At 31.9% G+C, this 57,671-nt stretch carries 53 protein-coding genes (1 of these 53 only partly in view); 34 read left to right on the top strand and 19 right to left on the bottom strand.

Annotated features, from left to right (window positions below; translation table 11 throughout):
- Positions 1-1,049 carry the 3' portion of a hypothetical protein gene (locus FG167_RS13095; protein ID WP_203458687.1) on the top strand. It extends 688 nt beyond the left edge of the window, so 1,049 of the gene's 1,737 nt are visible here — the last part of the coding sequence; the start codon falls outside the window, past its left edge; the stop codon is at positions 1,047-1,049.
- Here the strand turns inward: FG167_RS13095 and FG167_RS13090 are convergent.
- Both FG167_RS13090 and FG167_RS13085 read right to left on the bottom strand, forming a co-directional pair.
- Positions 1,042-1,545, bottom strand: a complete 504-nt coding sequence (locus FG167_RS13090; protein WP_239004392.1) for a hydrolase — start codon at positions 1,543-1,545, stop codon at positions 1,042-1,044. The genes FG167_RS13095 and FG167_RS13090 overlap by 8 nt on opposite strands.
- Before the next feature lie 12 nt (positions 1,546-1,557).
- Entirely contained in the window at positions 1,558-2,319 is a 762-nt protein-coding gene (locus FG167_RS13085) for an MBL fold metallo-hydrolase (RefSeq protein WP_203458686.1), read from the bottom strand.
- A 129-nt stretch (positions 2,320-2,448) separates the two neighbouring features.
- On the opposite strand from FG167_RS13085, the gene FG167_RS13080 reads away from it, so the two are divergent.
- Positions 2,449-3,903, top strand: a complete 1,455-nt coding sequence (locus FG167_RS13080) for a TonB-dependent receptor (RefSeq protein WP_203458685.1) — start codon at positions 2,449-2,451, stop codon at positions 3,901-3,903.
- An 82-nt stretch (positions 3,904-3,985) separates the two neighbouring features.
- Here FG167_RS13080 and bcp read toward each other — a convergent pair whose 3' ends face one another.
- Positions 3,986-4,438 (bottom strand): thioredoxin-dependent thiol peroxidase, encoded by a 453-nt coding sequence (gene bcp, locus FG167_RS13075; protein ID WP_203458684.1) that lies wholly within the window; start codon positions 4,436-4,438, stop codon positions 3,986-3,988.
- Positions 4,439-4,470: 32 nt separating this feature from the next.
- Here bcp and nth point away from each other — a divergent pair, with 32 nt between their 5' ends.
- Together nth and FG167_RS13065 are read left to right on the top strand one after the other, a co-directional pair.
- On the top strand, positions 4,471-5,127 hold the full coding sequence (gene nth / locus FG167_RS13070) for an endonuclease III (protein ID WP_203458683.1): 657 nt from the start codon (positions 4,471-4,473) through the stop codon (positions 5,125-5,127).
- 164 nt (positions 5,128-5,291) lie between these two features.
- Complete coding sequence (locus FG167_RS13065; RefSeq protein WP_203458682.1) at positions 5,292-5,849, top strand: hypothetical protein; 558 nt, start codon at positions 5,292-5,294, stop codon at positions 5,847-5,849.
- 238 nt (positions 5,850-6,087) lie between these two features.
- Here FG167_RS13065 and FG167_RS13060 read toward each other — a convergent pair whose 3' ends face one another.
- Both FG167_RS13060 and FG167_RS13055 read right to left on the bottom strand, forming a co-directional pair.
- Positions 6,088-6,234, bottom strand: a complete 147-nt coding sequence (locus FG167_RS13060; RefSeq protein ID WP_203458681.1) for a hypothetical protein — start codon at positions 6,232-6,234, stop codon at positions 6,088-6,090.
- Between the two features lie 50 nt (positions 6,235-6,284).
- The gene (locus FG167_RS13055; RefSeq protein WP_203458680.1) at positions 6,285-6,869 is read right to left on the bottom strand and encodes an RNA polymerase sigma factor; all 585 of its coding nucleotides are present in this window, start codon (positions 6,867-6,869) and stop codon (positions 6,285-6,287) included.
- A 237-nt stretch (positions 6,870-7,106) separates the two neighbouring features.
- Here FG167_RS13055 and uvrA point away from each other — a divergent pair, with 237 nt between their 5' ends.
- Both uvrA and FG167_RS13045 read left to right on the top strand, forming a co-directional pair.
- Positions 7,107-9,893, top strand: coding sequence for an excinuclease ABC subunit UvrA (gene uvrA, locus FG167_RS13050; RefSeq protein WP_203458679.1), 2,787 nt, complete (start codon positions 7,107-7,109; stop codon positions 9,891-9,893).
- A 1-nt stretch (position 9,894) separates the two neighbouring features.
- Entirely contained in the window at positions 9,895-10,464 is a 570-nt protein-coding gene (locus FG167_RS13045; RefSeq protein WP_203458678.1) for a hypothetical protein, read from the top strand.
- Here FG167_RS13045 and FG167_RS13040 read toward each other — a convergent pair.
- Positions 10,451-11,542, bottom strand: coding sequence for a DUF3667 domain-containing protein (locus tag FG167_RS13040; RefSeq protein WP_203458677.1), 1,092 nt, complete (start codon positions 11,540-11,542; stop codon positions 10,451-10,453). The genes FG167_RS13045 and FG167_RS13040 overlap by 14 nt on opposite strands.
- A 169-nt stretch (positions 11,543-11,711) precedes the next feature.
- On the opposite strand from FG167_RS13040, the gene FG167_RS13035 reads away from it, so the two are divergent.
- From FG167_RS13035 to FG167_RS13005, 7 genes are all read left to right on the top strand, one after another.
- Positions 11,712-12,455: a hypothetical protein gene (locus FG167_RS13035; protein WP_203458676.1), complete on the top strand. Its 744-nt coding sequence runs from the start codon at positions 11,712-11,714 to the stop codon at positions 12,453-12,455.
- A 426-nt stretch (positions 12,456-12,881) separates the two neighbouring features.
- A complete protein-coding gene (locus tag FG167_RS13030) occupies positions 12,882-14,261 on the top strand; it encodes a hypothetical protein (RefSeq protein WP_203458675.1) in 1,380 nt (459 codons plus the stop codon).
- Positions 14,262-14,356: 95 nt separating this feature from the next.
- Entirely contained in the window at positions 14,357-15,523 is a 1,167-nt protein-coding gene (locus tag FG167_RS13025; protein ID WP_203458674.1) for a hypothetical protein, read from the top strand.
- 172 nt (positions 15,524-15,695) lie between these two features.
- Complete coding sequence (locus FG167_RS13020) at positions 15,696-16,985, top strand: DEAD/DEAH box helicase (protein ID WP_203458673.1); 1,290 nt, start codon at positions 15,696-15,698, stop codon at positions 16,983-16,985.
- 15 nt (positions 16,986-17,000) lie between these two features.
- Positions 17,001-17,210 (top strand): DUF6500 family protein, encoded by a 210-nt coding sequence (locus tag FG167_RS13015; protein WP_203458672.1) that lies wholly within the window; start codon positions 17,001-17,003, stop codon positions 17,208-17,210.
- A gap of 39 nt (positions 17,211-17,249) precedes the next feature.
- Positions 17,250-17,408 carry a hypothetical protein gene (locus FG167_RS13010; protein ID WP_161804640.1) on the top strand — a complete coding sequence of 53 codons (159 nt, stop codon included), beginning with the start codon at positions 17,250-17,252 and terminating at the stop codon, positions 17,406-17,408.
- Positions 17,409-17,419: 11 nt separating this feature from the next.
- Entirely contained in the window at positions 17,420-17,647 is a 228-nt protein-coding gene (locus FG167_RS13005) for a VF530 family DNA-binding protein (RefSeq protein WP_203458671.1), read from the top strand.
- Between the two features lie 548 nt (positions 17,648-18,195).
- Here FG167_RS13005 and FG167_RS13000 read toward each other — a convergent pair.
- From FG167_RS13000 to FG167_RS12975, 6 genes are all read right to left on the bottom strand, one after another.
- The gene (locus FG167_RS13000; RefSeq protein ID WP_203458670.1) at positions 18,196-19,908 is read right to left on the bottom strand and encodes an NAD(P)/FAD-dependent oxidoreductase; all 1,713 of its coding nucleotides are present in this window, start codon (positions 19,906-19,908) and stop codon (positions 18,196-18,198) included.
- Between the two features lie 32 nt (positions 19,909-19,940).
- Positions 19,941-20,309, bottom strand: a complete 369-nt coding sequence (locus FG167_RS12995; RefSeq protein WP_203458669.1) for a methylglyoxal synthase — start codon at positions 20,307-20,309, stop codon at positions 19,941-19,943.
- A complete protein-coding gene (locus FG167_RS12990) occupies positions 20,309-21,172 on the bottom strand; it encodes an N-acetylglucosamine kinase (protein ID WP_203458668.1) in 864 nt (287 codons plus the stop codon). The genes FG167_RS12995 and FG167_RS12990 overlap by 1 nt, the downstream gene beginning before the upstream one ends.
- A 62-nt stretch (positions 21,173-21,234) precedes the next feature.
- Positions 21,235-22,236, bottom strand: a complete 1,002-nt coding sequence (gap, locus tag FG167_RS12985) for a type I glyceraldehyde-3-phosphate dehydrogenase (protein ID WP_203458667.1) — start codon at positions 22,234-22,236, stop codon at positions 21,235-21,237.
- A gap of 60 nt (positions 22,237-22,296) precedes the next feature.
- Complete coding sequence (gene pfkA, locus FG167_RS12980) at positions 22,297-23,283, bottom strand: 6-phosphofructokinase (RefSeq protein ID WP_203458666.1); 987 nt, start codon at positions 23,281-23,283, stop codon at positions 22,297-22,299.
- Between the two features lie 162 nt (positions 23,284-23,445).
- On the bottom strand, positions 23,446-27,849 hold the full coding sequence (locus FG167_RS12975) for a translocation/assembly module TamB domain-containing protein (RefSeq protein ID WP_239004391.1): 4,404 nt from the start codon (positions 27,847-27,849) through the stop codon (positions 23,446-23,448).
- A gap of 102 nt (positions 27,850-27,951) precedes the next feature.
- On the opposite strand from FG167_RS12975, the gene tsaD reads away from it, so the two are divergent.
- The 10 genes from tsaD (at position 27,952) to FG167_RS12925 (ending at position 35,932) form a co-directional block, all read left to right on the top strand.
- Positions 27,952-28,974 (top strand): tRNA (adenosine(37)-N6)-threonylcarbamoyltransferase complex transferase subunit TsaD, encoded by a 1,023-nt coding sequence (gene tsaD / locus FG167_RS12970; protein ID WP_203458665.1) that lies wholly within the window; start codon positions 27,952-27,954, stop codon positions 28,972-28,974.
- Positions 28,975-28,989: 15 nt separating this feature from the next.
- Positions 28,990-29,316, top strand: coding sequence for a TfoX/Sxy family protein (locus FG167_RS12965; protein WP_203458664.1), 327 nt, complete (start codon positions 28,990-28,992; stop codon positions 29,314-29,316).
- A gap of 101 nt (positions 29,317-29,417) precedes the next feature.
- A complete protein-coding gene (locus FG167_RS12960; RefSeq protein ID WP_203458663.1) occupies positions 29,418-30,041 on the top strand; it encodes a peptidylprolyl isomerase in 624 nt (207 codons plus the stop codon).
- The gene (locus FG167_RS12955) at positions 30,041-30,745 is read left to right on the top strand and encodes a 16S rRNA (uracil(1498)-N(3))-methyltransferase (RefSeq protein ID WP_203458662.1); all 705 of its coding nucleotides are present in this window, start codon (positions 30,041-30,043) and stop codon (positions 30,743-30,745) included. The genes FG167_RS12960 and FG167_RS12955 overlap by 1 nt, the downstream gene beginning before the upstream one ends.
- 2 nt (positions 30,746-30,747) lie before the next feature.
- Positions 30,748-31,389 carry a DUF4159 domain-containing protein gene (locus FG167_RS12950; protein ID WP_203458661.1) on the top strand — a complete coding sequence of 214 codons (642 nt, stop codon included), beginning with the start codon at positions 30,748-30,750 and terminating at the stop codon, positions 31,387-31,389.
- A gap of 29 nt (positions 31,390-31,418) precedes the next feature.
- Entirely contained in the window at positions 31,419-31,757 is a 339-nt protein-coding gene (locus FG167_RS12945; RefSeq protein ID WP_203458660.1) for a gamma-glutamylcyclotransferase family protein, read from the top strand.
- Positions 31,758-31,793: 36 nt separating this feature from the next.
- Positions 31,794-32,972, top strand: coding sequence for a nitrate/nitrite transporter (locus FG167_RS12940; RefSeq protein WP_203458659.1), 1,179 nt, complete (start codon positions 31,794-31,796; stop codon positions 32,970-32,972).
- 29 nt (positions 32,973-33,001) lie between these two features.
- Positions 33,002-33,520 (top strand): TrmH family RNA methyltransferase, encoded by a 519-nt coding sequence (locus tag FG167_RS12935; RefSeq protein ID WP_203458658.1) that lies wholly within the window; start codon positions 33,002-33,004, stop codon positions 33,518-33,520.
- Positions 33,521-33,654: 134 nt separating this feature from the next.
- On the top strand, positions 33,655-34,743 hold the full coding sequence (locus FG167_RS12930) for an AI-2E family transporter (RefSeq protein WP_203458657.1): 1,089 nt from the start codon (positions 33,655-33,657) through the stop codon (positions 34,741-34,743).
- A gap of 7 nt (positions 34,744-34,750) precedes the next feature.
- The gene (locus tag FG167_RS12925) at positions 34,751-35,932 is read left to right on the top strand and encodes a class I SAM-dependent methyltransferase (protein ID WP_203458656.1); all 1,182 of its coding nucleotides are present in this window, start codon (positions 34,751-34,753) and stop codon (positions 35,930-35,932) included.
- Positions 35,933-35,974: 42 nt separating this feature from the next.
- On the opposite strand, the gene FG167_RS12920 is transcribed toward FG167_RS12925, so the two are convergent.
- The 3 genes from FG167_RS12920 to FG167_RS12910 all read right to left on the bottom strand — a co-directional run bounded on the left by FG167_RS12920 (position 35,975) and on the right by FG167_RS12910 (position 40,540).
- Positions 35,975-37,234, bottom strand: a complete 1,260-nt coding sequence (locus tag FG167_RS12920; protein ID WP_203458655.1) for an aminotransferase class I/II-fold pyridoxal phosphate-dependent enzyme — start codon at positions 37,232-37,234, stop codon at positions 35,975-35,977.
- Between the two features lie 141 nt (positions 37,235-37,375).
- Positions 37,376-38,416: a PLP-dependent cysteine synthase family protein gene (locus FG167_RS12915; protein WP_203458654.1), complete on the bottom strand. Its 1,041-nt coding sequence runs from the start codon at positions 38,414-38,416 to the stop codon at positions 37,376-37,378.
- Positions 38,417-38,479: 63 nt separating this feature from the next.
- A complete protein-coding gene (locus tag FG167_RS12910) occupies positions 38,480-40,540 on the bottom strand; it encodes a S9 family peptidase (RefSeq protein ID WP_203458653.1) in 2,061 nt (686 codons plus the stop codon).
- Positions 40,541-40,622: 82 nt separating this feature from the next.
- On the opposite strand from FG167_RS12910, the gene FG167_RS12905 reads away from it, so the two are divergent.
- Complete coding sequence (locus tag FG167_RS12905) at positions 40,623-40,946, top strand: YbaB/EbfC family nucleoid-associated protein (RefSeq protein WP_203458652.1); 324 nt, start codon at positions 40,623-40,625, stop codon at positions 40,944-40,946.
- Between the two features lie 67 nt (positions 40,947-41,013).
- Here FG167_RS12905 and FG167_RS17525 read toward each other — a convergent pair whose 3' ends face one another.
- A complete protein-coding gene (locus FG167_RS17525; RefSeq protein WP_203458651.1) occupies positions 41,014-42,690 on the bottom strand; it encodes an OmpA family protein in 1,677 nt (558 codons plus the stop codon).
- 212 nt (positions 42,691-42,902) lie between these two features.
- Positions 42,903-43,922 (bottom strand): low specificity L-threonine aldolase, encoded by a 1,020-nt coding sequence (locus tag FG167_RS12895; RefSeq protein WP_203458650.1) that lies wholly within the window; start codon positions 43,920-43,922, stop codon positions 42,903-42,905.
- 94 nt (positions 43,923-44,016) lie between these two features.
- Between FG167_RS12895 and prfB the strand changes: the two genes are divergently transcribed.
- The 4 genes from prfB (at position 44,017) to FG167_RS12875 (ending at position 48,415) form a co-directional block, all read left to right on the top strand.
- Positions 44,017-45,127 (top strand): peptide chain release factor 2 gene (prfB, locus tag FG167_RS12890; RefSeq protein WP_203458649.1). Its coding sequence is split into 2 segments (ribosomal slippage): positions 44,017-44,079 and positions 44,081-45,127, totalling 1,110 coding nucleotides; the frame shifts between segments, so codons are not numbered across the junction.
- 13 nt (positions 45,128-45,140) lie between these two features.
- The gene (gene arsC / locus FG167_RS12885) at positions 45,141-45,485 is read left to right on the top strand and encodes an arsenate reductase (glutaredoxin) (RefSeq protein WP_203458648.1); all 345 of its coding nucleotides are present in this window, start codon (positions 45,141-45,143) and stop codon (positions 45,483-45,485) included.
- Positions 45,486-45,618: 133 nt separating this feature from the next.
- Positions 45,619-45,897 carry an ArsC/Spx/MgsR family protein gene (locus FG167_RS12880; protein ID WP_239004390.1) on the top strand — a complete coding sequence of 93 codons (279 nt, stop codon included), beginning with the start codon at positions 45,619-45,621 and terminating at the stop codon, positions 45,895-45,897.
- A 112-nt stretch (positions 45,898-46,009) separates the two neighbouring features.
- Positions 46,010-48,415: an outer membrane beta-barrel family protein gene (locus tag FG167_RS12875; RefSeq protein ID WP_203458646.1), complete on the top strand. Its 2,406-nt coding sequence runs from the start codon at positions 46,010-46,012 to the stop codon at positions 48,413-48,415.
- A gap of 187 nt (positions 48,416-48,602) precedes the next feature.
- Here FG167_RS12875 and FG167_RS12870 read toward each other — a convergent pair whose 3' ends face one another.
- Positions 48,603-48,776: a hypothetical protein gene (locus FG167_RS12870; protein ID WP_162838505.1), complete on the bottom strand. Its 174-nt coding sequence runs from the start codon at positions 48,774-48,776 to the stop codon at positions 48,603-48,605.
- A 373-nt stretch (positions 48,777-49,149) separates the two neighbouring features.
- Between FG167_RS12870 and FG167_RS12865 the strand changes: the two genes are divergently transcribed.
- From FG167_RS12865 to FG167_RS12845, 5 genes are all read left to right on the top strand, one after another.
- The gene (locus FG167_RS12865; protein ID WP_203458645.1) at positions 49,150-50,325 is read left to right on the top strand and encodes a dicarboxylate/amino acid:cation symporter; all 1,176 of its coding nucleotides are present in this window, start codon (positions 49,150-49,152) and stop codon (positions 50,323-50,325) included.
- A gap of 289 nt (positions 50,326-50,614) precedes the next feature.
- Positions 50,615-52,012 carry a class II fumarate hydratase gene (fumC, locus tag FG167_RS12860; RefSeq protein ID WP_203458644.1) on the top strand — a complete coding sequence of 466 codons (1,398 nt, stop codon included), beginning with the start codon at positions 50,615-50,617 and terminating at the stop codon, positions 52,010-52,012.
- A gap of 111 nt (positions 52,013-52,123) precedes the next feature.
- On the top strand, positions 52,124-53,563 hold the full coding sequence (locus tag FG167_RS12855; RefSeq protein WP_203458643.1) for a T9SS type A sorting domain-containing protein: 1,440 nt from the start codon (positions 52,124-52,126) through the stop codon (positions 53,561-53,563).
- Positions 53,564-53,648: 85 nt separating this feature from the next.
- Complete coding sequence (gene hutI, locus FG167_RS12850; protein ID WP_203458642.1) at positions 53,649-54,884, top strand: imidazolonepropionase; 1,236 nt, start codon at positions 53,649-53,651, stop codon at positions 54,882-54,884.
- On the top strand, positions 54,868-55,437 hold the full coding sequence (locus tag FG167_RS12845) for a hypothetical protein (RefSeq protein ID WP_203458641.1): 570 nt from the start codon (positions 54,868-54,870) through the stop codon (positions 55,435-55,437). The genes hutI and FG167_RS12845 overlap by 17 nt, the downstream gene beginning before the upstream one ends.
- A gap of 53 nt (positions 55,438-55,490) precedes the next feature.
- Here the strand turns inward: FG167_RS12845 and FG167_RS12840 are convergent, their stop codons facing one another.
- Positions 55,491-56,375 carry a chromosome partitioning protein ParA gene (locus FG167_RS12840; protein WP_203458640.1) on the bottom strand — a complete coding sequence of 295 codons (885 nt, stop codon included), beginning with the start codon at positions 56,373-56,375 and terminating at the stop codon, positions 55,491-55,493.
- Between the two features lie 132 nt (positions 56,376-56,507).
- Between FG167_RS12840 and FG167_RS12835 the strand changes: the two genes are divergently transcribed.
- Entirely contained in the window at positions 56,508-57,530 is a 1,023-nt protein-coding gene (locus FG167_RS12835; protein WP_203458639.1) for a formimidoylglutamase, read from the top strand.
- The last annotated feature ends 141 nt before the right edge of the window (positions 57,531-57,671 follow it).

The following is a 57,671-nucleotide window of genomic DNA, read 5'->3' as shown; positions in this document are numbered from 1 at the left end:
CAAATACATACTATTTACCAGAACTAAGAGGAGAACTTCTTACTGGAAAAATAACATCTAACAATAATGCTTCTGTAAAAAATAAATCCATATCACTTTCCATAACTGGAAAAAATTTTATTTTTAAAAATGTAAGCACTAATAATTCTGGACTATTCTTTTTTACTTTAAACGAAAAATACAGTAATACAATTGCAATAGTACAGGTACAGGAACCAAATGCAGAAGATTATATCTTAGAAATCAATACGCAAGAATTTCTTCCAAAACATTTAGAATTCAAAAAACTACTTTTAAATGAAAACATTAAAGATTGGGTAAAAAGACAAAGTATTAATAACCAAATAGAAAACGCATATTACAATATAAAAACCGATAGTATTATATCAAGAAATTACAACAAACCCTTTTTCTATCCACTTGCAACTACATACACATACAAATTAGAAGATTATACTAGGTTTAAAACAATTCAAGAAACATTTGTTGAAATTATACTTGCTGCATCTATAAAACCTGATGGAGATGATTATAAATTTGTTGTAAACGATTATCTAAATTCAGAAATTGTAATTCCCTTTTTTAATACAGAACCTTTAGTTCTTGTTGATGGGCTTTTAATTACAAATAATAGTGATATTGTAAATTACAGATCCAATGATATTGATAAGATTGCAGTTGTAATTGGGCAATATATGTATGGTTCTAAGGTTTACGATGGAATCATCTCTTTTAAGACTAAAAATAATGATTTTTCTTTAAATGATATATCTCCTAAAGGAGATTATATAAAGCAAATAACTATTGAAAAATTAGAAAATAAAAAACTATACTATAGTCCTAATTATGAGCAAAACACTTCTCTTTTAGAAAGAATTCCAGATTATAGAAATCAATTGTTATGGCTTCCAAATGCATCATTAAACAAAGGAGAAAACACATATAATTTTTTCACTTCAGATAATTTAGGAACTTATGAAATAACTATTCAAGGCTATACAGAAAGCGGTAATCTAGTAAAAGTAAATTCTTTTTTTACAGTTAATTAGTTGTATATAAAAGGGAATCTACAACTTCAAAAATAATTTCACCGTTTTCGCCAATGGTATATTTTAAAAATAATTCGCCCCAATATTCGCCATCATTAAAGTTACAAATTAACCATTTGTGGTTTAGAACGCGAATCGCATTAATAATCATTTTTCCGCCAGAAGACATTGCAGCATAAGGCACTAAGGGATTATCTCCTTCCTTTAAATTTAACTCATAAAGAGATTCTTCAATAAGTGCTATTAATTGGTCACTATCATAACCACGTTTTTCTATATAGTCTAAAGCTTCATCAGAATAGCCTAAACTAAATTCGGAATATTGAAAAGCTTTATCCCCTAAAACAGTGACAGAATCTTTATACTTTTCAATTTTCGTTTTATACCCCTCTAGTTGGGCTGTATCCGCTTCAAATACATTTTTAGAATTTACATATTGAAAAACAACAAGTAATGCTGTGAAAATAAATAAGTACATAAAAATTTTACTCTTCATAATGGTAATTAGTTATAGGTTAATGGTTAATCCATCATAAGCCAGATAAACGTTTTCAGGAAGTTTTTGTTGTACTTCATCATGAAAACCTAGCCAATGACTTATATGTGTTAAATAGGCTTTTTTAGGTTTTACTTTTTCAATAAATGCTAATGCTTCTTCTAAATTAAAATGGGAAATATGTTCTTTTTCGCGCAATGCATTAATTACCAAAACATCTAAGTTTTTAAGCTTTTCAATCTCTTCGTCTGCAACTGTTTTCATATCTGTTAAATATGCAAAATCTTCTAATCGGAATCCGAAAACTTGCAAATTATTATGCATCCCATTAATTGGAGTAACTTTAAAATCTTCAATATAAAATGGCGCATTTGTTATCCTATTTTGCGCAACACTTGGTGCTCCTGGATATTTGTTTTCAGTTTCAAAAATATAATCAAATCGTCTTCTAAGAGATTCCAATACTCTTTGATGCGCATAAATAGGAATATCGCCTTGTTTAAAAAAGAAAGGTCTTATGTCATCTAATCCTGCAGTATGGTCTGCATGTTCATGCGTAAACAAAATAGCATCTAATTTGGTTGCATTTTGTTTCAGCATTTGCGCTCTAAAATCTGGTCCGCAGTCTATAACATACACGTTATCATTATGCGTAATCATTACAGAAACACGCAACCTTTTATCTTTTGGATTATTGCTTAAACATACCGGATGTGTGCTTCCAATAACTGGAATACCTTGTGAAGTTCCTGTGCCAAGAAAAGTTACTTTCAATTGTATATAGATTTTAAAACAAAAATAAGTTTATTTTTTTGTTTGGTACACTTATTTAATATCTTTGTTATACCAGTTATGCTTACAATCGCTAAATGGTAATTTAATAGCAAGAAAACCAAATTTAAAATGGAAATAACCATTAAAGGTGATAAAGAGTTTGATGAAATTCCTTCGTTGAAAACAAAAGCACTTCGAATAAACTTAAACGAAAACATTTACGGAACCTTTGCCGAAATAGGCGCTGGACAAGAAACTGTTCGTCAATTCTTTAGAGCTGGAGGAGCTTCTGGTACCATAGCTAAAGCAATGTCTGCTTATGATAAAGCCTTTAGTGATGCCATTTATGGTATTGAAGAAGATAAGCGTTATGTAACCGAAGCGCGTTTACGTAAAATGTTAAATCATGAAGTTAGACTAATGGAAGAGCGATTAACTCGTGATGACCATCCTAATAAATTATTTTTCTCGTACGCAAATACAGTAGCAACTATAGATTTTGCTAAAAAATACAAAGGCCATGGTTGGGTAGGTATTAAATACCAAATAGATCCAGATCAAGATTATAACGAAATTATATTACACCTTCGTTTTAAAGAAAACGATGCGAGACTACAACAAGAAACTTTAGGTATTTTAGGTACGAACCTAATTTATGGTGCTTTTTATAAGTACAACGAACCTAAAAAATTATTAAAATATTTATACGATCACTTAGATAAAGACCAACTAGAAATTGATACTATTAATTTCTCTGGTCCTGCTTTTGAAGATGTAGATAATAGATTAATGAGTTTACAACTGGTTAAAAATGGCATGACAGATGCTATTATGTTTGCACCAGATGGAAACAATGTTTTACCAGCAAGAGTACTTTATAAGAAGAATATATTAGCACTTCGTGGTAGCTTTAGACCTGTTACAAAGGTAAATATGGATATGTTTCATAAATCTTATGACATGTTTATAAAAGAAAATAAAGTAGACGAAGAAAAGACACAAGTAATTTTTGAAATTACATTATCTAATCTTCGTGCGGAAGGTGAAATAGACGAGCAAGACTTTATGGATAGAGCAAGATTACTTTGTTCTCTTGGTCAAACCGTTTTAATATCCAACTTCCAAGAATATTACAAACTGGTAGAATACTTCTCACAATACTCTAAAGCCAGAATGGGACTTGCAATGGGAGTGAATAATTTAGTCGATATTTTTGACGAGAAATATTACCGTCATTTAAGTGGAGGAATTCTAGAAGCTTTTGGTAAATTATTCTTTAAAGATTTACGTGTGTATTTATATCCTATGGAAAATGGAGATGGTACTTTAACAACAAGTGAAGATTTAAAAGTACATCCTAGAATGAAAGAATTATATAAATTCTTTAAGTACAACGGAAAAGTAGTAGATATAGCAGATTATGATCCTAAAATACTTTCTGTATTTTCTCGTAAAGTTTTAAAAATGATATCTAACGGAGAATCCGGTTGGGAAGGCATGCTTCCTGAAGGTGTATCTAAAATTATAAAAGAGAAAAGTTTATTTAGTTGCGAAACCGAAGAGATTTATAGCGAAGATCAATAAATTAGAAATTCTATAAAATTAGAAAAGACCTTACTTAGATAAACTTAGTAAGGTCTTTTTTTATACTTTATATTGTTACTTTTTATTCTAAAATCTGTGCTGCGTGATCTTTTGTTTTCACTTTATCAATAACTCTCGCTACTACTCCATTTTCATCCACAATAAAAGTTTTTCTATGAATACCATCATAGGTTTTTCCCATAAATTTCTTTTCTCCCCAAACACCAAAAGCATTAATAACGACTTTATCTTCATCTGCCAATAACGGAAAAGGAAACACATATTTATTTCTAAAATTGGTTTGTCTTTTTTCAGAATCGGCACTAACACCTAGTAACTCGTAACCTTTCTCTTGTAATACTTTGTAATTATCTCGTAAATTACAAGCCTCTGCCGTACAACCAGGTGTACTCGCTTTTGGGTAAAAGAAAACAATCAGTTTCTTTCCTTTATAATCGCTTAAAGATATTGCTTCACCATCTTGATTATTCACTGTGAAATTTGGAACCGTATCTCCTACCTGTAATGTCTTCATATTTCTTATTTTTGTTTTTCAAAGATACAATAATGACCAAACAAGAAAAAGTAGATTTTGTTATAACAACGTTAAACAAGCTATATCCAGAAATACCAATTCCATTAGACCATAAAGATCCATATACGTTGCTAATTGCTGTTTTACTTTCTGCACAATGTACAGATGTAAGAGTAAATAAAATTACCCCTTTACTCTTTGCAAAAGCAGATAACCCTTATGATATGATAAAACTTTCTGTGGAAGAAATTAAGGAAATCATTAGACCTTGCGGATTGTCGCCAATGAAAAGTAAAGGCATCTATGGTTTATCAAAAATTTTAATTGAAAAACATAATGGTATTGTTCCTCAAAGTTTCGAATATTTAGAAGAACTTCCAGCTGTAGGGCACAAAACCGCTAGTGTAGTTATGAGTCAAGCATTTGGAGTTCCTGCTTTTCCTGTAGACACACATATACATCGATTAATGTACCGATGGAATTTAACCAACGGAAAAAACGTTACGCAAACCGAAAAAGACGCCAAACGAATATTTCCAAAAGAACTTTGGAATGATTTACACTTACAAATTATTTGGTATGGTAGAGAATATTCTCCAGCACGAGGATGGGATTTAGAAAAGGATATTATTACTAAAACTATTGGTAGAAGTACTGTTTTAAAAGCGTATTACGCGAATAGCAAATAAGAATATTATTGTTTTATAAAATTATTAATAGTACTTGCTCCACTCTTTAGTTAAAGAAAGGTGGATTTTCCTAAAAAGAAAATTCGGAGCGTTTGCCCCAAAATGCGAAGCTATTTTTAAAGAATTCATGGCATACTAATTGTTGCTATTTCTAAAATATATTTATGAAAATCACAGCATTATTTATTATTGTTATATTCGTTTTTACTTCCTGTATACCAACCAAAATAGCACCAAAAATTGAGACCTATAAACTAATGGTAGCTAAAAAATTCAAAAAAGGATTGCCAAAACAAAACGCTTTTATTTTTGAAGACCCAAAAGATGCAAATCATTTTTATACCTATATCAATAATAAATTTAAAAGAGACTACATAGATGTAGAAAGCAATGTACCAATACTAATAGATGGAGAAACCTATTCTTTATCTTTTTATGAAACAGAAAGAGAAACAAAAACAATAAATTTAGTTCCTATTTTAGTAGATGCAAAACGGGAACAGAATGGAAATAATCCAATTTTAGAAAGCGCACATACAAGTAGATTAAAAGGAAACTACTATTTAGTATTAACCGTTTTTGATGAAAATTTAAAAAACTGTTTGTCTGAAGATTATAAAAATAAAGATTTAGTAAGCAAACATTTAGAAAAGATTAGAATAGAATATTTAAACACGTATAATTATGAAGAATTATTATTTACAAAAAAAAACCAACTCTAAAAGTAAATAATAGCATTGTCGTTTAAAAAAACAATATTAGAACTTGCACCTCTCTTTAGTCAAGAAGAGTTGGATTTTCCTAAATGGAAAATTTGGAGCGTATGCCCTAAAGTGTGAAGCTATTTTTAAGGTTATATTTTGTTTCTATTCCTAATTAAAAAATAGAATTAATTCTAAGAGATTCCTGCTTACGTAGGAATAAAAAAAAGTCCTGATTAAAAATCAGAACTTTTTTTATTTAGTTTAGAAGTGTTTCAAACTTCAAGTTATTGTAGTGTAATACACTTAAAGATTTAGAATAACTAAGAAGAAAATCTATTGTTTCTTGTTTAGGATTCTGGTTAATTTGTTCCTTTTTAGGATGTTTAGAGTAAAGTTTTGCCATTTAAAATGTGTTTGTTATACTCTAAAAACGAAACATACTTTATATTATTGTTAATTAGTCAAAATAATATTATGCTTATCAATAATTTTTCGCATGTTAATTAAAGCATATCGCATTCTACCCAAAGCAGTGTTTATGCTTACACCTGTTTTTTCAGAAATTTCTTTAAAGCTCATATCGTTATACATACGCATTACCAAAACCTCTTTTTGATCTTCTGGTAACTCATCCATAACACGTCGTACATCACGTTCTACCTGTTCTTTAATGATTGTTTTTTCGGCATCCAAAGCACTATCACTCAGTACAGAAAAAATACTAAATTCACCCGTATTACTAAATTTAGGCATTCGATTACTTTTTCTAAAATGATCGATAACCAAATTATGAGAGATACGCATAACCCAAGGTAAAAACTTACCTTCTTCATTATAAGAACCTTTTTTTAATGTTCGTATAACCTTAATAAAAGTATCTTGAAAAATATCTTCTGCAATATCTTTGTCATATACTTTAGAGTATATAAAACTGTAGATTCGCTGTTTGTGTCTGGTAATTAAAATTCCTAGTGCGCTTTCATCTCCTTTAATGTAGTTACTAACAAGAGTAGCGTCGGTTGTAAGTTCTTTTTGCATAATGATTACTTTTTTGCACAGAAGAAAGCCTTCTAATACTTGGGGTTAAAATTTAAAAAGTAATGTTATGCTATAAGCTAGTATTTTGTTATTTATGTTAGTATGAGTCAAATATAACAAGAATCATTCCTAAAAAACAAAAAATAAATACTTTTTTTAACATTTTATTACACAATAATCTATTTTTTATGCTGAACTAGTTGTAGTATCTTTGCACAATTATTCCTTTAAAAGCTTATGTACACTAATATTTCTGAAGTAAATCCGAAACAAAATATCATCATTAAAGGTGCAAAATTGCATAACCTTAAAAATATTGATGTCGTAATCCCAAGAAACAAATTAGTCGTAATTACGGGTTTATCTGGTTCTGGAAAGTCAAGTTTGGCTTTTGACACCTTATATGCAGAAGGACAAAGACGTTATGTTGAAAGTTTATCTAGTTATGCTAGACAGTTCTTAGGTCGGTTAAACAAACCTAAAGTAGATTATATTAAAGGAATTGCTCCTGCTATTGCTATCGAGCAAAAAGTAAATTCTACCAATCCCCGTTCTACCGTAGGTACTAGTACCGAAATTTACGATTACCTCAAACTTTTATTTGCTAGAATTGGTAAAACCTACTCTCCTAAATCTGGAAAAGAAGTAAAAAAAGATACCGTTGCAGATGTCATTAAATATGTAAAATCTTTTGCTGAAGGGGAAAAACTCTTGCTCCTCGCTCCTATTCATTTAGAAGAAGGAAGAGAATTACAAGACAAACTGAAGGTTTTAAATCAGCAAGGATATGCTAGAATTAAAGTTAAAGACGAAATTATTCGTTTAGACGAAACCCAAGATATTAAAGCGAATGTAAAAGATATCTTCTTGGTGGTAGATCGAATTATCACCAAAGAGGATGAAGACTTTTACAACCGACTAGCAGATGCAACACAAACCGCTTTTTTTGAAGGGAAAGGAGAATGTTACTTAGAAACCTTAAGCGATAATAAACAACAACAGTTTAGTAATAAGTTTGAATTGGATGGCATTACCTTTTTAGAACCAAATGTACATTTATTCAGTTTTAATAATCCTTATGGCGCTTGTCCTAAATGCGAAGGTTATGGAGATGTTATTGGTATCGATGACGATTTGGTAATCCCAAATACAGCACTTTCGGTGTATGAAAACGCTATTTTTCCTTGGCGTGGAGAAAGTATGAGTTGGTATAAAGATCAATTAGTAAATAATTCACATCATTATAATTTTCCTATTCATAAACCTTATTTTGAGTTAAGTGCAGAACAAAAGCAATTAATTTGGACTGGTAACCAATACTTTGAAGGTTTAAATAATTTCTTTTCCGAATTAGAAAGCAAAGCTTACAAAATTCAAAACCGAGTAATGTTATCGCGTTACAGAGGGAAAACAAAATGTAAAGTTTGTAACGGAAAACGTCTACGTATTGAAGCTAATTATATTAAAATTGGTGGCGCAACCATTACAGATTTAGTAGAAATGCCTTTAAATAAATTGGCCATTTTCTTTAAGCAGTTAGCGCTAAGTGATAATGACTTAACTATTGCTAAACGACTTTTAAAAGAAATAAACAATAGACTTTCCTTTTTATCTAATGTAGGTTTAGACTACCTAACTTTAAACCGAAAATCGAATTCACTATCTGGAGGAGAAAGTCAGCGTATTAACCTCGCAACCTCTTTAGGTAGTAGCTTGGTTGGTTCTATGTATATTTTAGATGAACCAAGTATTGGTCTGCATCCAAAAGATACCGAGCGTTTAATAGTAGTATTAAAAGCGCTTCGTGACTTAGGAAATACTGTAATTGTGGTAGAGCATGATGAAGACATCATGATAGAAGCTGACGAAATTATAGATATCGGACCAGAAGCTGGTACTTTTGGTGGAAATGTAGTTGCTACAGGAACATTTAAAGATATTTTAGCTTCTAATTCCTTAACGGCTCAATATTTAAATGAAACACTAAAAATTGAAATTCCTAAAAAACGAAGAACTTCTAAATATGCTGTGGAAGTAATTGGCGCTAGAGAAAATAATCTTAAAAATATAGATGTAACTTTTCCTTTAAACATGCTAACTGTAGTTACAGGAGTTTCTGGAAGTGGAAAAAGTACACTAGTAAAAAAGATTCTATTTCCTGCCATACAAAAGCATCTTACTGGTTTTGGAGATAAGCCAGGACAGTTTACAGAGTTAAAGGGAAACTATACCAATGTAAAACATATTGAATTTATAGACCAGAACCCAATTGGTCGTTCTTCACGTTCAAATCCGGTTACTTATGTAAAGGCTTATGATGATATTCGCGCTTTATACGCTAGTCAGAAATTAAGTAAAATACGAAACTACGCTGCCAAACATTTTAGTTTTAATGTAGATGGCGGTCGTTGTGAAACCTGTAAAGGAGAAGGTGAAGTTACTATTGAAATGCAATTCATGGCAGATGTCCATTTAGAATGTGAAACTTGTAAAGGAAAGCGTTTTAAAAAGGAAGTATTAGAAGTCACTTTTGGTAATAAAAGTATTGATGATATTTTAAACCTTACTATAGACGATGCGATTGCGTTTTTTACAGCACACGAACAGAAAAAGATACAAACTAAACTACAGCCATTGCAAGATGTTGGTTTAGGTTATGTTACTTTAGGTCAGAGTTCTTCTACCCTTTCTGGTGGAGAAGCACAACGTATTAAACTTGCCACCTTTTTAGGAAAAGGTTCCCGACAAGAAAATGCCCTATTTATATTTGATGAACCAACCACAGGATTACATTTTCATGATATTCAAAAATTACTAAAATCTTTTTACGCTTTAATTGAAAAAGGACATTCTATCATCGTTGTTGAGCACAATTTAGAATTGATTAAATGTGCAGATCATATTATTGATTTAGGTCCTGAAGGAGGAGAAACTGGAGGTAAACTAGTAGCTGCAGGAACTCCGGAAGAAATTGTAAAAATAAAAGCCTCCATTACTGGGAAGTATTTGAAGGAGAAACTTTAATATGCTAGACATAGATTTTATAAAAAAAACCACATTAACAACACCACATTCTAGTGGTGGTTCAAATTTTAAAACACACATTTTAACCAAAACTAGTAATGGCTATTCTTTTAAAGCATCTATAGGAGCTATTTTATTTGCTTCTGTATTTAGTTCAACCGGCTTTGCTATTTTTGCTTTTGGTGTTTATAAAATAATCGATAGTGGTACTTTTTTTATGGAAAATATTTTCCTTATTCTTTTTGGTGCCATTTTCTTAGCTGCAGGAATTTATCTTTTTTATAAGTTTCTAAGCCCTCGAGTTTTTAATAAAACCTCCAATAATTATTATAATGGATTTAAAAGAAACAATATAAAGTTAAACCGAATTGTAGCTCTTCAATTAATTGGAGAGACTATCGATGGTAAAAATAGTAGCTATAAAAGCTTTGAACTCAATTTGGTTTTAGATGATGCTTCTAGAGTAAATGTGATAGACCATGGAAATTTAAAAAAACTAATTATTGATACTGAAGTATTAAGTACATTCTTAAATGTACCAATATGGCACGCAGAATCTAAAAATTCATAACCGCAAACCCAAGTACAATACACCCAGCTATTACTACTACAGGAAAAAATAGTAAGGTTACTATATTTGCCTTAAAAAAGCTTTTAAACCAACCTTGTTTATAAAATCGCTTTATGGCTAAAAACAGATATATAAAGGTAGAAAACACAATTAATCTATCTATCCAATCCGGAATTTCTACTATATAATTAACGACTAGAATAAGACTAAAAACGGTAAATAGGAAAGAAAAATAATAGAAACTAAATACCAAGTGATGGGAATATCTTCCGCTTTTTCTAAAAAACAGTTTTAATATTAATGCAAATATTGGTAAGATAAAAAACATTGCTATGGGTATCGTATCAAAAAAGGTTTTTAATATCCCGCCTGCTTTTCGTTGTTTATAAAACTTTATTCCTTGTTTATAAAAACGTTCCGTTAACCCTCCATCTTCTTCACGAAGTCCTAATTCTTTATAAATAACTGCATCTGAAGCATTTTTAGCTATCAAAGAATCTAATTTTTTAATTTCATCAAAAGAAAAATCTACTGCTCTAAAGTTTTCACTCGAAACAATAGAGTCTATTTCCTTTTCAGAAAACCCTGTATATATTTTATTCTCTTCTAAAAGCTGTTTTACTTCTATCCTATCTAAAGAATCTTGTTTTATTCTATTATTTAACTTTATTAAATTAAGAGAATCGGTTGCTCGATCTCCTGTGTTTATATCTATATCTTTTACTTGATTTAAAACCTTTCCTACTTGTGTATCAAATTGATTAGACCAATTATTTATTCGTAAAGAATTTAAAAAGAAAAACACTATTGCTACAAACAAATACATTTGTGCTGGATGCAAATACAACAAACGCTTTCCTGCTATAAACTTTTCAGCTAAAAATCCTGGCTTAAAAAGTAGTGGAAAAAAACTCTTAAAAAAACGAGCGTCAAAAGAAAAGTAATTACTAATGGTGTTATAAAATAAAACACCTAAAGTTAAATCGTCTTTATCCTTTTGTCCACAATGCGGACAAAATTCATAAGCTTCATCAAAAGGTTTTTCGCAATTCTTACAATCTTTTAACTGTACTGACATGGTATTTGGTTGGTTTGCATAAAAATATAAAAAAGAAACCAATAAAATAACACACCTAAAAACCTAACAATTAGACGTATACAATTTTGGCACGACAATTGAAACTTACAAAACAAATAGCGTAGGCCGAAAAGCTAAATGAGTAGGCATAATCTAATACCTGAATACTATGAAAAAATTAGTACTATTATTTACAGGAGTGTTAATGACATTAACATCTGTAACAGCAGCAGAAAAAATTACTGCAACACAAAAACAAGGTGAAGATTTAAATATTTCACGCTACAGTTTTGCACAACCAATTCAGTTTGTAGAACGTGGAGTGGAGTTCTTAATCTTTCCTGATGGAAGTTTTGATTTTAATACAAATCTAGACTACACAAATGGAGATTCTTATTATAGAACTACAAATTCACGTACTAGAACTCCTATAACAAGTACACGTACAAGAAGTGTAAATAGCACTTTTGGAGCTCCTGGAACTCGAGTAACCTATTCACAATCTAACATCCCAAGAGGTGGCGTTATTGTAACACACGATAGAGATGGAAAAGTTAGAAGAATTGGAAATGTATTTGTTAACTATTACAGAGAAGGACAAGTAAAACGATTAGGTTCTGTATATATTAACTATAACAGATACGGAATGTTAGATCAAGTTGGCGGTTTACATATACGTTATGATAGAAGTGGATATGTAATTGGTATGAATGGTCATGTTAATTATAGCAATCAAGGTTGTGGTATTTGTGGAATGAGCTCTTGCTCTATAAATCATTTTGATAACCATAATGATTGGGATAACGATCACAACGACTATAATAACGATGATTTTTACTACTATAAAAAAGATGGTAAAACCGTTAAGCAACAAAAGCTTAAAACCAGTACAAGAGTAAGAGATATTAAATAACCGTTATATAATTACAATAAGAACCTCACGAGACAGTTACCCAAAGCGACTTCGTGAGGTTTTTATATTATTATCATCTTTGGATTCTAACGATGTAAAAATTCACAAAAAAAATCTTTTATTATAGTTAGATATTTGCAATCAAATATAAAGAGTACTTTCCATAGTCTTCACTTAAAAAAATCATATCTACTATCGCAATCACAGATATAGAAATTTAAGATAAAAGAAGTAATAGGATCTATTGAAATCCTTTTTTATGTAAAAAAAAACTTGACAAATTTTATTTACGTAATTCTACCGACATTTCAATTTGCGTATTTCCACCTATAATTCGATTGGTGTATTACTGTAATTTAGTAAAACTATTAATCTGTAAATCAAATAGTTATAAGCTTATTGATTTACACATAAATCTTTTAAATTATGGCAGTAGATCAAGAAAAAATGCTACAAACTTTGTACGATTCACTCTTTGGAGTGTTTACAGGTACACCTCCTGGAGGAGAAGCTGGAAGCGAGGCGGAAAAAACCGTTCTTATGTTGAACTGGCCTGGTCAAGCAATTGACATGGCTACATTTGCGAACCCATGGAGTCCTGCAAACCCATCAGGAAGCCAAGAAGCTCTAGAAACTTTTAGTGCTCTTGTAGATCCAATTCCTTTAATTAATGTAGGGTATTCTTCAAGTGGAAAGAAAGTCTCTGAAGTTCAGGAATTGGTGGTTAATGCAACGGTTGTTCCTCCTAAACCATCAGAGGAAGCAAAAAAAGCGTATAAAAAGGCTAAGGCTTACCTCACAGCAATGGTAGATGGATACGACGATAACACAGGGGCAGCAATTAAAACGGAAGGAGATTCGCCAGTTTACGCTAACTATAAACGTAAAAAAGATGCGTATCTGTCGGCTTCTACAAGCTTCCTAAACCAATATCTACTCTTAGATATGAGTAAACCAGAAGACCAGCGTAAATGGTCTATTCTTGGACCAAATCTTCAAGAGAAAGTAGATACAGCAATGAATGATTGGATTGCAGCTCAGAAGACAAAAACGGAAGATAATCTAGCCACCTTGTCACAAAGTTCTTCCAATCAGGTTGGACAATTATTTGAAGATGCGAAAAATAACTTTTATACAATTCAGAGATCCAGTGTGAAAACTGCTGGGGATAAATTTCATCCTAGTTACGCACGTCCTGCAGCATGGTTTGCACCAGCGGCAGCGAATACTTGGACGGACATGGCAGTTAGCTCTGAAGAAACAAAAATTCAAGAGCATTCTGATTTCAAGAAATATGGTGGAGGCGCTTCGGCATCTTGGGGATTATGGTCTGGAAGTGCTAGTTTTAGCAAAGAAGAAGGCCACGAAAGTATGGACAAAGAAACCTCGGATTTAAAAATTTCATTTAAATACACTCGTGTAGAAATTGATCGTCCTTGGATGAATCAATTACTATATGATGTTGGTGGTTGGAATATTAAACAAGCCGGACCTAAAGGTAGTATTTCCAACGGAACAAAGGATCAAAAAGGAAAGATGATGCCAATATTACCAACTGCATTCATTGCTGTTCGTGATTTACAAATCACTGCAAAGTGGGGAAAAGAAGATTATGATCTTATTACAAGCAAACTAGAGACTAAAGCTTCTTTTGGTTGGGGCCCATTCCGTATTAGCGGTAATTATGAAAGCTCAAGTCGTGATATGACAAACACAACAAAATTTGACGGAACCACCATTAAAAGTGATGGTCTTCAAATAATTGGTTGGATTAATACCGTTTTACATGAGAGTCCACCGGAATAAATTCGGAATAATAAAATGATCAGCAGAGTCTGGCTGTTAAAAAACGGCCAGGCTTTTTTATATAAAATAAAGACTATCCATAAAATACAAATAAAATGAATTTAATAACTGCAATCCAAAATACGATATTCGACACAGTTCTTGCTGCTTATGCAGACACATCTGGTGATCCATCCTCCTCTCCATATCAGAATGAAGAAATTGTAATGGGGAGATTATGGCCTTGTCAAATAATCGATGAAAACCAATACGGTAATGCATGGTCACCTACAAATCCTAACGGAGTAATGGCAGCGACCGAAAACCTTTCTATTCTAGTGGATCCCATTCCTAATATTAGTAATTCGTATAGTAAATCTGGACGTAACGTGGAGACTATGTATGCATTCATGTTAAATGGTGCAGATGCTGATTTGTCATCCTCAGGTACTAGAAGTGCGCAAACCAGTTCAAAAAGTACCAATGAAAAAGTAGCTCTTTTACAAAATGTTAGATCTGAATTGGAAGAACGAAAAGAAGTTGTAGTTTCTCTTCCCGATAATTCAAAGATAAAAACCTTACGAATGACTCCCGAATCTATAAAAAAGAAAAACCTAGAAATTGCTCACAGTAATGCAGCAGCAGCAGCTCTTGCCTTTCGTTTGGCAAATAAAAAAGCACAAGTTAATACACGTTCTAAAAAAACAGAAAATACAGAGGACCCCATTTCACAATTGGATAAGGCTAAACGCAAAGCGTGGAAAGAATTAAAAAAAGTAGATGTCCTTACTACCCCTAGTAATCCAAATTTACAAACAACGAGTTCTGTAGAAAATTCATTTCATGAGGCAAATTTAATCTTTACACGATCTACACTAGCAAGTGTTAGCAATCCTGGTATCTCCTATCACCCATCGTATACCAGTCCAGAAAACTGGGTAGATCCTACCGCAAAAATAAACTGGCCATTATTAACTATTCCTGTGGCAGATACTAATCCACCAGTGCGTCTTACCATTACATTTTCACGTATTGATATAACACGTCCATGGCTTGTATCTTCACTCTTCGAGTTGGATGGTTGGAAAACCCCTCAAGGAGCAGGATCTTTATCAAATGGAAAACTCACGAACAATAATGGAAACTTCTCATTGATTCCGCAATCTATGATTGTAGCAAGAGACATTGTGGCTAGCACACCTACAGAAACCGTTTTTCGGGCAACAGGGCTTCAGGTTCTTGCATATATAAGTAAACTAGTTCCCTTTTCACCTCCTTTGTAAGAAGGTATTTAAGCCTATAAATATTACAAAAACTACTAGTTTTTCAGATATATTCAAATATGAAAGCAATAAATATTGGTTTCAAAAAAAAAGAAAATCACAAATAAATTAAATGTACCTTTGCACTACATTAGAATGACTTATTAAATCTGTCATTCACCAAATTTATTATATGTCATTTAAATCTTTAGGCTTATCAGAAGCCTTATTGAAAGCAATCCAGAAAAAAGGATATACTACTCCAAGTCCAATTCAACAAAAAGCAATTCCTCCAATTTTATTAGGAGCAGATGTTTTAGCTTCGGCACAAACAGGAACAGGTAAAACCGCAGGTTTCACATTACCGCTATTACATTTACTTTCAGAAAATCCGAAAGAAAAATACAGACCAATTCGTGCTTTAATATTAACTCCAACTCGTGAGTTAGCTGCACAAGTGTATGCTAACGTTAAAGAATACAGTGAATTTACAAATATTAGATCTGCTGTAATTTTTGGTGGAGTAAACCAAAAACCACAAGCAGCAACCATTCGTCAAGGTGTCGATGTTTTAGTCGCAACTCCTGGTCGTTTATTAGATTTAGAAAGCCAAGGCTTATTATCTTTAAAGCGTGTAGAAATATTTGTTTTAGACGAAGCAGATAGAATGCTGGACATGGGATTCTTAAGAGATATTGAACGTGTTATGAAGTTAATGCCTGCTAAAAGGCAGAATTTAATGTTTTCGGCTACCTTTAGTAAAGACATTAAAAAACTTGCAAATGGTATCTTAAACCAACCTGTTCAAGTAGAAGCTACACCAGAAAACACAACCGTAGATGCTATTAACCAAAAAGTATATCGTGTTGCTAAAGCAAAAAAAGCTGCTTTATTATTACAACTAATTATTGATGGTCAATGGGATCAAGTTTTAGTATTTACACGTACCAAACATGGTGCTAATAATTTAACTAAAAAATTATTAGGAGCAAATATTCCTGCCGCTGCCATTCATGGAAATAAAAGTCAGGGAGCAAGAACAAAAGCATTAGCTGGTTTTAAAAGCGGAAAAATAAATGTACTTGTTGCTACAGATATTGCTGCCAGAGGATTAGATATCCCATTATTACCACATGTTGTTAATTACGAGATACCAAATATCTCTGAAGATTACGTACATAGAATTGGTAGAACAGGTCGTGCTGGAGCAAAAGGAGAAGCTTTATCTTTAGTTTGTACGGAAGAACTAGGTTATTTAAATGACATTCAAAAGTTAGTAGGAATGAAAATTCCATCGGAAACTTTAGAAGGTTTTGAACCAGATCCTAACGAACCAAAAGAGCCAGCAAAACAAGGACAAGGAAGAGGGAGAAACTCTGGAGGTGGAAATTCGAATTCTAGAAGTAAAGGAAAAGCTTCCTCTAACAAATCTAGCAATAATTCTAACAGAAATAAAAGCGGAAACTCAAGACGTAGCCGTTAAACAAAAGCAAATAAAGTGACTCAAGCTTTAAAGGAAAAAATAATTAAAGTCTGTAATCAAAAAATACAGCAAAAAGGTGATAATGTAGGATTGTCTTTTTATGCATTCTTTGCAAATAAAAATGACAATCCTGAATTACTAATGGAAGCTGCTACTTGGTGGATAATGACACATAAGTTAGATCATTTTGAAAAAGCAGTTAAGATTAAAGCTTTAGTGGAATAGTTACTTTTTGTTTCGTAACGCTTTCAAAGAAAAAAAACTATGAATAAAACAAGAATTATAGGATTAGTACTATTAGTTATCGGAATTATAATTCAGTTCACTTTAGAAAACGATGCTACTGATTTTATTTCTGGAGTGTTAATTGGTATTGGAATTGGATTAGTGATTACAGGAAAAGTTAGCAAACCAGCCTTATAACCGAATTCATTATGAGTACACAACCCAACAACCCCTTACATGGTGTTAAACTAGAGCAAATCATAAATGAATTGGTTGCGCATTATGGTTGGGAATATTTAGGGTATACCATAAAAATTAGATGTTTTACGGATGATCCTTCGGTAAAATCTAGTTTAAAGTTTTTAAGACGTACGCCTTGGGCTAGAACCAAAGTGGAGAATTTGTATTTAAAAATGTTGAGTAAAAGGAGAAAATAAAAGTTTTAACTCCTATTCAAATAAGCAAACTACATTCTTACAATAATTATAGTTAACACTTGTTCCTCTCTTTAGTTAAAAAGAAGTGGTTCCGTTTTTACGGAATCGGAGAGTTTTACCTAAAATCCGAAGCTATTTTAAAAACATATTTATTTATAGTAAAAAAAGATTTAATCTAATTAAAAAATCGTTTCTCTCTTTTTTGTCAAACCTTCCGAATTTTGCTTACACAAAATCCACCTTCCTTTAGCTAAAGGAAGGAACTATTACGAGAGTAATTTTAACTCCGTTATCTGTCCATTTCAAAAAAAACAATTAAATGCATTCTCTCTTAAAACAAGATGAAAGTCAAATTTTTACAATAATTATAGTTAACACTTGTTCCTCTCTTTAGTTAAAGAGAGGTGGTTCCGTTTTTACGGAATCGGAGAGTTTGACTTAAAATGCGAAGCTATTTTATACTATATAAACTCCTCTTTCTTTCTATTAAAAAAAATAAAATTCATTCTCCTCTTAAAATAAGAGGAGAGCCATTTGTTAGCAAAAGTCTATTTATCTGCATTTGCAAACACATCATTTTTAGCTAAACGCAATTTCTTAACTTCTATTTTTTTAAGCATCCAATCTGGATAATTAGAAGCATCTTCTGCTTCAAAAATTCGAAGTTCTTGTGTGTTGTCTTCTTTTAATAAATCGTCTTGCATGCAACCTAAAATAGTCGCCGCCGTTTGCACCCCAGAATAACCAGCTCCGGTTACGCCATGTGCTGCAATAGATGCGCCACACATGTATAAGTTTTCAATTTCTGTTTTTGGCTTATAAGAGAAAGGTCCAATATGACGTAAGCTTTTTTCGGTTCCATAAACACTTCCTTCCGTAGAATTTATATAAAACTCATTGGTCATTGGTGTTCCTAAATCTTTATGTACAATTTTTGCTGTTATACCAGGAATTACTTTTTCTAAAGTCACTAAAAACTTTTCCATAATTTGTTCCTTAAAAGCTAAATATTCTGGGGAACGTTCTACCTCTTCCTCTTTAAATTTTTCGAAGGCATCATAATGAATATAGGTTATCGCTTCCAGCGTATGGTAACGACCATCAAAACTTATTGGATCTTTTAACGATGTACAGCTAATAAACATTCCGGAAAACTCTTCGCCTTCTAAAATATCTTTTTTCTGCATATCGGCATAAGAATCATCCATATCTTGGTTTGGTATTCTCCAAATATTTCCAGAATCTAATCCTACTTTTTTCACATCCATATCGACCGTTAAAAACAGCATTAATGAAGTACAAGAATAAGTGGTCTTGTTTAATTTATTTAAAATCTTTTTACTTAAATGTTCTTTTCCTATAAGGTCAAAATAGGTAATTGCAGGATCTGCATTCGATATTATACGGTTTGCAAAAATCTTTTCACCAGAAGCTAACTCTACTCCTACAGCCTTTTTATCTTTGTTACCTTCTACTAAAATACGTTTTACAGAAGTGCTTGTTTTTACTTTTCCGTCATGGCTTTTTATTTTATTGGTCATTGCTTTTACCAAAGCTCCTCCTCCACCCATTGGGTAAAATCCGCCTTCGGCATAATGACACATAATAGCAGCATGCATAATAAAACTCGCCTTTCCAGGAGGTAATCCATGGTTTCCAAACTGAATGTTTAAAATATTTTGAAGTAAAGGATCTTTAACATGCCAATTGATAACACGTTTTAATGTAAAAGGAGAATATTTCCCCATGTGTTTGGTACGAAACGGAATAGTTAACTGTTGCCATAAACCTTTAACCTTAGGAATTAGCTGTAGCTGTCTACCCACATTTCGAATCAATTTTAAGTATTTTATGATTCCTTTTTTTTCGTGTGGAAAACGGGCAATTAAATCTTGTTCAAATTCATCCCAATTTGCAGAATAGTGGAATCGCTCTTCGCCAATCCAACAATGATCAAACCCTTTCGGATTCATTCTATAAAAGCCAATATCATTAGCAATACCTAATCCGGAATATAATTGATTGGAAGATTCGCCAGGACTCATTAAACCTACATAATGTACTCCAGGAGTAAAACGGTAACCGTTTAAATAAAAACTATGACACCAACCACCAGGAACATCATGCTGTTCAAGAACTAAAACTTTTTGTCCTGCTCGAGCCAAACATATAGCAGAAGTTAAGCCTCCAACTCCGGAGCCTATTATTATAGTATCGTATTTATTTGTGGTGTTTTTATCTTGGTAAGAATCGTCTTTCATGTGTTACAAGATAATTCTAATTTTTAAAATTCTTACAACATAATTCCTTTTATTAATAATTCAGCAGTTCTAGGATTGGTTGCTAAAGGAACATCATGAACATCACATAAACGCATTAACATAAGCACATCTGGTTCATGTGGATGTTTTTCTAGCGGATCTCTAAAAAACAAAACCATATCACATTTTCCTTCTGCGACTCTAGCTGCAATTTGTGCATCACCTCCAAGTGGTCCTGAGAGTAATCTAGTAACTTCAAACCCTGCTTTTTTCACTTTTTTTCCTGTAGTACCTGTAGAAATTAGGGAAATTTGTTTTTGCAGCAAAACATCTTTATGTTCGTTTAAAAACTGAACCATTTCTGCTTTTTTTCCGTCATGTGCAATGATTGCGATTTCCATTAACTTAAATTATTTGTGTGATATTTTAATAAACCTTCAATAGGTCTTCTTTCAAAATTACCAACCGTAAAACCTAATTCTTTTGCTACCTCTTTTATTTCGTCTTGTGAGAAAAAAGCAATAGATCCAGCAAAATGGACAGGTACATTTGGTAATACATCTGTAAACTGAAAGATCATATTTCTTGTAAATAATCGAATTCCTGATTTAATCAAATCTGTTACATATTTAGATTCTTTGTTTAAGAACATAAACTCTGCAAATGCGGCTAAATATGCATTAGGATTGGGTTGCTTGTATAGGTTATATTTTATGTAATCGGACTCTAAATTATACTTACTAGAAAAAGCTACTTTTAAATCTTCTGGCATATGATTAAAATAATAATCCCTAATTAATTGCTTACCATAGTAGTTACCAGAAGCATCATCCATAAGTGTATACCCTAAAGAATTAACACGTTGCTCTAATTGTTTTCCATCAAAATAACTACAGTTAGATCCTGTACCTAAAATACAAACTACAGCAGCTTCGTCTTTATGATTTAAAGTCGCACGAACAGCAGCCATGGTATCTTCTTGTACATCTACAACTGCATTTTTAAAAACAGATTCTAGAATACCTTTTAATAGCATTTTGGGTTTTTCGGTACCACAACCTGCTCCATAAAAATATATATTGGTGACATCTTTCTTATGTTGCATAAGCACATCACTACTTTTTATGGTTTTTTTAAGTTTCTTTTCTGAAAGAATGGCAGGATTTAATCCTTTGGTTCTTACTTTTTCAAAACATTGTTTTCCATTATCGTCTACTGCAATCCAATCGCATTTTGTAGAACCACTATCAACTATTAATATCATAAGCTAAAAGTAAAAAAAAAGCTGCTCATAATCTATGAGCAGCTGTAAAATATTTTAATTAATTATAGTGAATTAACGTGTAATGCTAAATCTACTAATTTGTTAGAGTAACCAAACTCGTTATCATACCAAGAAATTAATTTAAAGAATCCTGGGTTTAATTCGATAGAAGCTTCCGAATCAAAAATACTAGTTCTGTCATCGCTTACAAAATCTTGAGATACTACCATTTCGTCCGTATATCCTAAAACACCATTCATTTCTCCTTCCGAAGCTTTTTTCATTGCTGCTTTAATTTCTGCTAAAGAAGTATCCTTTTTTGTTTTCACTGTTAAATCTACAACAGATACATCTACAGTTGGTACTCTAAAAGCCATCCCTGTAATTTTTCCGTCTAATTCTGGAATTACTTTTCCTACTGCTTTTGCTGCTCCTGTAGAAGTTGGAATGATATTATTCATTGCAGAACGACCTAATCTATAGTTCTTTCTAGATGGTGCATCTACAGTAAATTGTGTTGAAGTTACTGCGTGAATGGTTGTCATTAAAGCTTCTTCAATACCAAAGTTATCTTCAATTACTTTAGCAATTGGTGCTAAACAGTTAGTAGTACAAGATGCGTTAGATACAATAGTATCTGTAGCTTTTGCTGTTTTGTGGTTCACTCCCATTACAAACATTGGAGCATCCTTACTTGGTGCAGAGATAACTACTTTTTTAGCACCTGCTTGAATATGGTAATCTGCTGTTTCTAAAGTTGTAAAAATACCAGTACAATCTGCTACTACATCTGCTCCTACAGCATCCCATTTTAAATTTTTAGGATCTCTTTCTGCAGTAACACGAATTGTTTTTCCGTCTACAACAAGGTTTCCGTCTTTTACTTCAATAGTACCATCAAATTTTCCATGAACTGAATCATACTCTAATAAGTAAGCTAAATGATCAACGTCTAGTAAATCGTTTATTGCTACTACTTCTACATTTGCTCTTTTTACAGTTGCACGAAAAACGATTCTTCCTATTCTACCAAATCCGTTAATTCCTAATTTTAATGTTGACATAATTTATTTAATGATATTATGTGGTCTTTTAATAGACACACGTTTAATTGATATTTAATTTTATATTGACATGATGTCGGAAACTCTAAGGAGTTCCATATTAATTTTTGATTTTCCTTTTACTGCTTGATCAAATGGCGTTACATCTATTATATCGTTTTTAAGTCCAACCATATAATTACTATGTCCGTCTAATAAACTTTCTACAGCTTTTACTCCCATTCTACTTGCTAAAACTCTATCGAAACAAGAAGGTGCTCCTCCACGTTGCATGTGGCCTAAAACGGAAACTCGAACTTCATATTCTGTCATGTTTTCTTCAACGTAATCTTTAAGTTCGAAAACACTCTTTCCTATTTTATCACCTTCAGCAACCACAACGATACTGGAAGATTTTCCAGATTTTTTACTTCGTCTTAAAGACTCTAAAAGTCTATCTAAGCCTAAGTCTTCTTCCGGAATTAAAATTTCTTCCGCTCCAGCGCCAACACCTACGTTTAAAGCAATATGACCAACATCGCGACCCATTACTTCGACAAAGAATAAACGGTTATGCGAACTAGCAGTATCTCTAATTTTATCGATTACTTCTACAACGGTATTAAGTGCAGTATCGTAACCTAAAGTATGTGTTGTACCAAAAATATCATTATCGATCGTTCCTGGAATCCCCATAACTGGGAAATTATATTCTTGATTAAAGATCATTGCTCCAGTAAAACTACCATCTCCACCAATGACAACAAACGCATCAATACCAGCTTTTTCTAATTGCTGATGTGCTTTTGCTCTACCTTCTTTGGTTCTAAACTCTTTAGATCGTGCAGATTTTAAAATAGTACCTCCTTTATTAATAATGCCTTTTACACTACGTGCATTCATTTTAATAAAATCACCTTCTATCATACCTTCATATCCTCTATAAATACCAAAGCATTCTATATTATGATATGCACATGCTCTAACTACAGATCGAATTGCAGCATTCATTCCTGGAGAATCTCCTCCAGAAGTCATAACACCAATTTTTTTTATGGTTTTTGCCATTACTTTCATCTATTATTTAGTAAAGTTAGTAAAGTTAGTAAAGACATTTAACAAAAAAGGAAGGTTTCCTTATAATTTAACATAATCTTGAAACTATAACGTTTTAGTTGATAAATTAAATGTGAAGTATTTAGTTTTTAGAGCTTAAAACTATTAAAAAAGTTAATTTAGAGTGTCCTTTTTCCTTTTGAAACCAACATAATCTGGTAATGCATTTGCTTCTTTTTCTTTGACCTCTTTTTCCTCTAATTCTTTGGCAATTTTCTTTTTTCCTTTGAAGATAATTTGAATAAGTTCTTTAAAAGTATCAAAATCTACATTATATGCAATACCAAGACCTTGTGTGTATCCTATTTCTTCACCAAAGTTTCGAATACTATTTTCTCTATTAAAAACATTTGCCGTAAAGGTACCTTCTTCGTTTAAAAGAAAATCTATTTGTACGTCTCCTGCTACTGCAGTTTGACTAATACCACCAATTGGCACACCAACTTTACCATTTATACGAACACGATCGCTAATATTAGTTTGTAGTGTTACTCCTAGCCTATCGTCTGACTGATAATCTGGTGTGTTTTCACCCAATTCGACATTTAATCCTACTTGCAGTTTATTATCGCCATCAGAAAGTAAACCGTTTATAATTCCGTTTATTCTTTCTTCAATAGTACCATTAACATTAAGCTCACTCAAACTACTAGAGAAAGAACCTGTAGCTAATAAATAGATTGCTTGATTACTTCTATCGTCTTTAGATTCTAATCTATAATCTAACTCCGATCTTACCGTAGAACTTAAATTAGGAAATTCAAAATTATAATCTGGTTCTGGTTTTTCTAATTCACCCGTTAATGAAATATTTAAATTAACAGGAATACGTCTATTAATTGGAGAGTCTAATAAAGGGGAAGGATTAGCTTGTGTTTTATACACTGCGTCAATATCTATTCTTGCTTTTAGAGGAGAACCATCCCAAGCAAGCGTACCACCAGGAACTACGGTAAAATCTTTTTGAATGATTCCTCCATATCTAAATTTATAGGTTCCTTCAAAGACGGAAAAATCGCCATACATATTAAATTTACCGTTGGTATTAATTTCTACTAGCAAACCACCTTCTCCACGACCTCTAATGGTACTTCCGCTTTCTTTGTCCATTACAATTTCAATTTCTGCATCTTGGGTTACATCTAAATCGAAATCCAATTCTAATCCTGAAATATCTTCGGTTGTTATATCTATTCCTTCTAGTTTTGCTTGTTTTTCTTCCGGACTTAAAAAATGAATATGTGAGTTATCTCCAAAAGATTCGTTATCTGTTAATGGAATAACAAACATAGTCCCCTTCTTGGTGGCACCAATTACATTTATTCTTAGTTGGTTTGCTGGACCAGTAATACTTGCGCTACCACCTACAAATCCAGTTCCGTAATATAATCGGTCTTCATCTTCTGTTGTATTTAAAACTAAAAGTCTATCTGTTTCTAGATTTAAATTCATGCTCCAATCGCCAAAATTTACATGACTTAATCTTCCGTCTAATACTGCTTTGGTATTATACACCGTATCTGTAATATCTATTTTATTAAATCTAAAAGATTGATTGTTTAAAGTAACCGAAGATTTATCGGCAAAGCTATAATCTACATTTAGCTCTGGAATACCTAACCCTCCTTTATTTAGCTCTAATTGACCATCTATACTTGGTTTTTTCAAGTTCCCTGTCACTTGCACTTTTCCTGTTGCTAAACCTCTAATATCTCTTAAAACACCTTCTAAAAACGGGTTTAATGGTTGTAAGTTGAAATCTTTTAAAAGAATTGCAACATCAATATTAGATGACTCTGAAGATACATCGATATCTCCTATAGCACTAAACGATTTTTTCTCATCATCTTTAATACTAGCATTTAAAGTATAATTGGTTAAAGATTGATTTCCTTTTATGTTTGCAGCAAAAGAACCTAAATTTAAATCGTTTACTTCTAAATCATCAATAGTTATGGTAGATTCTGGAAGGTAATTTCCGTTTTGTTGTACCACATCTAAGGAACCATTTACTAATCCTTTTAGACTTAAATCATTAATATCTGGCGTTATATTATCTAAAAATACATTCTTAAAATGCAGCTTTAAATCTTTGGTGTTTTTACCATTTATAATTCCAGAAAGTTGAATTTCTTCTTCATTATGGTTCAGAACAAATTGATCTAGATTGAAGTTTTCAAAATTAGGATCGAAAGTTACTTTGTTATAATTATTTTTCTTTTCATTGATGTACCATTTGTTTCCTTTAAAGGTTACATCCGATTTTTTAAAACCAACAATAGACTGGTTTGCTTCGTTTTTAGTATGATAGAAACTTAGGTTGTATAAATCGTTATTTGTTTTTCCTCCTCTAAATTCTGAACGCATAAAAAGCGTATCATTAAGAGTAACATTAATCAGATTAAATTTTGAAATATTATACACATTCGTATGCAAACTATCTACTTCTATATAAGTATTAAATAATGGATTTTTATTATCTACTTGCAACTCGATAGCATTTGCAAAGTAATCTATCCATTCTATTTTAGGAGATTTAAAGGTGAGTTTAAATTCTTTTTCATCGCTTTCTACTCTTCCTTTTACAAAGGTGTTTTTACCTAGTTTTAATTCAGGCAAAAAGACCTCAATAATCTTATTATAAATCTTAAAATTAAAGTCTATATATTGATTTGTAGAAACCTCATAAGGACTATATTTAGTATATAAACTACCAATAGCGTTAATAAATAATTCATCGATATTACCGATAAGAAAAACACCACTCATTTGTCCTTCAATAATATCTGGGGAGTTTACTTTTATATATCTTACCTTATTCTCAAATGTAGATTCTACGGAAAAATCATCAAAGAAATATTCATCATTATCATTTTGATAATAGGTTTTATTAAATTGTATTCTACCAATAACATTATCTAAAGTTGTGCCTTGCATTTTCATATCTACAATACCTTTAAACACCGACATGCTGTCTTTTTTAATAAAGTTTAAAGCTTTTAGATTGGCATAATCTACATTGGCAACAAAATCGAATTTGTTTATTTCTTCCGAAAAATCTGCAAGACCATTAAAATTAAGTTTAAAATTTTTGTCTTGAGAGTCTACTTTTCCGTTAAATACTTTATCCTCTAAATTACCAGAAACATTAATGTGTTGGTATACATAATCGTTGTAGTTTATAGAATAAATATCGCCTTTTACTTGTGTATTTAGGTTTTCTTGTGTGAAACCTTTTCCGTCCACATCTAGATTTAAAGAAGCTTTTTTAAGATTTGGGTCGTTTAAAAAAGTACCAATATCAAAGTCATCGAATATAATATTTCCTTTATACGTTGCATTATCAATGTCGTTAATTTTTTTCATTTCTAGATTAGAAACCACATAGCCTAAATCTGTCTCAATTTTAAGATCTGCTTCTATTTCCGAAGTTGTAATAAAGGTGGTACCGTTAATACTAAAGTTTCCTAGTTTATCAAAAACCGAAGGAATGGCTTCTCCTAAAACATTAGGCAATAATGCTTTTAAAGATTTATAATTAGAGGTAAGATTGGAGAATTTTCCATGCATTGAAAAATTATCATCTGCAGTATTAAACAAGTTTTTAAAGTTTAGATCTCCGTAAATTTTTGTTTTGGAGTTTGTAGTCAGGTTTAAATTATCAACATTTAAATCGTTTAATGTTCCAGAAATTTTTGCATTAAAATTTGCTCGTTGTCCGATACCAAATTCGTCATAAAAAACATTTAATTCATCTAAAGCAACACTAGCATCTGTAAAATTAGCATCTACTAATACTTTGTTTGTAAAGTCTGAAAAATCTTCTCTATTATATGAAAACTTTAAATCTCCTTCTAGTGAAGAGTTTGTTGTTTTAAGTTTTAAATCATTAAGGGTAATATTTTCAAGGGTATACGAAAAATTTGAAGAAAGGTTTTTCATAACCAAACCACGACTATCCTTAAACACAAGTGTATTTATTCTAGTACTTACGTTTGGTCCATTAATTAAAAAATTAGTGGCGTTTATATCAATAGCAGAAAATTCCAAAATTTTTGGAGTTTCTTTATTTTCATCAATAAGTCGAAACGTGCCATCATAAATAGAAATATCACTAGAAGACATTAAAAAAGTGTTTTCACTTTTTCTTGGGTTATCTTCATCAAAACGAGCAACAAAAACATTTAGATTAGACTCCGGTTCTCCTTTATAGGTTTTAATATTAAAAATTAAACCTTCTAAATCGATATCTCCAAAAGCAAGTTTACTATTAATAAGATTATTAAAATTTAAAATGGAAGTATTTAGCTCTACAGCACTTATTAGCGTATCTTTTTTATAATCTCTAATAAGAATTTCTTTAAGCTCCACATCTCCATTAAACTGCAGTCCTACTCTATTAATGTTAATGTTTGTACCATATTCTGTATTTAACCAATTGGTAGCATATTTACCAAGCCTAGTTTGAACAGCAGGAATAGAAAGCACCAACACCAATATGATGAAAAGTAGTAGCAAGACGGCCACTATTTTGGATGCTATTTTTAAAAATTTTTTGATACGTTTTAAAGTTATAACTTTGAAGTCAAAATTAACAATTATTGTGCCTAATATTTACTAATGTCCTCACAAAATATTTACATACTTGCAATTGAGTCCTCTTGCGACGATACAGCAGCTTCTATCTTACTAAACGGCAAGGTTTTAAGTAATGTTGTAGCCAGTCAAAAAATACACGAAGAATATGGTGGCGTGGTTCCAGAATTAGCTTCTAGAGCACACCAACAAAATATTGTTCCAGTGGTGCATCAAGCCATTGAAAAAGCTGAAATAACGAAAGAAATGCTTCATGCCATTGCATTTACAAGAGGTCCCGGATTAATGGGCTCTTTACTTGTTGGAACTTCTTTTGCAAAATCTTTGGCTTTTGGTTTAAATATTCCGCTTATTGATGTCAACCACATGCAAGCGCATATTTTAGCGCATTTTATTGATGAAGAAGGTTTTAGTAAACCTCCTTTTCCATTTTTAGGAATGACTATTTCTGGTGGTCATACACAGATTGTGAAGGTTTCCAATTATTTTGAAATGGAAGTCATTGGTGAAACCATAGATGATGCTGTTGGCGAAGCTTTTGATAAAAGTGGAAAAATTCTAGGTCTTGGCTATCCTGCTGGTCCAGAAATTGACCGACGCGCTAAACTAGGCAACCCGAAAGCTTTTGCTTTTACAAAGCCTAGAGTTGCTGGATTAAACTTTAGCTTTTCAGGATTAAAAACTGCGATTTTATATTTCATACAAAAGCAAGTAAAAATAAACCCTAATTTTATTGAAGAAAATCTAAATGATATTTGTGCTTCTATACAGTACACCATCATAGGAATTTTAATAGACAAACTGAAACTTGCAACCAAGGAAACAGGAATTAATCATATTGCTATTGGTGGCGGAGTTTCTGCAAATTCTGGAATTCGAGAAGCGTTGAAAAATGGTGAACAAAAATTTGGTTGGACTACCTATGTTCCTAAATTTGAATTCACTACCGATAATGCTGCAATGATTGGTATTGTTGGTTATTTAAAATATTTAGAAGGTGATTTTACCGAACAAGATGTTACAGCTTCTTCTAGATTGAAGATATAATACAAAGGCAAATCTATGGCATATAACGAGCAACTTGCAAACAGAATTAAAGAACAACTCCGTTATTATTCGGAAGCGTTTACAGAAAAGAAAATGTTTGGAGGAATTTCGTTTTTATATCAAGGAAAAATGACTGTTGGTGTTATGAAACAGGATTTGATGGTTCGAATTATTGCCGATAAAATGGAAATAGAATTAGCAAAAGACTTTGTAAGACCAATGGATTTTACAAAAAAACCAATCAAAGAATTTGTATACGTTTCTTTAAATGGTATTAAAACCGAAACACAACTCTTACACTACCTCGAATTAGGTTTAGAACACGCAAAAAGCAAATTATAACTACAGATGTTGAAATTTCTGTTAATAACCTTATAGAAAACCATTCATATAATCTATAAATTTTGTTTTTTTGCTACTTAAGATTAAATCCCCAAGTACAAATGAATAAATTATTATTAGTAGCCTTATTATTTTCTATTACTATTTCTGCTCAAGATGCACAAGTCAAAGATTTTGATTCTATTGCAAACATAAAAGAAGCAAAAGAATACATTAAAGAAAACAAATCTAAAAAGAATAAAATTGTTACGTTTAATGAAGCAAAGCATCAAACAGGATTAGCTGTAGAATTGTATAAAAGCGGACGAGCTATTGTAAAAAGTGATACTGAAAAAACAAAATATAAAGTCGTAGAAAAAACCACAACTACAAATTACAGAGTTAGTTATATTTTCTTTGATGGTTTAAAAATGACTATTTCTCAAATTAATGCTACTAGAGATAAAATACTTAAAAAATATAAAGAAGGAACCCCTTTTAGCCAATTAGCAAAACAATACTCTATGGATGACAATGCAAATCATGGAGGAGATTTAGGTTGGTTTGAAAAAGGCATTACACATCCAACTTTTGAGGCAGAAATTGCAGATAGCATTTATAAAATTGGAGATGTTTTCACCATAGATATTGTACAAAACCAATGGTATTATGTAGTTTTAAAAACCTTTGATCCAAAAGAGATTCAAGAAATAAAAGTATTAAAAATTGTAGAACCTTTAAAATAATGCAATTATTTTATAATCCAGACATCACAGAAAACACCACAGAATTCTCTTTTAATAAAGAGGAAAGCAAGCACATTGTAAAAGTGCTACGTAAATCGGTAGACCAAACCTTGCAAATTACTAATGGAAATGGTTGGCTATTTACGGCACAAATTATTGTTGCAGATATCAAAAATTGTGTAGTACATATAATGGATAAAAAATTACAAGCTAAAAAAAACTATAATCTTCATCTTGCTGTAGCTCCTACAAAAATGAACGATCGTTACGAGTGGTTTTTAGAAAAAGCTACCGAAATTGGCATTGATAGCATCACTCCTATTATTTGTGATCATAGCGAACGTAAAATTATTAAGCCAGAACGTTTCGAAAAAATAATACAGTCGGCAACCAAGCAATCGCTAAACTGTTACCTACCAAAATTAAATCCAGCAATTGCTTTTAAAGACTTTATAAAACAAGACTTTTCTGGCAACCTATTTATTGCACATTGTGAAGAAACGGATAGAAAATCGCTTAAAAACGAATTGAAAGCCAAACAAGATATTACTATTCTAATTGGTCCTGAAGGTGATTTTTCTGTTAAAGAAATCGAGCAAGCTCTTCAGTCTCATTTTATTCCTGTAACTTTGGGAGAAACCCGATTACGTACAGAGACTGCAGCAATTGTTGCTTGTCATTCTGTTGCATATACAAATGAATAATTATGAAGATCTACTTGTCTTTTCTCTTTACTCTTTTTTCTTTTTTTTTATTTTCCCAAGAAATAGCCATTTTAAAATATAAAGGTGGTGGCGATTGGTATAGTAATCCTACAGCATTACCAAACTTAATTGCATTTTGTAATAATAACATTAATACAAAAATTACTGCTAAGCCAGAAACGGTGGAAACTGGCAGTACTGATATTTTTCAGTTTCCTTTTTTACACATGACAGGTCACGGAAATGTGTTTTTTAGCGAAGCAGAAGCAGAAAACCTTCACAACTATTTAATTTCTGGTGGTTTTTTGCATATTGATGACAACTACGGCATGCAACAATATGTTACCAAAGAATTAAAAAAAGTATTCCCAAATCAAGAATTAGTAGAGCTTCCTGCAAATCATGAAATTTTTAACATGGCGTATTCCTTTCCTAAAGGATTACCAAAAATTCATGAGCACGATGGTAAAAGACCGCAAGCCTTTGGTTTATTTCATGAAAACAGATTAGTATTACTTTTTACTGTGGAAAGTGATTTAGGTGATGGCTGGGAAGATGCAGCGGTACATAATGATCCTGCAGAAGTAAGAGAAAAAGCTCTAAAAATGGGAGCGAATATTATTAAATATGCTTTTTCTAATTAATAGAAAGCTTCGAACCAAATACATTAGGTATGCCAAAACTATTCTCTTACGGAACGCTTCAAATGAAAAAAGTGCAACAAGATGTCTTTGGAAGAATTTTAATAGGAAGTAATGAAGTCTTAGAGAAATTCATCCTATCTCAAATAAAAATTACCGATCCAAAAGTAATTGCCTCTAGTGGTACTAACATACATCCAATTCTGGAATATACTGGAAATATAAAAGATTGCGTAAAAGGAACTTTATTAGAATTGACAGATGAAGAATTAATCCATGCAGACACATACGAAGTAGACGATTATAAACGTGCTGAAATTACTTTTAAATCTGGTGAAACTGGTTTTGTATATTTAAAAAATAACGAATAAAAAACGCTAATTACCAGTTACGAGATATCACATTACATGAAACCATCCCAGTTAATACTTCCTATTATTGTAATCTCTCAGTTTTGCTGTACTTCCCTTTGGTTTGCTGGAAATAGCGTTATAAATGATTTAATTTTCAATTTTAACCTGAAAGCAGATGCTTTAGGGCATTTAACTTCTGCTGTACAATTCGGATTTATTATTGGTACACTAATTTTTGCTATTCTTACTATTGCCGATCGTTTTTCACCTTCCAAAGTATTTTTAATTAGTGCTGTACTTGGCGCACTATTTAACTTAGGTGTAATCTATCCTGCTAATAACTTAACAAGTTTACTAATCCTTCGCTTTTTTACTGGTTTTTTTCTTGCAGGAATTTATCCTGTTGGAATGAAAATAGCTGCAGATTATTATCAAAAAAGACTGGGTAAATCCCTTGGTTTTTTAGTTGGTGCATTGGTAATAGGAACTGCTTTTCCGCATGTATTAAATCAAATGACAGATACTTTTTCGTGGAAATATGTAATCCTTGCAACTTCCTCTCTAGCCCTATTAGGAGGATTATTAATGGTCTTTCTAGTTCCAGATGGTCCCTACAGAAAACCTAGTCAAAAAACAGATCTTTCCATTTTTTTAGGTGTTTTTAAAAATAGAGAATTTCGATCTGTATCTTTTGGCTACTTTGGACACATGTGGGAATTATATGCATTTTGGACCTTTGTACCAATAATGCTAAAAAAATATAGTACGGAACACGATCTCGTACAATTCAACATACCATTACTGTCCTTTATAATAATAGGAATTGGTGGTTTCGCATGTATTCTTAGTGGCTATATTGCACAAACAAAAGGAACCAAAAAAACAGCATTTGTAGCACTACTTTTATCTTGTTTTTGTTGCCTTATTTCACCATTATTCTTTTCTAGTAATTTTGAAAATCTATTTATTGCTTTTCTTATTTTTTGGGGAATGGTAGTTATTGCAGATTCTCCTCTATTATCTACATTAGTAGCTCAAAATGCAGCACCCCAAATAAAAGGCACAGCGCTTACTATTGTGAATTGTATTGGATTTTCAATAACCATAATTAGTATTCAACTTATTACTAGATTACTTCAATTAACAGACTCTAACAGCATTTATACCATCTTAGCAATAGGTCCTATTTTTGGTTTGATTATGCTACGGAAGAAAAACACCTTAAAATTATAATATATTAGCATAAATTCTATTTGAAACAAATGCAACTAAACCATTACAATACCAACTTTAATAAACGCACATTCCCTATAACTATTATTTGCGAAAACGTTACGAATGCTCCAAATATTGGAAGTCTTTTTAGAACAGCTGATGCTTTTGGTATTGAAAAAATAGTGTTTTGTGGGGAACAGATTCCGTTAGGAAGAAAAATGACTAAAACGTCGCGTGCTACCGAAAAAGTAGTGCCTTTTGAAGTGAAAGAAAACGCTTCAGAAACAGTATCACAATACAAAGAAGCAGGCTATCATCTGGTTGCTTTAGAAATTACTAGCGAAAGTACATCAATACACACGAGCAACTTTCCTAAAGAAAAACCAATAGCTATTGTAATTGGTGATGAGAATTTTGGTGTTTCACAAGACATTTTAAAACAATGTGACGCCGTACTTCATATTGATATGTTTGGACAAAATAGCAGTATGAATGTGGTACAAGCAGCTACCATTGCTTTATATGAAATAACGAAACAAATTTCCTGCGAAGGCAGGAGTTTCTAAAAAATATAAAACTAGATCCTGTTTTTTAGAAATGAAAAAAATTAATTAATGAGATTCCTATTTTACTCATTATTTAATATTTTTAAATTGGAATCGTGAATCTTCTATTTCACAGGAATTATTATATTTACAACATGACTTCAAACCAAATATCTAATGGTATTTTAAAAGCACTAGGAATTATTCTTGGTGTTGTTTTAATCCTTTTGTTTCTATTTAAAATTCAATCGGTAATTGTGTATATCGCAATTGCCGCCGTAATTTCATTAATTGGAAGACCTATTATTCTATTTTTAAGAAGAAGACTAAAATTTAAAAACACAATCGCAGTAATAGTAACCATGCTTATTTTAATTGGATTACTTTTTGGATTGGTACGTTTATTTATTCCTTTAATTGTAGAACAAGGACATAATTTAGCCCTTTTAGATATTGATCAATTACAAGGCAATATAGAAGATTTATATGGCGAAGCAATTGCTTATTTTCAAATAAACAACATAGATGTAGAACAATCCATAAAAAGCTCTAACCTACTCTCTAAGATAGACTATTCGTTAATTCCTGATTTTTTCAACTCTTTAATTAGCGGTTTAGGAAGTTTTAGTATTGGCTTATTTTCTGTTCTGTTTATCTCTTTTTTCTTTTTGAAAGACAGCAAACTTTTTGAAAATGGCATAATGACTTTTATTCCGGATGGAAATGAATCTCGTTGGAAAAACTCTTCGGTAAAAATTAAAGATTTACTATCTAGATATTTTATTGGTTTAATATTTCAAATACTAATTCTCTTTATTATTTACACTATTGGTTTAATGATTATTGGTGTAGAGAATCCTATTGTAATAGCATTTATGTGCGCATTGTTAAACTTAATTCCTTATGTTGGTCCGTTAATTGGAGCATTTTTAATGCTAACATTAACCATGACTAGTAGCCTTGGCGAAAGCTTTCAAGATATCGTTTTACCAAAAACTTTTTGGGTATTTGTAGTATTCTTAATTGGCCAACTTGTGGATAATTTTGTTAGTCAACCCGTAATATTTTCAAAAAGTGTAAAATCGCATCCATTAGAAATCTTTTTAGTAATACTTAATGCTGGCATCTTATTTGGTATTGTTGGACTTATTGTTGCAGTTCCTGCGTACACAGCGATTAAGGTGATTTTAAAAGAATTTTTATCGGATAATAAAATCGTAAAAAAACTCACCAAAGGTTTATAATTGTATTTTGAATACCCATCTATTAAATACGGAAATCCAAGCGTTTATAAATAATCATTTAGACACTAATATTGCTTCTTTATTATTAAAAGGAATCAATTTCCCTTCCCTAGAAACAAAAGAAATCATAGAGCAGATAGAAGCAAAAAAACGTTGTAAGACGAAACTTTCTACCTGGTTTTCTACGGAAAAAATTTACTATCCAAATAAATTAAATATAGAGCAAACTTCTTCCGAAACTACAGCAAAACATAAACTCGGTTTATTAAAAGGAAAGACGATTATAGATCTTACAGGAGGTTTTGGTGTAGACTGTTATTATTTTGCTCAGCATTTTAATAAGGTTATTCATTGTGAAATTAACGAGCAACTCTCCCAAATAGTTTCCCATAATTACAACCAATTAGAAGTAGAAAATATACAAACTATTGCGCAAGATGGTTTAGCATATTTACAGAATAATGAAATTTCTTTAGATTGGATTTATATAGATCCTTCGAGAAGACACGACAGCAAAGGCAAGGTTTTCTTTTTAAAGGATTGTTTGCCAAACGTACCAGTTCATATAGATTTACTCTTTAATAAAGCGAATAACATTTTAATTAAAACGTCGCCACTATTAGATCTTACTATTGGTTTAAACGAATTAAAACACGTAAAAACCATTCATATCGTTGCTGTAAATAATGAAGTAAAAGAATTGCTTTGGGTTTTAGAAAATGGATATACAGATGGGGTAACTATAGAAACTTGCAATATTAAAAAAGATACCAACGAAACGTTTCGTTTTCCGTTAGAAGAAAAAATTTCTACAAGCAGCCAATATAGTTTGCCTTTAGCATATTTATATGAACCTAATGCAGCCATAATGAAATCTGGTGCTTTTCATACGATTGCTAACAAACTAGAGGTTTCAAAACTGCATCAACATTCGCATTTATATACCAACGATACTTTGATAGATTTCCCTGGAAGAGCATTTAAAATTGAAAAAGTAATGCCTTATAATAAAAAGCTTCTAAAAAAAGAAGGTTTTGAAAAAGCGAATATTACTACGCGTAACTTTCCAGAAAGTGTAGAACAAATCCGAAAAAAGCATAAAATTAAAGATGGCGGAGATGTATATCTCTTTTTTACCACAGATTTAGAAAATAATAAGATAGTTATACAAACAAAAAAGGTTGCATAAACATGCAACCTTTTTTAATATATATTGTACTTGTATTTTAAACTATTCTCCCATTGCTTTAATTAAAGCAGCAGACATACGTTTGTAAGTACCGTTTACCAATCTTTCTCTAATAGCATCAAAAGCATCTAAAGTTTCTGTAACATCTTCTAAAGTGTGCGTTGCAGTAGGAATCATACGTAATAAGATTAATCCTTTTGGTATTACTGGATACACAACAATAGAACAGAAAATACCGTAGTTTTCTCTTAAATCTCTAACTAACGCCATTGCTTCAGGAATACTTCCGTTAAGATAAACTGGAGTTACACAACTTTGTGTTGTTCCAATATCGAAACCACGTTCTTTTAATCCAGACTGTAAAGCATTAACAATTTTCCAAAGATTTTCCTTTAATTCTGGCATAGTACGTAGCATATCTAAACGCTTTAAAGCACCAGCAACTAATTGCATTTGCAAAGATTTTGCAAACATTTGAGAACGCAAATTATATTTTAAGTAATCTATTACTTCTTTATCTGCAGCAATAAATGCTCCAGTACTTGCCATCGATTTTGCAAAGGTTGCAAAATACACATCGATATCATCTTGAACACCTTGTTCTTCTCCTGTTCCTGCACCTGTTTTACCAAGTGTCCCAAATCCGTGTGCATCATCTACGAACAAACGGAAATTATATTTTTCTTTAAGTGCAACAATTTCTTTTAATCGACCTTGTTCCCCACGCATTCCGAAAACACCTTCCGAAATTACAAGAATCCCTCCTCCTGTGTGTTCTGCCATTTTAGTGGCTCTTTCTAAGTTCTTTTCTAAACTTACAACATCATTGTGTTTGTAAGTAAAACGTTTTCCCATGTGTAAACGTACACCATCAATAATACATGCATGTGCATCTACATCATAAACAATAATATCATCTTTAGATACTAAAGCGTCAATAGTAGAAACCATACCTTGGTAACCAAAATTTAATAAATAAGCAGATTCTTTGTTTACAAATGCAGCCAATTCATTTTGAAGTTGTTCGTGTAAATCTGTGTGACCAGACATCATACGCGCTCCCATTGGGTACGCAGAACCATAAGCCGCTGCCGCTTCCGCATCCACTTTCCTTACTTCTGGATTGTTTGCTAATCCTAGGTAATCGTTAATGCTCCAAGTAATCACCTCTTTACCTTGAAATTTCATTCGGTTAGAAATAACTCCTTCCAATTTTGGAAACACAAAATAACCTTCTGCTTGTGCTGCCCATTTCCCTAACGGACCTTTATCTTTGTAAATTTTTTCAAATAAATCTTTCATCTGCTATCAATCTTAGTTTAGTTCTGCAAAACTAAATATTTCTGTGCACTAAACACAATGTTTTTATATTCTATTATGAACAACAAAAAGATAGAAAGCATCTATTAGGAAACTTTCTATCTTTAATTATGTTATATTTTATTATTTTATATACTGAATGCTTTCTGCTGCCACTTTATTCTGACTATCAAAAAAGCCTTGATCTGTCATCCATTTATCGCTATAAATCTTACTCATGTAGCGTGAACCATGATCTGGAAACAAGATTACTATTTTAGAATTTTCATCAAACTCACCAGCTTCTTCTAGTTGTTTTACTGCTTGCATTGCTGCTCCAGAAGTATAACCGACAAATAAACCTTCGGTTTTTGCTATTTCTCTAGCAGTATGCGCACTTTCTTCATCGGTAACTTTTACAAAAGAATCAATGACGTCAAAATCTGTTGCTGTTGGAATTAAATTTTTTCCTAAACCTTCTATTCGGTATGGATAAATTTCTTTTTCATCAAACTCCCTAGTTTCATGATATTTTTTAATTACAGATCCAAAAGCATCTACTCCTATTACTTTAACATTAGGATTTTGTTCTTTTAAATATTTTGCAGTACCAGAAATAGTTCCTCCTGTTCCGCTGCAAGCTACTAGATGTGTAATTTCTCCTTCGGTTTGCTCCCAAATCTCAGGACCCGTAGAATTATAATGTGCATCTATATTTAACTGGTTGAAATATTGGTTGATATATACAGAACCTTTTGTTTCTTCGTGTAATCGCTTTGCAACCTCATAGTACGATCTAGGATCGTCTGCACTTACATGTGCTGGGCAAACATATACCTTTGCTCCCATGGTTTTAAGCATATCAATCTTATCTGGCGAAGATTTTGAGCTTACTGCCAAAATACAATCGTATCCTTTAATGATACTAACCATAGCAATACTAAATCCGGTATTACCAGAAGTAGTTTCTATGATAGTATCGCCAGGTTTTAAAACACCTTGCTTTTCAGCTTGTTCTATAATATATAATGCAACTCTGTCTTTTGATGAGTGTCCTGGATTAAAAGCTTCTACTTTTGCGTAAAATTCACCTTTAAAAGGAGCTGTAATAGTATTTAGTTTAATTAACGGTGTATTACCTACTAAATCTAAAACGTTATCAAATACTTGATTTTTTTGTGCCATAAATACGTTTTATTCTGCTACAAGAAGTAACATAAACTGGGCAAAAATACGTAAAATTTTTTATTATTCATTAATTCCTTCTAAATCTAATAAAAATGCGTATTCTAAAGCGACTTCTTTTAGGCTTTCAAATCTTCCTGATGCGCCACCATGACCAGATTCCATGTCTGTATGTAACAGTAATTTATTGTTATCTGTTTTTAATTCTCTAAGTTTTGCAACCCATTTTGCTGGTTCCCAATATTGTACTTGCGAGTCATGCAAACCTGTTGTAATTAACATATTTGGATAATCTTGTGCTTTTACATTATCGTAAGGCGAATAGGAAAGCATATAATTATAATATTCTTTATCGTTAGGATTACCCCATTCATCATATTCTCCTGTCGTTAAAGGAATAGTATCATCTAACATAGTAGTAACCACATCTACAAAAGGAACTGCCGCTAAAATACCATTATATAACTCCGGATTTAAATTAGCAATTACTCCCATCAACAATCCACCTGCAGACCCTCCATTGGCGTACAAATGTTTATTGGAAGTATACTTTTCTTCAATTAAGAATTTAGAGCAATCTATAAAATCGTGAAAAGTATTTTTCTTTAGTTTTAATTTCCCTGTTTCATACCAATCTCTTCCTAGATATTCTCCTCCTCGTATATGTGAAATGGCAAAAATAAAGCCTCTATCTAATAAACTTAATCGTATAGTTGAAAAATAAGGATCTATGGTAGAGCCATAAGAACCATAAGCGTATTGTAACAATGGATTGCTTCCATCTAATTGTAATCCTTTTTTATACACTAAAGAAATAGGTATTTTAACACCATCTCTTGCGGTTGCCCAAATACGTTTAGAGGTATAATTATTTTTATCAAATTCTCCTCCTAAAACTTCTTGTTCTTTTTTTATTTCTTTCGTTTTCGTTTTAAAATTATAATCTATTACAGAGCTTGGTGTTGTAAGTGCATTATAACTATATCTTAAAACATCACTGTCAAAGTCAGGATTATTTCCTGTGTTTGCTGTATATGTCTCATTATCAAAAGGTAAATAATAATCTTCTTTACCATTCCAACTTATAATTCTAATTTTATTTAAGCCGTTTTCCCTTTCGCTAACCACTAAATAATCTTTAAAAATTTCGATATCTTCTAATAAAACATCTTTTCTATGTGGTAAAACATCTTGCCAATACTCCTTTTTAGTTTGATTTTCGTTTGTTTTTTGAAGCTTAAAATTTATCGCTTTATCCTTATTAGAAATAATAAAAAAACTATCCTTATAGTGTGCTATTGCATAATCTAATTCTCTTTCTCTTTTCTGAAAAATTTTAAATGTACCATCGGGATCATCAGCATTTAGAATTTGATATTCTGAAGTTAACGTACTTGAAGAACCAATCACTAAATACTTTTTAGATTTTGTTTTATATACAAAGGTGTTGAAAGTTTCATCTTCCTCATGAAAAACCTCTGTATCGGCTTCTACTTTTGTATGTAATTTATGTTTATACACCTTATGAGAACGTAAGGTAACTTTGTCTTTTCGTGTGTAAAACAAAGTGGTATTATCATTTGCCCATGTAATTCCTCCAGTTGTATTTTTTATTTCTTCGGAATAAATTTCGCCAGTAATTAAATTTTTAATTTTAATATTATACTGTCTTCTACTTACGGTATCTGTTGAAAAAGCAGCCATAGAATTATCCGGACTAATAGAAACACCTCCCAATTTAAAGTAGTTAAAATCTTTTGCCATTTCATTACAATCAAATAGTAATTCCTCTATAGCTTCTAATGTTTCTTTTTTTCGTGTGTAAATAGGATAGTCCTTCCCTTTTTCAAATTTAGTAATGTACCAATACCCATTCAACTTATATGGCACCGAAGCATCATCCTCTTTAATTCTAGCTTTCATTTCTTTAAAAAGGTCTGCTTGAAAAGGTTCTGTATGTGCTAAAACTTCTTTAGTATGTTTATTTTCAGCATTTAAATAGTCAATAACTTCTTGGTCTTCTTTATTTTTAAGCCAAAAATAATTATCTATTCTTTCGTGTTTATGCGCTACAAGTTTTTCTTGAATTTGTTTTGCTTTTGGAGGATTATGTGTTTTTTTCAATGGAAATAATTAATTCTAAAATTATATTCTTCAAAAATAGAAAAATTAAATAGTTTTGCATGAAATTATAAATTATAAAATTATGTTCGGAGACCTTGCAGGTATGATGGGTAAACTTAAAGAAACCCAAAAAAAAGTAGAAGAAACTAAAAAGCGTTTAGATTCCGTTTTAGTAGATGAGCAAAGTAATGATGCAAAGCTAAAGGTTACTTTAACGGCTAACAGAGTGATTAAATCTATAACTATTGATGATGCTTTATTAGAAGATAAAGAGGAGTTAGAAGATTATTTAATTCTTACATTAAATAAAGCTATAGCCAGAGCTACACAAGTAAATGAAGCTGAAGTTGCCGCAGTTGCAAAAGATGGCATACCAAACATTCCTGGAATGGATATGTTTAAATAACGAAAGTTTAAAGCAAAAAAAAGGGGAAGCTAATTAGCTTCCCCTTTTTATATATCAATACTATTGATTATTGTTGACTAAGTACTCTAAATTGAGTTCTTCTGTTAGCTAAATGCTCTCTTTCAGTACAAGATACACCATCAGCACATCTGTTTACTAATCTAGTTTCACCATATCCATTAGATACAATTCTTGAAGAATTGATTCCTTTAGAGATTAAGTAGTTAGTTACAGCTTGCGCTCTTCTTTCAGATAAAGATCTGTTAGATGCAGCAGAACCTCTAGAATCTGTGTGAGATGCAATCTCTACAGAAACACCACCAGCAATAGCAGGTAATAATTTTGCATCAATTTCTCTTTTTGCAGCTTCTGTTAAAGTAGCAGAACCTAAGTTCCAGTTTATGTTAAGGTCATTGTACTCTAATAAAGTACATTCTACTTCTTTCCAAGTAGTTAAACCACCTTTTGTTTGTAAAACTTCTTTAGATACTGTTTTAGTTATAGCAGGAACAGTACTTTCAACAACTTTAGAATCTTCAGCTAAAACTGTTTTCTTTAAAGTAGCAGTTTGTTGAGGAATATCAATAGCTCTTGTAGTTGGAGGCGTTACCATTACAGTACGTTTCATCGTTTTAGTTACAGCAGGAATAGAAACAACTTTTGTAGTCTCAGGAATAATAACAGTTCTTGTTACTGTTTTAGTTTCTTGAGGAATATCAATTACTCTAGTTGTAGGAGGTGTTACCATTACAACTCTTTTCATTGTTTTTACTTGTTGAGGAATTTCAATAACTCTTGTTGTTGGAGGTGTTACCATTACAGTTTTGTTAACCTCTGTAGTTACAGCAGGAATATCAATTACTCTAGTAGTAGCTGGTCTTACAACAGTTTTAACTGAATAAGTTCCCATACCACAACCATCGTTAGATGAAGAAGTATCACAATCTGGAGTTCTAATAAAAGAAGCATCAGCAGATAACTCAGTAGTATTTACGGTAATGTTTTGAGCAGGTACGCTCTTATAACACCAGTATCTACAATCATTAGGATCAGCAGATTGACATTCAGCAGCTGGAGTATCACTCATTTGCCATTTAGCAGTAGCTGGTTTCGTTTCAATAACTTGGTAGTTAGAAGAGAAAGATGCAGGTACAATTCTTAAAGAAGTACCATATTCTCTCTTTTTGTATGTTCTAGTTTCCGTTCCATATTCTGCAGGAACAACTTCTAAACGTTGACCAGCTTCGCTAGTTACAACTGTAAAACTTTGGTTTTCGTAAACAGCAGGAACAATTTGTAATTTTTGGCTAGCTGGTTGCGTTACAACTTGAAAAGATTGTGTTTCATAAACAGCAGGAACAAGTTCTAAACGTTGAGAAGCATCTTTAGTTACAACTGTTTCCGTTTGCGTTTCTGTTCTTGAAGGAATTTTCTCTAAACGTTGTGAAGCTTCTTGTACAGTTACTTCAAAAGTTTGTGTTTCATATACCGCAGGAACAACTTCTAAACGTTGGCTTGCATTAGCAACAACTACGTCTTCTGTAACCGTAGTATATTTTGCTGGTACTGTACTTAACTTTTTGTACGCTGGAGATACTTGAATAGTTACATCTTGATTCACCCATACATCTGGTGTTACACATCGAACGTAACATTTTCCTGGTTCAGGATTTGTTGGTAAATCTTGAGCAAATACTGAAATACAGACAACAAAAGATAAGATTGTTAGTAAGGTTTTTTTCATTTTTAAGTAATTTAAATGGTTAAAGATTAATATAATTTAAGTTTTAATTTATTATAAATTAAGCGACTAGCACTAATTTCGTACAAAATTAGAGGTTCTTCAACTATTTAATCATAAAAATTTTAAGAACTCTTTAACATTTCGATAAAAAACATATTTATCCGACAAACCACCTAAATAATTTGTAAATTACTGATTATGAGAGGCAATCATTAAAAATCGCTTAGCAAGTCTAAAACATAGGTATGCATCTTATTTGTATAGTCTAAATGTGTTACTAATCTAAGTTTGTTTTCACCCATTCCCACTATATGTATTCCTTTACTTTCTAATTTAGTGATAAATACATTTGAGTTGATATCATTTTGTAATTCAAATATTACAATATTTGTTTCCACTGGCTCTACTTTTTTAACATAGGTTGCTTTAGTTAAAACCGCTTCCAACTCTTTTGCTTTGGTGTGATCTTCTTCAAGTCGTTGTAAATTATTATCAAGCGCATAAATTCCTGCAGCTGCTAAATAGCCTCCTTGTCGCATTCCACCTCCAAAAATCTTTCGAACGCGCATTGCTCCTTCCATTATTTCTTCATCTCCAACCAATACAGAACCAATAGGGCAACCTAATCCTTTACTTAAACAAACAGAAATGGTATCAAATACATTTCCATATTGTTCTGTAGTTTCTTTTTTTGCAACCAAAGCATTCCAAAGTCTTGCGCCATCCAAATGCAAACCAAGTGTATTATCATCACAAACTTTTCTGATTTTTTGTAGTTCGTTAAAATCCCAACAAGCTCCTCCTCCTTTATTAGTTGTATTTTCAACTTCCACTAAACTTGATAATGCACTATGATAAAATTCTGGAGGATTAATACTATCTATTACCTGTTGGGCTGTAAACATTCCTCTGTGTCCTTCTATTAACTTACAAGAAACACCACTATTAAAACTTGCTCCTCCTCCTTCATAATTGTAAATGTGTGCATATTTATCGCAAATTACTTGTTCACCAGGATTTGTATGTAGCTTAATAGCTGTTTGATTTGCCATCGTTCCTGAAGGAAAAAACATTGCTTTCGGTTTACCAAACATTTCCGCTATACGTTCTTCTAAAGCATTAACTGTAGGGTCTTCTTTATATACATCATCTCCAACAGATGCTTCCATCATAGCATTTAGCATCGCTTTAGATGGTTTTGTTACTGTATCACTTCTTAAATCTATAATCATTATGGTCTCTATTTAATAACTACTGTAAAATTAAACGAAAATAAATTTTCAGACACCGTATTAAAGTATATTTTTGTTAAAAACATACTACATTATGATTACTACAGATCAAATTAAAGATCTTAATACACGTCTTAGCGCGCTAAGGCAATATCTTTGACTTAGATGCTAAGTTAATTGAAATTCAAAACGAAGAAGAACAAACTTTCGATCCTAATTTCTGGAATGACTCTAAAGCTGCGGAAGTGATTATGAAATCACTTCGAGAGAAGAAAAAATGGGTTACCGATTATGAAACCTCTAAAACACTAGTCGAAGATTTAGAAGTCATCTATGAATTCTTTAAAGAAGACGAGGCTACTTTACAAGATGTGGAAACGCGTTTTGAAAAAGCAACAACTTCTATTGAAGATTTAGAATTTAGAAACATGCTTTCTGAAGAAGGAGACAGTTTAAGTGCTGTTTTACAAATTACTGCTGGCGCTGGAGGAACAGAAAGCTGCGATTGGGCAAGTATGCTCATGCGTATGTATTTAATGTATGCCGAAAAAAGTGGTTTTAAAGTAAAAGAACTTAATTATCAAGAAGGAGACGTAGCCGGAATTAAAACCGTTACGCTAGAAATTGAAGGTGATTTTGCTTTTGGTTGGCTTAAAGGCGAAAATGGCGTGCATAGATTAGTCCGTATTTCTCCTTTTGATAGTAATGCAAAACGCCATACTAGTTTTGCTTCTGTTTACGTGTACCCTTTAGTAGATGATACCATAGAGATTGAAATCAATCCTGCAGATATAGAAATTGTTACTGCTCGATCTAGTGGTGCTGGAGGACAAAATGTAAACAAAGTAGAAACCAAAGTACAATTAACACATAAACCTACTGGAATTCAAATATCCTGTTCCGAAACACGTTCGCAACACGATAATCGCTCTAGAGCACTACAAATGCTAAAGTCGCAATTGTATGAAATGGAATTACAAAAACAATTGGCGCAACGTGAAGACATAGAAGCTGGTAAAATGAAAATTGAATGGGGAAGTCAAATACGTAATTACGTAATGCATCCATATAAACTAGTAAAAGATGTTCGTTCTGCGCATGAAACGGGAAATGTAGATGCGGTAATGGATGGCGATATTGGCGGTTTTTTAAAGGCATATCTCATGATGATGGGACAGCAAACTACAGAAACAAATAACTTATAATCTAAAGTGCTATATGATAACGATATACCATAATAACAGGTGCAGTAAGTCTCGCTGCGGACTAGAAATATTAAAGAATTCTGGTAAAGAATATAAAATAATTAATTACCTTGAAACCGTTCCGAATAAAGCAGAGTTAACAAAAATAATTAACCTTCTTAAAATCAACCCAATAGATTTAGTGAGAAAAAACGAAGCTATTTGGAAAGAGAATTACAAAGGCAAAGCATTAACAGATGCCCAAATAATAGATGCAATGATTAAACATCCTAAACTAATAGAAAGACCTATAGTTATAAAAGATGATAAAGCAGTCATTGGTCGTCCGCCAGAACGAATACTTGAAATAATAACATAACCTACAATAATCCCTAAAACAAAAATAAGCCCAAATCCCTACCTACATTATGATTTTAATATACCACAACCCAGAATCAATAGAATCTATTGAGTGTCTTAATATTTTGAAAAAAATAAAAAAAAGACACAAAGTGATTAGATATATTGATAATCCTTTAACCGAAAGAAAACTAAAAAGGATCGTTAAACTTTTAAATATTAAGCCCATTCAACTCATTAGAACAGAAGCTACTATATGGAAAGACCATTACCAAGAATTAGTTTCTAATGTTGACGAATTTGAAGATATTGAATACATAAAAATGATGACAGAATTTCCAAGTCTCATAAAAATACCAATTGTTATTAATGGCGACAAAGCGGCAATTTGCAAGCCACCAGAAAAAATACTAAGTATACTAGCTAGCTAATATAGAAGGCTTCAAGATTTAATTATTTTGAAGCTTTTTTTATTTAACAAACTTTTAACCAAACCCATTTAAACCATGGTTTATTTTTGCTGTCTTAAGCTAAAAACTAATCATGACTAAACAATTTTTCGCATTCATTTGCATTTTATTTTTCACATTACATTCTTTTGCTCAAAAAGAAGTAACCATTACAGGAAGTATTATAGAACAGGAAACACTACAACCTCTAGAATATGCTACTGTTGCTTTTTTTAGTAAAAAGGAAAACAGAATGGTTACTGGAGGAATTACAGACCAAAACGGAAAATTCAGTATCCCTGTTACGGCTGGACTTTATGATGTATCCGTTGAATTTATTGGTTTTGGTACAAAGACAATTGCAGATCAAAAACTTTTTGCTGACACTAATTTAGGAAAACTATTTCTTAGTGAAGATGCAGAATCTTTGGATGTGGTAGAAATTATTGCAGAGCGTACTACTGTAGAAATTAAATTAGACAAAAAAATATATAACGTTGGTAAAGATCTTACCGTTCGTGGTGGTACCGTAAGTGATGTACTAGACAACGTACCTTCGGTTGCAGTAGATGTGGAAGGAAATGTATCTTTAAGAGGACAAGAAAATGTACGTATATTAATTAACGGAAAACCTTCCGGATTAGTTGGTTTAAACTCTACAGAAGCATTACGTCAATTACCTGCAGAATCTATTGAGAAAGTAGAAGTTATTACTTCGCCTTCCGCAAGATATGATTCAGAAGGTACTGCCGGAATTATAAATATAATCTTACGAAGAAGTAAGTTACAAGGTTTAAATGGAGCAATAACTGCAAACGCTGGTTATAATCCTTCCGCAGGAATATCTGGAAACATAAACTACAGAACAGGAAATGTAAACATCTTTAACACCACTGCATACAATTACAGAGAATCACCTGGAAATTCTTTTACCAATACAACTTATAAAGATTCTGGAAATAGAATTAAAGAATCTAAAGATTACGAACGTATTAGAAAAGGATTTAATACGAATTTAGGTTTAGAATGGTACATTAATGATTCTGCTTCATTAACTACTTCTCTTTTTTATAGCGATAACAATAATGAAAGTAACACTACAAATAGCTTACTTCAATATGACATTAACAACGCACTAACTAGCACAAGTTCTCGTTTTGATCCAGAATTAGAAGATGACAAAACCATTCAATACGCTGCTAATTTTACAAAAAACTTTGAAACTAGCGGACACAAACTTACTTTCGATTTTCAATATGAAGATAGCACAGAAGATGAAAATTCTCTTGTAGAAGTAAATAATATTTTAACTGAAAAAGTAGGTACGCTTGAAGATCAAGAACGTATTTTAGTACAAGGAGATTATGTATTACCTATTGGCGAAAAAGCACAGTTTGAATTAGGCTACCGTGGTAACTTTAACAATTTAACTACAGACTATGAGGTAGCACTTTTAGATGACACGGATACTTTCTATGTCGATAACACACTATCAAACATATTAAACTATAAAGAATATATAAACGCTGTTTACACACAATATGGTAGCAAACATGGTAAATTTTCTTACTTATTAGGTTTACGTCTTGAAAACACAAGAATTACTATTGACCAACCATCTAGTTATGATTATAGTAAAAAAGATTACACCGGTTTATTTCCTACAGTAAATTTAAATTATGAATTATCAGATGCAGAAAATGTAACGCTTGGTTACAGCAGACGTTTACGTAGACCACGTTCTAGATATATAAACCCATTCCCATCTCGTTCTAGTGTATCTAGTGTTTTTCAAGGAAATCCAGATTTAGATCCTAGTTACTCTGGTACTTTTGACCTAGGTTATTTAAACCGTTTTGGAAAAGTAACACTGAATACATCTGCGTATTACCAACATGCTACAGACGTATTTAACTTTATCAGTTTTGATACAGGAGAAACCGTAAATGTAGATGGTGAAGATGTATCTATAATACAACGTACACCAATAAATCTTGCTACAGAAGATAGATATGGTTTTGAATTCACACTTATGTACAGAGCATCTCGTAAATTTAATACCAGCGCAAACTTTAATGTCTTTAAATCTAAAACCGAAGGTGTAGATCCAAACGGAGCAGATTTAGGAAACGAAAACACGAGTTGGTATGCACGATTAAATACTAAATATACATTACCTGCAGATATAGAATGGCAAACAAGTATGAATTATAGTGGTCCGAGTGAAGACGCACAAAACAAACGAGAAGGTGTTTTTTCAACCAATATAGCATTTAGTAAAGATTTATTTAAAGACAAAGCATCTATTGCTTTTAATATTAGCGATTTATTTAACTCTAGAAAACGTACCATGGAAACAAACACAGATACTTTTTTTAGTACTAGTGAGTTTCAATGGAGAGAACGTAGTTTCAACTTATCTTTTACCTACAGATTTAATCAAAAGAAAAAAGAAAGAGGCTCTAGAGGAAGTGGTGGAGATGAAGAATTTGAAGGATAACATATAATAGCATATCCTTTTGAAATTGCAGGTTAAAAAGCAATCTCATAAATTACAAAACAGCTCCTACCCTATTAAAAGGTAGGAGCTGTTTCTTTTATGGTAAAATTTGATGCTATTAAAATGATACCAAACAAAAAAGGGGAAACACAATGTGTTTCCCCTTTTTAATATATAAACTTAAAACTTATGCGTTACGCGCAGCTTTTTTCTCGTCTCTTTTTTCTTTTAAAAACTCCATTAAAGAACCACCAATCCAGTAAGGTATAATAAAAGTCATTAAAAATATCATTAACCAGAAACCTATAGTTAAAATGGTTAAGAATGCTAAAAAGCCTAAGTATTGGTCAAATTCGAACATAATTTTTTTGGTATCTTATTTGTTGATATTGCAAATATAAAACAAAGTGTTTTTTTATGCAATATAAAATGTAGAATTATTAACAGAGTTATTAAGAGTAGTCTTTTAGATTTATTTTTAAAATTTGATGAGCTATATTTTAACTATATCTACTCTACATAAATGCAATTTATATTTTAGAATATAATCACAAAGAACAACTATAAAGACATTCACTCTTTTTAAAGTATTAATGATAAAACTATCCAACTAACCTAAGAGTATTATAATACTTAAAAAAAGACGTTATAAAATGTGGTGCACTAAGATTGGTTGTATATTAGCGAGCTTAAAAATAAAATAGTTATTGTTTACTATTAATTAGCATATACTTATGAAGTCCCTATTTTCGAACTTACTATTTAAAGTTTTTCTAGCTATAGTATTAGGAATTGTTTTCGGACAATATTTACCTGAATCCATAAATCGTGTATTTACAACTTTCAATGCCTTTTTCGGACAGTTTTTAAATTTCGCAATTCCGTTAATTATTATGGGTTTAATAATGCCTGCTATTTCCGATTTAGGAAAAGGTGCTGGTAAATTATTATTACTTACCGCTGGTATTGCTTATGGTTCAACCTTATTTTCTGGGTTTATGACTTATTTTGCTGCATCTAATATATTCCCATTACTTTTAGAATCGCATATTAATGACGCTGCTCAGATTTCCGATTCTAGTCCGGAATTATTACCATATTTTAGTATCAATATTCCACCAGTATTAGATGTAATGTCTTCTTTAGTTCTGGCATTTGTAATTGGTTTAGGACTGGCCGCACAGGAGAAATCTACTTTGAAATCGGTAGTCAAAGATTTTCAGAAAATTATAATGCAATTAATCGAAAATGTAATTGTACCACTATTACCACTCTTTATTTTAGGAATATTTGCAAGCATGTCTTTTAGCGGAAAAGTAATCTCCATTCTTTCCGTATTTATCAGTATTATCGGAGTTATTTTTGCTCTGCACATTTTATTATTATTACTTCAATATACTATTGCAGGTATTCTTACAAAAAAGAATCCATTAAAATTATTAGCAACCATGATGCCAGCATATTTCACTGCATTAGGAACACAATCTTCGGCAGCTACTATTCCGGTTACCTTAAAGCAAGCCTTAAACAATGGTGTTTCAGAAAAAATTGCAGGATTTGTTATTCCTTTATGTGCTACCATTCATCTCTCGGGAAGTATTATGAAAATTACTGCTTGTGCTATGGCTTTAATGATTTTACATGGTATGCCTTTTGATTTCACACTCTTTGCAGGATTTATTTTTGTATTAGGAATCGCTATGATTGCAGCACCAGGAGTTCCTGGAGGAGCAATTATGGCTGCTATTGGGATCTTACAATCTATGCTAGGTTTCAATGAAGAAATGTTAGGATTAATGATCGCCTTATATATTGCAATGGACAGTTTTGGTACTGCTTGTAACGTTACTGGTGATGGCGCGATTTCTTTAGTCGTCAACGAAATAACCAAAGAAAAAGCAACTGCTTAATTTTAAAGTTATAGACTAAAAATTCTAGGTTTTCTTTTTTTTCTTTACGAAGTGCTCTGGAATATTTCTAGTAGCATTTGTATTGGTTAGATGTTTATGCTGTCGCTTCAAACGGAAGAATTGGTATCCCCTATTTTTCTATACGAAAGCGAATCCCTTTTTTCACTCTGAATATTCCTAGTATTCATTTTCTGAAAATCAAATAATATTCTAACAAAAAAACACAAAACATATCTTCAAATAAACCATAAATACGTAAATTTACACCGTTAAAATTAGCACCAAAATTATGGAATACAGAATAGAAAAAGACACAATGGGAAACGTTAACGTTCCTGCAGACAAACTTTGGGGAGCACAAACAGAACGTTCTCGTAACAACTTTAAAATTGGGGCTCCTGCATCTATGCCTTTAGAAATTGTTTATGGTTTTGCTTATTTAAAAAAAGCAGCAGCATTTACAAATTGTGAGTTAGGTGTTTTAGCTATAGAAAAAAGAGATCTTATTGCACAAGTATGTGATGAAATTTTAACTGGAATGCATGACGATCAGTTTCCTCTAGTAATTTGGCAAACTGGTTCTGGTACGCAAAGCAACATGAATGTAAACGAAGTTATTGCTAATAGAGCACAACAAATTGCCGGAAGAGTTATTGGGGAAGGCGAAAAAGTTATTCAACCAAATGACGATGTAAACAAATCGCAATCTTCTAATGATACCTTCCCTACAGGAATGCATATTGCTGCCTACAAGAAAATTGTAGAAAACACAATTCCTGGTGTCACACAACTGCGAGATACTTTAAAAAAGAAATCAGAAGAATTTAAAGACGTTGTTAAAATTGGTAGAACCCATTTAATGGATGCTACACCACTTACTCTAGGTCAAGAATTTTCTGGTTATGTATCGCAATTAGATCACGGATTAAAAGCATTAAAAAATACATTGGAACATTTAAGTGAACTTGCTCTTGGAGGAACAGCCGTTGGAACAGGATTAAACACTCCAAAAGGATACGCGAAACGTGTTAGCGAATTCATTGCAGAATTTACAGGATTACCTTTTATTACTGCACCAAATAAATTTGAAGCACTTGCTGCTCATGATGCATTAGTAGAAACACATGGTGCTTTAAAACAACTAGCTGTTTCTTTAAATAAAATTGCTAATGATATTCGTATGATGGCTTCTGGTCCTCGTTCAGGTATTGGCGAAATTTCTATTCCTGCAAACGAACCAGGAAGTTCTATCATGCCAGGAAAAGTAAACCCAACGCAATGCGAAGCCTTAACTATGGTTTGTGCACAAGTTATGGGAAATGATGTAGCGGTTAGTGTTGGTGGTATGCAAGGACATTATGAACTTAACGTATTTAAACCAATGATGGCTGCCAATGTGTTACAATCTGCACAACTAATTGGTGATGCTTGTAAAAGTTTTGAAGAACATTGTGCTGCAGGAATTGAACCTAATCATGCGGTTATTAAAGAATTACTAAACAACTCTTTAATGTTAGTTACTGCTTTAAATACAAAAATTGGATATTATAAAGCTGCTGAAATTGCAAACACAGCACATAAAAATGGTACAACACTTAAAGTAGAAGCTATAAATCTTGGCTATGTTACTGCAGAAGATTATGACGCTTGGGTAAAACCGGAGAACATGGTTGGAGGCTTAAAATAACGATTAAAATCTTTGTTTTAACGATAAAAAGCATAGCTCTGAAAAATTTCAATATATTTGTAAACAAATAATTACAAAGTATTTACCTTAAAAAATAAAAATATAAAACACATGAAAAGAAAACTACTTTTATTAACCGGTCTGCTTTTAACAAGTTTAGCGAGTAATGCACAAGGGATTCAATTTAATAAAAGCACGATTGACGCAAACACTAGTTCACAACCATATGCTGTTGCTTCTGGCCATTTAAACAACGATACTTATTTAGATTTAGTCATTGGAACTTACAATAGTAGCAAAGTTATTTGGTATAAAAATAATGGAGATTTAACATACCAACCAGGAATAACTTTAACAGCAACTGGATCTGCAGCACTATCTTACATAGAGAGTGTAACAACTGGTGATTTAAATAATGATGGCCACACTGATATTTTAGCTACAGGATCTTACAACAATCGTTTAGTATGGTTTGAAAATAATGGTGACGACACCTTTGAACCTGCTGTTGCTATATCATCAGGAATTACTGGAGCTGGAGCAGTGAAAGTTGCTAATTTAGATAATGATATAAATAATAATTTAGATATCATTGTTACAGCATATTCTTCAAACTCCGTGGTATACTTTTTAGGAAATGGGAATGGTACCTTTGGCACAATGCGTACTTTAGTACAGGAAACTGCTGGTGCTGGTCCTGCTTCTTTTGATATTGCAGATTTTGATGTTGATGGCGATTTAGATGTAGTAGTTGGCTATACAGGAAATGGAAACGTTAAATTATACGATAACAAAATTTTTCAAGATGGTCTTGATGGTTCTGGGAATATACCATTTGAACCTTATACAAACCCTGTTGATTTTGGAAACGATTATCTTTGGACGGTTGCTTTTGGAGATATTAATAACGATGGAATACCTAATATCATAAAATCAGACTCAGAACCAACAGGAGGTAACCCTACATTAGCTTGGTTTAAAAATAATGCAAGTGGTATAACTACCACTTTTGAAAAAACAGTAGTTCCAACTAGCTTTCCGCATGGAGGAGCTATTGGTGTAGCCGATTTAAATAATGATGGTTATAACGAATTAATTTTAGGAAATGGTTACGCTACTGGAGCCGATTTAATTTGTTTTGAAGGAAGTGCGTCTAGCGGTTTAGGCAGTGAAATTATTTTAGATAATACCTCTGGAGGAATGTTTTCAATGGTGACTAAGGATTTTAATAACGATGGAAAAGTAGATATTGCGGCTATTAATTATCTTAACCATGGTTTAAATCTTTTTATAAATGATACCACGCTTTCTAATCCTAAATTTGAAACAACAGATTTAACAATGTACCCAAACCCAACATCAAACAGTTTACATTTTAAAGGCAACATTGCTGGAGATTTAAACGTTTCTGTTTATAACGTTTTAGGAAAACGCGTTATAAATAACGTTGTAAAACTTGGACAATCTTTAGATGTTTCTAAACTTAATAATGGTGTTTATATCATTAAATTTAATGATTACAACACGACATACAAGTTTGTAAAACAATAAACTTTCAAACTTTATAAAATTTAAAGCGTTGGCATATTGCCAACGCTTTTTTATTTCCTTAAATTTATACTTTAATACAAAATCTATGTCCTTACTCATTACAAATATTAAAGAATTACTGCAAGTTAGAGATCCTAACGTTTTAAAGGTTTCAGGAAAGGAAATGAAAATACTTCCAACCATTAAAAACGCATACCTATACATAGAAGATGATACTATTGTAGAATATGGTAGCATGCAAGATTTAACCTCTTTAGAAGCGGAGCAAGTAATAAATGCCACAGGAAAGACTGTACTACCTACTTGGTGTGACTCGCATACACACATTGTATATGCAGGAAATAGAGATCAAGAATTTGTAGACCGAATTAATGGGTTGAGCTATGAAGACATTGCAAATCGTGGTGGCGGCATTTTAAATTCTGCAGAAAAACTACAAAACACCTCCGAAGAAGATTTATACCAACAATCTATAAATAGAGTACATCAAGTCATGCAACTTGGTACAGGAGCTTTAGAAATAAAATCTGGCTATGGTTTAACTGTGGAAGCCGAATTAAAAATGCTTCGGGTTATCAAACGCATTAAAAAAGAATTCCCTATAAAAGTAAAAGCTACTTTTTTAGGTGCTCATGCTTTACCAAAAGCATACAAGGAAGATAAAAAAGGCTACCTCGATTTAATAATAAACGAGATGCTTCCTAAAATTGAAAAAGAACAGCTAGCACATTACATAGATGTATTTTGCGAAAAAGGCTACTTCAGTTTAGAAGATACCGATCGCTTACTTACAGCCGGAAAAAAACACGGCCTAACTCCAAAAATTCATGTAAATCAATTTAACGCTTTTGGCGGAATTGCGCTTGGGGTAAAACATAATGCACTTTCTGTAGACCATCTAGAAGAATTAAAAGACGAAGACATTCAAGCATTAAAAGGTAGTAACACCATTGCTGTTGCACTACCTTCTTGCTCCTACTTTTTAAGTATACCATATACTCCTGCTAGAAAAATTATAGATGCTGGTTTACCGTTGGCTTTAGCAACAGACTATAATCCAGGATCTACACCAAGCGGAAATATGAATTTTGTAGTAAGCACTGCTTGTATTAAAATGAAAATGACACCAGAAGAAGCTATAAATGCAGCAACCATAAATGGTGCCTATGCTATGGGGATTTCACATCAATACGGAAGTATAACCAGAGGAAAGAAAGCAAATCTAATTATCACAAAACAGGTACCAAGCTATAACTTTTTGCCTTATGCTTTTGGCGAAAATCACATAGATACTGTAATTATAAATGGAACCATCCTATAACTTTGAATTATCTACCTCAAAACTATTATCTAAATCCTGTATCGCTTTAGGGCTAACAGATTTTATTTCGATTTGTAAGTATGTAAAACAATTACCTTACGGAAGAAATAATAACAGAGCTAACTACACTTCTATTCTACAAGAAAATAAAGGGACTTGTTCTACAAAACACGCCTTTTTAAAAGAAATTGCTATGGAAAATGAAGCAGATCATATGCTGTTTTATTTATGCATTTATAAAATGAAGGAAGCTAATACTGTTGGCGTTGGTGAAATTTTAGCAAACTATAATTTAGCGTATATTCCGGAAGCACACAGCTATTTAAAGTTTCAGAATAAAATAATAGATTGTACAAGAATAGAAGAAAGTCAAACCTCCATTAAAAATGCAATTTTATTGGAAGAAGAAATCCTTCCGAAGCAAATAGGAGAATATAAGTTAGCCTTCCATAAAGGCTATATTAAAAACTGGATTAAAGATAATAACATCCCATATTCCTATTCAGAAATCTGGAATATAAGAGAAGCTTGTATTTCAAAATTAAGCAAATAAAAAAGCCCGAAGCTAGATAGCTTCAGACTTTTAAATGGATTAATTACTAACTTTTATTTTAAAGAAAACTCATTGCTTGAAATTAATTCTTTGTCATTAAAAACATTTACTACGTAACGCCCTTTTTCAAAATCATTATCACCTCTTGCAGAAACAAACTCGCAAACATCTAAAGAGTTATTCTCATAATTAAATTTACTAATAACACTATAATTTAAGCTTTGATCATCAAACTGTACTTGTGCATTTTCTCCTAAAATATTATTATTAGGTCCAATTACTTGCACATAAAATTCTTGATCTCCAGCCTGTACTAATCTATTTTTAGCAACCGTATAACAAACTCTAATCTTATCTACACGTTTTGCTCTTTCTGTAGGAATTAATTTTCCAGAACTACGTTCTATAACACCATATCCTTTTAAACCTACCGTGTTTAATACTGCTGCAGTTTCAACAACTTCTGCCAAAGCAGTGTTTTGTACTAACAGAGAATCTGTAAACATCGTACGCTCTTCTAATCTAACTTTCGTACTATCTAAAGAGGTTGCTAATAATTGGTTTTCAACTTTTAATCTATCATTTTCTACTAAAAGAACATCCATTTCTTTTTGTAAGGATAGATACTTTTGTTTGTATTTCCATAAGCTACCAATATTTGCTTCTGATACTTTTAAAGAATCCATAAGTCCTTGAATACGCTCTTTAGCTTCCACTAATTTTTCATTAGCAATATCATTTTCACCAATAGCAATATCATATTGTTTTGCCATATTGCTTAAATCATTCATTACTAATTGCTTTTCTTTAATAAGCTGTACTTCATTTTCTTTTTTCTCTTGATATAATTGAGAAGTATAAAATCCAGTTCCTAAAAATAAAGCCAATGCAATACCTAGAGCTACTTTTAATCCTATGCTATTTTTCTTATCTGTCATAATTACTTGTTTTTAAGGTTAAAATTTAGAGCGTAATTGTTGTTTCAAATATATTTATTATTTAATATTATAATTCTTATTTCGAGTAAAAAAAATGTACTTTTAATTACTTAAAAAAACAGATTTCATTTTATGGACAAATTGGTTTTATTTAACGACACAAAACTAAAAAGCTTGCTTAATAAAAGACCAAAAGAATCTAAATTTGGCGAACACATTCAAGTATTAACCTCTGTTTCCAATATATACGAGCAACTTATAAATTTAGATGTTAGCTATGTTTTAATTGGTTTACCTGAAGATGTAGGAGTTTTCGCAAATCACGGAAAATCAGGGACTTCCATTACTTTTCATGCCGTAATTAAAATTTTGTTAAATATACAAAGCAACCAATTTACACATGCCAAGAAAGTCCTTATTTTAGGACATTTAGATTTTAATGAAGCACACGAAAAACTAAAAACGCTAGATCAAACCAAAAAGAAAGATGTAGAGAAAGCTCGAAAAATGGTGCAAAAAATAGACAAACAGGTGTCTAATTTAGTGCATACCATAGTTAAGGCTGGCAAAATACCAATTATTATTGGTGGCGGACACAACAACGCTTATGGTAATATTAAAGGAAGTTCGCTCGCTTTAAACACCTCTGTAAATGCTGTTAATTTTGATGCACATACCGATTTTAGAGATGAAGAAGGAAGGCATAGTGGTAATGGTTTTAGCTACGCTTTCGCGGAAGGGTTTTTAAATAATTACTTTATTTTTGGATTACATGAAAACTATAATTCACAAAATATTTTAAACCGTATTGCAAAACAAAAACGGATTGCTTTTAATACGTTTGAAGCCATTGCTGTTCGAAGAGAACTAAAATTTAAAAAAGAAATGGAACGCGCTTTAAAACACGTTTCTGCAAAACCTTTTGGTATTGAAATAGATTGTGATGCCATTGAAAACATACCAAGTAGCGCCATGACACCAAGTGGATTCTCAGTTACTAAAGCTAGAAGCTTTGTAGATTATTTCGGAAAACATAAAAACGCAACGTACTTACATATTAGTGAAGCGGTTGCTAATCCAGAAAACGAAACACAAGTCGGTAAATTAATAAGCTATTTAATCACCGATTTTATTAGAGCAAACACCACCAAATAATGTCTAAAATTCAATTAGAATTCCTGCGATTAGGTTTTTCATTCGCTATTTTTATATTTATAATAACCTTATTGTTTATGGAGATCAATCAAGTCAAATCCGATTGGTTTCGTGATTTTTCAAAAATACTTTCTACTCCTG

The sequence above is a fragment of the Lacinutrix sp. WUR7 genome (genome assembly GCF_016864015.1).
Lineage (GTDB): Bacteria > Bacteroidota > Bacteroidia > Flavobacteriales > Flavobacteriaceae > Oceanihabitans.
This window is presented reverse-complemented; position numbering and strand designations above follow the sequence as displayed.

Coding starts and splice junctions, on each gene's coding strand:
- FG167_RS13020 (WP_203458673.1), top strand. CDS start 15,696: ATGTCATTTAAATCTTTAGGCTTATCAGAAGCCTTATTGAAAGCAATC.
- FG167_RS12950 (WP_203458661.1), top strand. CDS start 30,748: ATGAAGATCTACTTGTCTTTTCTCTTTACTCTTTTTTCTTTTTTTTTA.
- hutI (WP_203458642.1), top strand. CDS start 53,649: ATGTCCTTACTCATTACAAATATTAAAGAATTACTGCAAGTTAGAGAT.
- tsaD (WP_203458665.1), top strand. CDS start 27,952: ATGTCCTCACAAAATATTTACATACTTGCAATTGAGTCCTCTTGCGAC.
- FG167_RS12955 (WP_203458662.1), top strand. CDS start 30,041: ATGCAATTATTTTATAATCCAGACATCACAGAAAACACCACAGAATTC.
- fumC (WP_203458644.1), top strand. CDS start 50,615: ATGGAATACAGAATAGAAAAAGACACAATGGGAAACGTTAACGTTCCT.
- FG167_RS12875 (WP_203458646.1), top strand. CDS start 46,010: ATGACTAAACAATTTTTCGCATTCATTTGCATTTTATTTTTCACATTA.
- FG167_RS12990 (WP_203458668.1), bottom strand. CDS start 21,172: ATGATATTAATAGTTGATAGTGGTTCTACAAAATGCGATTGGATTGCA.
- FG167_RS12905 (WP_203458652.1), top strand. CDS start 40,623: ATGTTCGGAGACCTTGCAGGTATGATGGGTAAACTTAAAGAAACCCAA.
- FG167_RS13045 (WP_203458678.1), top strand. CDS start 9,895: ATGCTAGACATAGATTTTATAAAAAAAACCACATTAACAACACCACAT.
- uvrA (WP_203458679.1), top strand. CDS start 7,107: ATGTACACTAATATTTCTGAAGTAAATCCGAAACAAAATATCATCATT.
- FG167_RS12930 (WP_203458657.1), top strand. CDS start 33,655: ATGACTTCAAACCAAATATCTAATGGTATTTTAAAAGCACTAGGAATT.
- FG167_RS17525 (WP_203458651.1), bottom strand. CDS start 42,690: ATGAAAAAAACCTTACTAACAATCTTATCTTTTGTTGTCTGTATTTCA.
- FG167_RS12845 (WP_203458641.1), top strand. CDS start 54,868: ATGGAACCATCCTATAACTTTGAATTATCTACCTCAAAACTATTATCT.
- FG167_RS12915 (WP_203458654.1), bottom strand. CDS start 38,416: ATGGCACAAAAAAATCAAGTATTTGATAACGTTTTAGATTTAGTAGGT.
- FG167_RS13040 (WP_203458677.1), bottom strand. CDS start 11,542: ATGTCAGTACAGTTAAAAGATTGTAAGAATTGCGAAAAACCTTTTGAT.
- arsC (WP_203458648.1), top strand. CDS start 45,141: ATGATAACGATATACCATAATAACAGGTGCAGTAAGTCTCGCTGCGGA.
- FG167_RS13010 (WP_161804640.1), top strand. CDS start 17,250: ATGAATAAAACAAGAATTATAGGATTAGTACTATTAGTTATCGGAATT.
- FG167_RS13005 (WP_203458671.1), top strand. CDS start 17,420: ATGAGTACACAACCCAACAACCCCTTACATGGTGTTAAACTAGAGCAA.
- FG167_RS12920 (WP_203458655.1), bottom strand. CDS start 37,234: ATGAAAGATTTATTTGAAAAAATTTACAAAGATAAAGGTCCGTTAGGG.
- FG167_RS13025 (WP_203458674.1), top strand. CDS start 14,357: ATGAATTTAATAACTGCAATCCAAAATACGATATTCGACACAGTTCTT.
- FG167_RS12940 (WP_203458659.1), top strand. CDS start 31,794: ATGAAACCATCCCAGTTAATACTTCCTATTATTGTAATCTCTCAGTTT.
- FG167_RS12835 (WP_203458639.1), top strand. CDS start 56,508: ATGGACAAATTGGTTTTATTTAACGACACAAAACTAAAAAGCTTGCTT.
- nth (WP_203458683.1), top strand. CDS start 4,471: ATGACCAAACAAGAAAAAGTAGATTTTGTTATAACAACGTTAAACAAG.
- FG167_RS12865 (WP_203458645.1), top strand. CDS start 49,150: ATGAAGTCCCTATTTTCGAACTTACTATTTAAAGTTTTTCTAGCTATA.
- FG167_RS13000 (WP_203458670.1), bottom strand. CDS start 19,908: ATGAAAGACGATTCTTACCAAGATAAAAACACCACAAATAAATACGAT.
- FG167_RS13080 (WP_203458685.1), top strand. CDS start 2,449: ATGGAAATAACCATTAAAGGTGATAAAGAGTTTGATGAAATTCCTTCG.
- FG167_RS12935 (WP_203458658.1), top strand. CDS start 33,002: ATGCAACTAAACCATTACAATACCAACTTTAATAAACGCACATTCCCT.
- FG167_RS13030 (WP_203458675.1), top strand. CDS start 12,882: ATGGCAGTAGATCAAGAAAAAATGCTACAAACTTTGTACGATTCACTC.
- FG167_RS12995 (WP_203458669.1), bottom strand. CDS start 20,309: ATGGAAATCGCAATCATTGCACATGACGGAAAAAAAGCAGAAATGGTT.
- FG167_RS12870 (WP_162838505.1), bottom strand. CDS start 48,776: ATGTTCGAATTTGACCAATACTTAGGCTTTTTAGCATTCTTAACCATT.
- FG167_RS12895 (WP_203458650.1), bottom strand. CDS start 43,922: ATGATTATAGATTTAAGAAGTGATACAGTAACAAAACCATCTAAAGCG.
- FG167_RS12855 (WP_203458643.1), top strand. CDS start 52,124: ATGAAAAGAAAACTACTTTTATTAACCGGTCTGCTTTTAACAAGTTTA.
- FG167_RS12960 (WP_203458663.1), top strand. CDS start 29,418: ATGAATAAATTATTATTAGTAGCCTTATTATTTTCTATTACTATTTCT.
- bcp (WP_203458684.1), bottom strand. CDS start 4,438: ATGAAGACATTACAGGTAGGAGATACGGTTCCAAATTTCACAGTGAAT.
- pfkA (WP_203458666.1), bottom strand. CDS start 23,283: ATGGCAAAAACCATAAAAAAAATTGGTGTTATGACTTCTGGAGGAGAT.
- FG167_RS13065 (WP_203458682.1), top strand. CDS start 5,292: ATGAAAATCACAGCATTATTTATTATTGTTATATTCGTTTTTACTTCC.
- FG167_RS13060 (WP_203458681.1), bottom strand. CDS start 6,234: ATGGCAAAACTTTACTCTAAACATCCTAAAAAGGAACAAATTAACCAG.
- FG167_RS12840 (WP_203458640.1), bottom strand. CDS start 56,375: ATGACAGATAAGAAAAATAGCATAGGATTAAAAGTAGCTCTAGGTATT.
- FG167_RS12945 (WP_203458660.1), top strand. CDS start 31,419: ATGCCAAAACTATTCTCTTACGGAACGCTTCAAATGAAAAAAGTGCAA.
- FG167_RS13055 (WP_203458680.1), bottom strand. CDS start 6,869: ATGCAAAAAGAACTTACAACCGACGCTACTCTTGTTAGTAACTACATT.
- gap (WP_203458667.1), bottom strand. CDS start 22,236: ATGTCAACATTAAAATTAGGAATTAACGGATTTGGTAGAATAGGAAGA.
- FG167_RS13090 (WP_239004392.1), bottom strand. CDS start 1,545: ATGAAGAGTAAAATTTTTATGTACTTATTTATTTTCACAGCATTACTT.
- FG167_RS13035 (WP_203458676.1), top strand. CDS start 11,712: ATGAAAAAATTAGTACTATTATTTACAGGAGTGTTAATGACATTAACA.
- FG167_RS12965 (WP_203458664.1), top strand. CDS start 28,990: ATGGCATATAACGAGCAACTTGCAAACAGAATTAAAGAACAACTCCGT.